The sequence below is a fragment of the Chryseobacterium daeguense DSM 19388 genome, assembly GCF_000430825.1.
GTDB lineage: Bacteria > Bacteroidota > Bacteroidia > Flavobacteriales > Weeksellaceae > Chryseobacterium > Chryseobacterium daeguense.
The window spans coordinates 234,822-278,199 of record NZ_KE387263.1; the positions used below are offsets into that span (position 1 = coordinate 234,822).

General features: G+C 36.9%; 44 protein-coding genes (1 of these 44 running past the window's edge). 12 read left to right on the top strand and 32 right to left on the bottom strand.

Translation table 11 applies throughout. From position 1 onward, the window contains the following. On the top strand, positions 1–108 hold the 3' portion of the coding sequence (locus tag H560_RS0120600; RefSeq protein ID WP_027381720.1) for a nuclear transport factor 2 family protein. The gene continues 210 nt to the left of window position 1, outside the view; only the last 108 of its 318 coding nucleotides appear in the window; its start codon lies beyond the left edge, outside the window; its stop codon occupies positions 106–108. Between the two features lie 249 nt (positions 109–357). Here the strand turns inward: H560_RS0120600 and H560_RS0120605 are convergent, their stop codons facing one another. Together H560_RS0120605 and gcvP are read right to left on the bottom strand one after the other, a co-directional pair. Next, complete coding sequence (locus H560_RS0120605; protein WP_027381721.1) at positions 358–3,357, bottom strand: LamG-like jellyroll fold domain-containing protein; 3,000 nt, start codon at positions 3,355–3,357, stop codon at positions 358–360. A gap of 563 nt (positions 3,358–3,920) precedes the next feature. Then, positions 3,921–6,779 (bottom strand): aminomethyl-transferring glycine dehydrogenase, encoded by a 2,859-nt coding sequence (gcvP, locus tag H560_RS0120610; protein WP_027381722.1) that lies wholly within the window; start codon positions 6,777–6,779, stop codon positions 3,921–3,923. Between the two features lie 457 nt (positions 6,780–7,236). Between gcvP and H560_RS0120615 the strand changes: the two genes are divergently transcribed. Further along, entirely contained in the window at positions 7,237–8,415 is a 1,179-nt protein-coding gene (locus H560_RS0120615; protein WP_027381723.1) for a DcaP family trimeric outer membrane transporter, read from the top strand. A gap of 244 nt (positions 8,416–8,659) precedes the next feature. On the opposite strand, the gene H560_RS0120625 is transcribed toward H560_RS0120615, so the two are convergent. The 19 genes from H560_RS0120625 to tpx all read right to left on the bottom strand — a co-directional run bounded on the left by H560_RS0120625 (position 8,660) and on the right by tpx (position 21,410). Then, the gene (locus H560_RS0120625) at positions 8,660–9,310 is read right to left on the bottom strand and encodes a J domain-containing protein (protein WP_027381724.1); all 651 of its coding nucleotides are present in this window, start codon (positions 9,308–9,310) and stop codon (positions 8,660–8,662) included. A 407-nt stretch (positions 9,311–9,717) separates the two neighbouring features. Then, the gene (locus tag H560_RS22170; RefSeq protein WP_051289415.1) at positions 9,718–9,987 is read right to left on the bottom strand and encodes a hypothetical protein; all 270 of its coding nucleotides are present in this window, start codon (positions 9,985–9,987) and stop codon (positions 9,718–9,720) included. A 91-nt stretch (positions 9,988–10,078) separates the two neighbouring features. Then, the gene (locus H560_RS0120640; RefSeq protein WP_027381726.1) at positions 10,079–10,420 is read right to left on the bottom strand and encodes a hypothetical protein; all 342 of its coding nucleotides are present in this window, start codon (positions 10,418–10,420) and stop codon (positions 10,079–10,081) included. A gap of 14 nt (positions 10,421–10,434) precedes the next feature. Further along, positions 10,435–10,989 (bottom strand): RNA polymerase sigma factor, encoded by a 555-nt coding sequence (locus tag H560_RS0120645; RefSeq protein ID WP_228372516.1) that lies wholly within the window; start codon positions 10,987–10,989, stop codon positions 10,435–10,437. 261 nt (positions 10,990–11,250) lie between these two features. After that, entirely contained in the window at positions 11,251–11,709 is a 459-nt protein-coding gene (locus H560_RS0120650) for a DoxX family protein (RefSeq protein ID WP_027381728.1), read from the bottom strand. 101 nt (positions 11,710–11,810) lie between these two features. After that, entirely contained in the window at positions 11,811–12,254 is a 444-nt protein-coding gene (locus H560_RS0120655) for an SRPBCC family protein (protein ID WP_027381729.1), read from the bottom strand. Positions 12,255–12,330: 76 nt separating this feature from the next. After that, positions 12,331–12,759, bottom strand: coding sequence for an SRPBCC domain-containing protein (locus tag H560_RS0120660; protein WP_027381730.1), 429 nt, complete (start codon positions 12,757–12,759; stop codon positions 12,331–12,333). A gap of 61 nt (positions 12,760–12,820) precedes the next feature. Further along, on the bottom strand, positions 12,821–13,654 hold the full coding sequence (locus H560_RS0120665) for an SDR family oxidoreductase (RefSeq protein ID WP_027381731.1): 834 nt from the start codon (positions 13,652–13,654) through the stop codon (positions 12,821–12,823). 132 nt (positions 13,655–13,786) lie between these two features. Continuing rightward, positions 13,787–14,653: a VOC family protein gene (locus H560_RS0120670; protein WP_027381732.1), complete on the bottom strand. Its 867-nt coding sequence runs from the start codon at positions 14,651–14,653 to the stop codon at positions 13,787–13,789. A 28-nt stretch (positions 14,654–14,681) separates the two neighbouring features. Then, on the bottom strand, positions 14,682–14,924 hold the full coding sequence (locus tag H560_RS22175; protein ID WP_228372517.1) for a helix-hairpin-helix domain-containing protein: 243 nt from the start codon (positions 14,922–14,924) through the stop codon (positions 14,682–14,684). Between the two features lie 37 nt (positions 14,925–14,961). Further along, positions 14,962–15,375 carry an SRPBCC family protein gene (locus H560_RS0120680; protein WP_027381733.1) on the bottom strand — a complete coding sequence of 138 codons (414 nt, stop codon included), beginning with the start codon at positions 15,373–15,375 and terminating at the stop codon, positions 14,962–14,964. Positions 15,376–15,448: 73 nt separating this feature from the next. Then, entirely contained in the window at positions 15,449–15,880 is a 432-nt protein-coding gene (locus tag H560_RS0120685) for a VOC family protein (RefSeq protein ID WP_027381734.1), read from the bottom strand. Between the two features lie 255 nt (positions 15,881–16,135). Further along, a complete protein-coding gene (locus tag H560_RS0120690; RefSeq protein ID WP_027381735.1) occupies positions 16,136–16,912 on the bottom strand; it encodes an alpha/beta fold hydrolase in 777 nt (258 codons plus the stop codon). A gap of 1 nt (position 16,913) precedes the next feature. After that, on the bottom strand, positions 16,914–17,438 hold the full coding sequence (locus H560_RS0120695) for a DinB family protein (RefSeq protein WP_027381736.1): 525 nt from the start codon (positions 17,436–17,438) through the stop codon (positions 16,914–16,916). Positions 17,439–17,732: 294 nt separating this feature from the next. Beyond that, complete coding sequence (locus tag H560_RS0120700) at positions 17,733–18,140, bottom strand: VOC family protein (protein ID WP_027381737.1); 408 nt, start codon at positions 18,138–18,140, stop codon at positions 17,733–17,735. A gap of 37 nt (positions 18,141–18,177) precedes the next feature. Then, complete coding sequence (locus tag H560_RS0120705) at positions 18,178–18,585, bottom strand: VOC family protein (protein ID WP_027381738.1); 408 nt, start codon at positions 18,583–18,585, stop codon at positions 18,178–18,180. A gap of 79 nt (positions 18,586–18,664) precedes the next feature. Then, positions 18,665–19,255: a Crp/Fnr family transcriptional regulator gene (locus H560_RS0120710; RefSeq protein WP_051289416.1), complete on the bottom strand. Its 591-nt coding sequence runs from the start codon at positions 19,253–19,255 to the stop codon at positions 18,665–18,667. Between the two features lie 137 nt (positions 19,256–19,392). After that, a complete protein-coding gene (locus tag H560_RS0120715) occupies positions 19,393–20,604 on the bottom strand; it encodes a DUF763 domain-containing protein (protein WP_027381740.1) in 1,212 nt (403 codons plus the stop codon). 305 nt (positions 20,605–20,909) lie between these two features. Beyond that, positions 20,910–21,410, bottom strand: coding sequence for a thiol peroxidase (gene tpx / locus H560_RS0120720; RefSeq protein WP_027381741.1), 501 nt, complete (start codon positions 21,408–21,410; stop codon positions 20,910–20,912). 169 nt (positions 21,411–21,579) lie between these two features. Between tpx and H560_RS0120725 the strand changes: the two genes are divergently transcribed. Continuing rightward, positions 21,580–23,799: an NADP-dependent isocitrate dehydrogenase gene (locus tag H560_RS0120725; protein WP_027381742.1), complete on the top strand. Its 2,220-nt coding sequence runs from the start codon at positions 21,580–21,582 to the stop codon at positions 23,797–23,799. Positions 23,800–24,073: 274 nt separating this feature from the next. On the opposite strand, the gene H560_RS0120730 is transcribed toward H560_RS0120725, so the two are convergent. After that, a complete protein-coding gene (locus H560_RS0120730; RefSeq protein ID WP_027381743.1) occupies positions 24,074–24,409 on the bottom strand; it encodes a winged helix-turn-helix transcriptional regulator in 336 nt (111 codons plus the stop codon). A gap of 102 nt (positions 24,410–24,511) precedes the next feature. Here H560_RS0120730 and H560_RS0120735 point away from each other — a divergent pair, with 102 nt between their 5' ends. The 7 genes from H560_RS0120735 to H560_RS0120765 all read left to right on the top strand — a co-directional run bounded on the left by H560_RS0120735 (position 24,512) and on the right by H560_RS0120765 (position 30,360). After that, a complete protein-coding gene (locus H560_RS0120735) occupies positions 24,512–25,258 on the top strand; it encodes an SDR family oxidoreductase (RefSeq protein WP_027381744.1) in 747 nt (248 codons plus the stop codon). Positions 25,259–25,438: 180 nt separating this feature from the next. Beyond that, positions 25,439–26,413, top strand: a complete 975-nt coding sequence (locus H560_RS0120740) for a heme-binding domain-containing protein (protein WP_027381745.1) — start codon at positions 25,439–25,441, stop codon at positions 26,411–26,413. Then, positions 26,413–26,850: a hypothetical protein gene (locus H560_RS0120745; protein ID WP_027381746.1), complete on the top strand. Its 438-nt coding sequence runs from the start codon at positions 26,413–26,415 to the stop codon at positions 26,848–26,850. The genes H560_RS0120740 and H560_RS0120745 overlap by 1 nt, the downstream gene beginning before the upstream one ends. A 212-nt stretch (positions 26,851–27,062) precedes the next feature. Beyond that, a complete protein-coding gene (locus H560_RS0120750) occupies positions 27,063–28,079 on the top strand; it encodes a sensor histidine kinase (protein WP_027381747.1) in 1,017 nt (338 codons plus the stop codon). Further along, positions 28,060–28,827, top strand: a complete 768-nt coding sequence (locus H560_RS0120755) for a LytR/AlgR family response regulator transcription factor (protein WP_027381748.1) — start codon at positions 28,060–28,062, stop codon at positions 28,825–28,827. Before H560_RS0120750 ends, H560_RS0120755 begins: the two co-directional genes overlap by 20 nt. Positions 28,828–29,134: 307 nt before the next feature. Next, positions 29,135–29,908 (top strand): DUF1223 domain-containing protein, encoded by a 774-nt coding sequence (locus tag H560_RS0120760; RefSeq protein WP_027381749.1) that lies wholly within the window; start codon positions 29,135–29,137, stop codon positions 29,906–29,908. A 59-nt stretch (positions 29,909–29,967) separates the two neighbouring features. Beyond that, entirely contained in the window at positions 29,968–30,360 is a 393-nt protein-coding gene (locus H560_RS0120765) for a DoxX family protein (protein ID WP_027381750.1), read from the top strand. 230 nt (positions 30,361–30,590) lie between these two features. Here H560_RS0120765 and H560_RS0120770 read toward each other — a convergent pair whose 3' ends face one another. The 4 genes from H560_RS0120770 to H560_RS22180 form a co-directional block, all read right to left on the bottom strand. Beyond that, positions 30,591–31,781 carry an MFS transporter gene (locus tag H560_RS0120770; RefSeq protein WP_081414019.1) on the bottom strand — a complete coding sequence of 397 codons (1,191 nt, stop codon included), beginning with the start codon at positions 31,779–31,781 and terminating at the stop codon, positions 30,591–30,593. A 57-nt stretch (positions 31,782–31,838) separates the two neighbouring features. Beyond that, the gene (locus tag H560_RS0120775; RefSeq protein WP_027381752.1) at positions 31,839–32,840 is read right to left on the bottom strand and encodes an aldo/keto reductase; all 1,002 of its coding nucleotides are present in this window, start codon (positions 32,838–32,840) and stop codon (positions 31,839–31,841) included. Positions 32,841–32,928: 88 nt separating this feature from the next. Further along, a complete protein-coding gene (locus H560_RS0120780; RefSeq protein WP_027381753.1) occupies positions 32,929–33,834 on the bottom strand; it encodes a helix-turn-helix domain-containing protein in 906 nt (301 codons plus the stop codon). A gap of 152 nt (positions 33,835–33,986) precedes the next feature. After that, positions 33,987–34,403: a hypothetical protein gene (locus H560_RS22180; RefSeq protein WP_051289417.1), complete on the bottom strand. Its 417-nt coding sequence runs from the start codon at positions 34,401–34,403 to the stop codon at positions 33,987–33,989. A gap of 215 nt (positions 34,404–34,618) precedes the next feature. Between H560_RS22180 and H560_RS0120790 the strand changes: the two genes are divergently transcribed. Then, the gene (locus tag H560_RS0120790) at positions 34,619–34,906 is read left to right on the top strand and encodes a GNAT family N-acetyltransferase (protein ID WP_027381754.1); all 288 of its coding nucleotides are present in this window, start codon (positions 34,619–34,621) and stop codon (positions 34,904–34,906) included. Position 34,907: 1 nt separating this feature from the next. Here the strand turns inward: H560_RS0120790 and H560_RS0120795 are convergent, their stop codons facing one another. Next, positions 34,908–36,005: an MBL fold metallo-hydrolase gene (locus tag H560_RS0120795; protein ID WP_027381755.1), complete on the bottom strand. Its 1,098-nt coding sequence runs from the start codon at positions 36,003–36,005 to the stop codon at positions 34,908–34,910. 192 nt (positions 36,006–36,197) lie between these two features. On the opposite strand from H560_RS0120795, the gene H560_RS0120800 reads away from it, so the two are divergent. Then, positions 36,198–37,709, top strand: a complete 1,512-nt coding sequence (locus H560_RS0120800; RefSeq protein ID WP_228372518.1) for a S41 family peptidase — start codon at positions 36,198–36,200, stop codon at positions 37,707–37,709. A 33-nt stretch (positions 37,710–37,742) separates the two neighbouring features. Here H560_RS0120800 and H560_RS0120805 read toward each other — a convergent pair whose 3' ends face one another. The 5 genes from H560_RS0120805 to H560_RS0120830 all read right to left on the bottom strand — a co-directional run. Next, positions 37,743–38,339, bottom strand: coding sequence for a hypothetical protein (locus H560_RS0120805; protein ID WP_027381757.1), 597 nt, complete (start codon positions 38,337–38,339; stop codon positions 37,743–37,745). A 17-nt stretch (positions 38,340–38,356) separates the two neighbouring features. After that, on the bottom strand, positions 38,357–38,857 hold the full coding sequence (locus H560_RS0120810) for an RNA polymerase sigma factor (RefSeq protein ID WP_027381758.1): 501 nt from the start codon (positions 38,855–38,857) through the stop codon (positions 38,357–38,359). A 121-nt stretch (positions 38,858–38,978) separates the two neighbouring features. Then, the gene (locus tag H560_RS0120815) at positions 38,979–40,994 is read right to left on the bottom strand and encodes a M4 family metallopeptidase (RefSeq protein ID WP_027381759.1); all 2,016 of its coding nucleotides are present in this window, start codon (positions 40,992–40,994) and stop codon (positions 38,979–38,981) included. A gap of 210 nt (positions 40,995–41,204) precedes the next feature. Continuing rightward, positions 41,205–42,830, bottom strand: a complete 1,626-nt coding sequence (locus H560_RS0120820; protein ID WP_027381760.1) for an NADP-dependent glyceraldehyde-3-phosphate dehydrogenase — start codon at positions 42,828–42,830, stop codon at positions 41,205–41,207. A 270-nt stretch (positions 42,831–43,100) separates the two neighbouring features. Next, the coding region (locus H560_RS0120830; RefSeq protein WP_027381761.1) for an IS3 family transposase at positions 43,101–43,378 on the bottom strand (278 nt) is incomplete at its 5' end.

The window sequence follows — 43,378 nt, forward strand, 5'->3', positions numbered from 1 at the left end:
GTCCTGTCAGCAGAAGTTTCAGGAACATTTCCCGGAAGCCCGTTAGTTCTAAAATATCATTTTGAATTAAAGGATGGGCTTATTGAGTCTTTGAAGATAACAGGGTAGATATATTTGAAGTAATTAGGGAGGCAATAGGCTGGAAGCTGGAAGATAGAGGTTGGAAGTTATTACAGGATCTACAATTTCTGAAACGTTGCAAAAATTTCTCTCCCACTCCTTACTTCCTTCAAAAATGTCTTCAATAAATTCTGCTCTGAATTACGAGAATCAGTTTTGGTTTATAAAACAGGAATCCCTCTCATTAATGAAAGGGATTTCTTCTAATTAAATATGAATAAACTAAGTATGTTCTAATTACTGAACAACAATTTTAAAATTACTGTTCAAATTCTCACCGGAAACATTGAGAATATAATTTCCTGCCACTTTTCTGCCGGCAATATTCAAATTAAAAATTCCGTTTCCGCTGGCATTAATCTTTTCCTTAAGGATGATTTTTCCTGTCATATCAATGATCGTAGCTGTAAGGCTTGATTTTTTGTACTCCGGAAGCTTAATGGAAATTTGATCTTTTACAGGATTTGGATAAACCGTTCCCACATTTTTGCTGATGCTGAATTCATCATTGCTCAATACGGCCTGATTGTATAATGAATAAACCTCCGCTGCTGTTAGTGCATAATTATACATTTTAAGCTCATCAAATGCACCTTTATACGGAGCAGAGGCATTTGCAGTCGCCTGGAATTCAAGCTCTCCGATATTTCCTATCACAAAATCACTTTCCTCGCCAATTCCTGTAACAGCTGTTTCATCACCTTCAGCGCTTAAAACACCATTGGTATAAATTCTCATTTTATGGGCGATAACATCTCTTTGGATAACAACATGAACCCAGTTGTTGGTGAAATAATTAGCAATTGGTGAGGTAATTTCCTTTTTCGTCACATTATCATCAATCGCATATCGTAACTGACCTCCTTTAATTTCTACATTAAAACGTTTACCCGTTGCCCCCGTGGTAGCATTAGCCGTAATAGAACCTTTGCACAATACATAAAGGCTTGTAGATGAAGATGAAGGTATCATGCTCGCCGGCGCTTTCATCCAATAGGAAACCGTAAAAGAATTATTATTAAATAAAATCTGATTCTGATGAGGAATGCTTGCTATGTATGTATTATTCGGTGATGTAGCCAGATCCAGGGCGTTATTTTCTTTTCCGGGAACTCTTACACTGGCATTATCGTAGGCCGTATTTAAAGTTCCATGATTTGCAAATGAGGTCACATCCGTAATCTGTGCGCCTGAAGAAGGAGCCTCTGCGAAAGGCCAGCTTCCTACAAGGCTTGGTGTTAATGCACGGAAAGTCCATACATCTCCTGTCACAGTGCCCAAAGCATTGGCAGCATCAATTCTCCAGTAATAATTTGTTGCCGGATTCAGGCTGCTTAGCTGATATGAAGGTCCAGCGCTGTAAGGTATAGTCCCCACATTGCTCAAACTTGCAGGATTTGTTCCAAAATAAACTGAATATGTAGTAGTATTCGAGCTTCCATTCCATTTTAAAAGTAAATTTCCGCTGCTGAGTTCTGCACTGTTATTTCCGTTTGCTGGAACCGGATTCACCGCTTTTGTGGGAGGTGAAGGAATTGGCGGTGTCGTTATGGAAGCATTTGTAGTATAAACAGAAGATTCTGAAGCATTTATTGCTTTCACCCTGTAGTAATACTGCGTATTTGGCGTTAAACCTGTTTCATTATAAGTTGTTGTATTTGCTCCTAATGTTGCTATGACTGTGAAATTTGTTCCGTTGTCTGAACGTTCCAGAACATAATTGGTTTCGTTAGCTGCATTATCATTCCAGTTAACGGTCAGGGAGCTTAAAGCAGGATTTCCTGTTGTGGTAACTGCATTTGTGAAATTCAGATTAGTTGGCGGAATAATAAAATCCGGAGGTGTTGTATTGGGTAAACCATTAATATAAACCTCAATATTCAGGTAGGGAGCATGATTTGTACTTACTGCCAGCGCATCAAAAACATTTTTGTTAGTTCCATTGGCATCTTCCCATGCATCCGGCATACCGTCATTGTCTGTATCCAAAGGAACCGGAGCACCATAAACGTGGCCTGCACCTCCATTCGTAAAGCCAAACTGGGTCGTTAAATCTGTCTGTACATAAACATAAGTAGCCGTTGTTCCTTTTGATTGCAGATCAGAAATCATTAAATTATCCACCTGATCACGTCTCGGATAAGACGCTCCTACCCCCAAAACAATTTTATCGTATGCAGCCTGGGCGGTTAAAGTGGGATTTTTCATCGGATAATCATAAGGAGCAGCCAATATTGCAGATGGGTCTCCCACCGGATACCCTGTTAGGTCCTGCGGAACCAAAGTTCCATCCAATGAACCGTTTTTATTATTATCAAAATAATTCCCGGCACCATATAAATTAAAGTTAGCATTTCCTACGCTGAAAGGTGTAGAAACCGTACTGCTTGTATTCGGGCCGCCGATAAAATAATTGTTGATGATATTTGCAAAAGAGCTCCCCGCAGAATCTCCACCCATAATATAGGCTTCTCCGGACTGGGTGTGTCCATAGGTGTTTCCGTAATTACCCCAGTTGTAAACCACATTGTTTACGAACTCATTGATCCCCTTTATTTTATTATTACGTGTTTTGTTACAGATGTATAAATTTCCGATCAAACTTATTTTTCCGCCCGCTGGCGGCTGCATTAATCCTCCTGCAGAGTGATTGTGGCGGTGCATTCCCTGACCTATAATAGAATTCTGAATCGTTATATTATCGGGAGCTGTACCATTGTTATCCCAATTCACCGAGAAAACTTCGTCTGTACCCCATGTAAAAGTCATGTGATCCAAAATGATATTAGCCCCATTTGCAATTCCCGATGCATCTTGATTCTGAGATGTCCCGCCGTAACGGATACGAAGGTATCTCGCAATCGTATTATTGGCTCCTGTAAACGAAACTCTCGGTCCCAGAAACACAATACCCTCTCCCGGAGCCGTTTGCCCGGCAATCGTTGTGTTAGCAGCTACCGCCACTACGGACTGTAAATTAACAATCCCTCCCACTTTAAAAATAACAAACCTGCCCGGCTGGCTCACCGCATCACGGAATGACCCCGGCCCGCTGTCATTTAAGTTGGTAACAAGATAAATCTGAGGATTTGCTGCTCCCCTTGCTCCTGTAGTATACCTTCCAAAGCCGGTAGCCTCCGGAAATGCCAGTGTCTGAGCGTTCAGATCAACTGTAGAAGCCAGTCCGCTAAACAGTAAAGATGCAAGGGTTTGCTTAAATAGTAGTGATTTTTTCATGAGATTAATTTTGTGTTAACTAATCTAAACACAAACGTGAATACCGGCATCCTGCCCCATCCTGATTACCTACTAAAAATCAAACGATTACAATTCAAATCATTGTTTCTACACTAAGTTAAAACAAGATCAATACGCTGAAAACCATAAAAATAAATTAATGAAAAAATATAAATCTTTAAAATAAAAAAATTGAAATTTGCTTTTTTTGAGCTTTAAATTAAATACAAAACGGTGTAATCTTATTCTTTTTTTCGTCTATGCATTTCCAATTTATCATTCCGCAGGAATCTAAGTATAGTATTTAGAAATAATATAAAGGAATTCGTGCATGGATTCCTATGGAATGACAAACTTTGCAATACTTTCTTAATGCTTAAATAGGTGTGATGGAAATGAAAAAATTGAAATTTAACTAAAATTTTATTTTTAAAATAAATAAACAATTTACAAGATTGCTTCGTCGCTTCTGAACTACGTTCGCAGACCTCCAGTCTGTTCGCAATGACAAAAAAATCCCTCTCCAAAAGGAAAGGGATTCATAATATTTAAAAAACTTTTATTTACATATAAGCTTCAATTGGCTCACAAGTACAAACTAAGTTTCTGTCTCCGTAAGCTTCATCAACTCTTGAAACAGAAGCAAAGAATTTGTGATCTCTCACCCAATCCAATGGATAAGCCGCTTTTTCTCTGCTGTATGGTTTATCCCAAGAATCGGAAATTACCAATTGTTCAGTATGAGGTGCATTTTTCAAAACGTTGTTTGCAGCATCAGCCTGTCCGTTTGCAATCTCATCGATTTCGTGCTTGATGGCAATTAATGCTTCTGCAAAACGGTCGATTTCTGCTTTGCTTTCAGATTCCGTAGGTTCTATCATTAATGTTCCTGCAACCGGGAAAGAAACCGTTGGCGCATGGAATCCGTAATCCATTAGTCTTTTTGCCACATCAGCAACCTCAATTCCTAAAGACTTGAACTGTCTGAAATCTACAATACATTCGTGAGCTACTCTACCCTGAGTATTTGAATATAAAATAGGGAAATGCTCGGCTAAAATTTCTTTTAAATAATTAGCATTTAAGATCGCGTGTTCAGTTGCTTTTTTCAATCCTGAAGTTCCTAACATTTTAATGTATGCGTAAGAAATATTAAGGATCAATCCGGAACCGTAAGGTGCTGCAGAAATACCGTCGATTGCTTCTTTAGCCCCGATTCTGATATTAGCATTTGAAGGTAAGAAAGGAACCAGGTGTTTAGCCACACAGATCGGGCCAACTCCAGGACCTCCACCACCGTGAGGAATGGCGAAAGTTTTGTGAAGATTCAGGTGACAAACGTCTGCTCCGATGTTTCCGGGACTTGTATATCCTACCTGAGCGTTCATATTGGCACCATCCATATAAACCTGTCCGCCGTGTTCGTGAATTAATGCAGTAATTTCTTTAATGTTGGCATCGAAGAATCCGTAAGTTGACGGATACGTAATCATTACACAAGATAAATTCTCAGAATGCTGCTCTGTTTTAGCTTTTAAATCTTCGAAATCAATTTCTCCGCTTTCAAGGTTTTTAACTACTACAATCTTCATTCCGGCCATTGCTGCAGAAGCAGGGTTTGTTCCGTGTGCTGACTGAGGGATCAATACTACATTTCTGTGGCCTTCACCTCTTGAAATATGATATTCTCTGATCACCATTAATCCGGCATATTCTCCCTGAGCTCCGGAGTTCGGCTGAAGAGAAGTTCCTGCAAAACCTGTAATTTCAGCTAAATCTTTCTCCAATTCACGGATCATTTCCTGATAGCCTCCAGCCTGGTCTACCGGTACAAACGGGTGAACACTTCCCCAATTATCCCAAGAAAGCGGCAACATTTGAGTAGCTGCATTCAGCTTCATTGTACAAGATCCAAGAGAAATCATAGAATGCGTCAATGATAAATCTTTTCTTTCCAGACGCTTGATGTAACGCATCAGCTCTGTTTCCGTATGGTATTTGTTGAATACTTCTTCCGTAAGAATTTCGTCTTTTCTTAAATTCTCTTGAGGAATGCTGTATCCTTCTTTAATTTCTAATTTGAAAGTCTGCTTGTCTTTAAACTGGGCGAAAGAAGCCATCAGATAATTTAGTTTCTCCAATGTTGTGCTTTCGTTGATCGCGATGCTTACAACGCCTTCTGTGAAATAGTTTAAGTTTAATTTGTGATCAAGCATCAATCTTACCAATCTTGCTTTCTCATCTTCACTCATCACAATTTTTACCGTATCAAAAATTGGTTCTTCAACCGTCTGATACCCTAAAGCTTTCAATCCGTTTTTAAGAGCATTAGCTTTAAAGTGAATCTGATCAGCGATATAGTTTAATCCTTTCGGGCCGTGATAAACAGCGTACATTCCGGCCATTACTGCTAACAGAACCTGAGCTGTACAAATATTTGAGGTTGCTTTTTCTCTTTTGATGTGCTGCTCTCTTGTTTGTAAAGCCATTCTCAGTGCACGTCTTCCGTACATATCCTGAGAAACCCCGATGATTCTTCCCGGAATATCTCTTTTATAATCTTCCTTACAGGCAAAAAATGCAGCGTGAGGACCACCGTAACCTAATGGAATACCGAATCTCTGCGTTGTTCCCACCGCACAGTCCGCACCCATGGAAGCAGGAGATTTCAGTTTAACCAAAGCCATCGGATCACAAGCTACAGCCACTTGTAAATCTAATTTCTTGTATTCTACGATATCTTCCGTGTAATCCAGAACGATTCCGTTTTTACCCGGATATTGCAGTAAAACTCCGTAATAAGAAGCATCAAGCTTGTGTGTTTTGTGGTCACCAATTACAATTTCGATTTTCAGTCCTTCTGCTTTCGTTTTTAATACAGAAACGGTTTGAGGCAAAACAAGATCAGAAACGAAGAATTTGTTTGCCCCCGCTTTTTTCTGATCTTTCGTTCTGTTATTGAAGAACATGTGCATTGCTTCAGCCGCTGCAGTAGACTCATCCAATAATGAAGCATTTGCCAGCGCAAAACCTGTAAGATCACACACAACAGTCTGGAAATTAAGAAGAGCTTCCAGCCTTCCCTGCGCTATTTCCGCCTGATAAGGAGTGTAGGCCGTGTACCAGCTCGGGTTTTCAAAGATGTTTCTCTGAATAGCTGAAGGCAGCAATGTATTGTGATACCCAAAACCGATATAGCTTGTATAATCAGTATTTTTCGATGCTAGATCCTTTGAATGGATAAGCATTTCGTATTCTGAAAGCGGTTCTGAGATTTCAAGATCTTTTTCTAAACGGATAGAAGAAGGGATGGTTTGAGAGATGAGCTCTTCGATACTTGAAACGCCAACTTTTTCCAACATCGCCTGTTTATCGGCCTCGTTTAAGGAAATGTGACGGCTCACAAACTGTTCTGTATTCATTTTTATTTATTAGATTTTGTTTGTAAAAAAGATGGGTAAAATTACGATTTTTTACAAGATTGTACAACACTCAAAATTTATCAAATATGTAAAGAATGAATGTTATAAGTTTTAAAATGAATGCCTTTTAAATATTTTTTTGCTTAAAACTCAATTTATTTTTTTCTGACTTAATTCTATATTTTGTTACGGATACTTTATTAAACGAAGAATATTTTTCCTGATTAATAATTGATACCTTATTGAAATTCTTATTAATTCATTTTTTCACTTAAAATTATATCAAATTTGATACAAAAAATATTTTTGTAGCTTCATAAACCATTTACAAACAATTGATAAACAGATATTTATATTTTTAATTGATTTTTTTGAAACTAAATGGATTTTTTAATTAAACAACAAATCTAAATGTACTTTTTAAATTAAAATTTAAATAACATAAAACACAAACACGATGAAAAAACACAAAAGGCTTTTCGCTTTATTGATGGTTACTTTATTATTACCATTCCAATCTACTGCACAGATCACACTTACAAAAAGCAAAGCAGAAGATCAAAACGAGTGGGAGTTGTATCTTAAAGGTTTTCTGCAGACAGATTATACAATAGATTTCCAGGATATGAAGTCTATCGAAGGATTTGCGGCACAATCCATTACAATACCGCAACGAAACATTGCAAGCAGTAATTTCAGCGTGAAACAGTCACAGATAGGATTGGGAATCAAGCAGAAAAACCCGAAAGGTGACGATAATTTTTCGGCCTATGTGGAAATTGATTTGTACGGCCCGAACAAAACCACCGCTCCCCGGTTCCGTCAAGGCTATATTAAATGGAAAAACTGGCTGGCCGGACAGACATGGAGTAATTTCTCCGACCCTGAAATTTTCCCTAATATCTTTGATTTTATCGGACCGGACGGATTATTGTTCAACAGGAGAATGCAGGTTCGTTATTCCACCAAAATTTCGCCGAAAGAAAACCTGTCACTTTCCCTGGAAGATCCCAACTCGCCAAGTATTTCACTTCCCGCGGATTCTTTAGAATGGAAGAAAAGGGCCGTAATTCCAACCTTTACGGCAATGTACCGAAACGGTGATGAGAAAAACTATATAAAAGCAGGTGTACTTCTGTCACCCATCAGCTATGATATGCGTTACCTTCCTGATGAAGCTTATCAAACTAAAACAATGCTCGGCTGGGGCGTAATGATTTCTGTAAAACGATATATTACGGATACTAACAGCTTCAGATTTCAGACTTCTTACGGAAAAGGCTATGCCACCAATAACAGTGACCTGAACGGTGAAGAATATGATGCTGTCCCGAACCCGGCCAACAGGAATATTTTGGAAACGCTGGCCTTATTCAATATTGTGGGAATGTATGAACATTGGTGGAATGAACAATGGTCTTCGGTAGCTTATATAAGCTATTCCAGCATTGGAAAAAAAGACTATATCCCAAAAGATATGGCGAAAAATTTTCAGAATGCAGGAATTAATATTGTTTTCCAGCCTTTCAAAAAACTCCGAATGGGTGTGGAAGGCAACTATGGCAATGTAAGAAAATTTGATGATCAGCATGGATATGCGTGGAGAATTCAGGCGTCTACGGCTTTAAGTTTTTAGTTTAAAACAATGATAAACTGTTAATTATCAGCTTTAAAAGATTTTGTGCAAATTTATTATCTATATTTATTCTAAATTAATATATTTGCAGCATGAATATGATTGTGCCCTTTAAAGTACCGCCTTTAGCGCCCGCTTTTTCTGTGAATACTGAAGAAATATATTGTGGTGAGAAGAAATCCTGCTGCAAGAAATTCAAAAAAGGAAAAAGGTGTAAAAAATGTCCGGGAAGAAAAAAGATGGCTTAGTTGCCGAAGCTTTTTATTAAAAAATAGATCGCCAGGATCAACAATAAAACACCGGCGATAATCCTCGCTATTTTTGGCTGACCATGCGGATTTGCAGCTGTTCTCGGCTGTGACTTAAATAATTCTTCCGCCTTATCTCTGAATTTTTCGCCTTCGCTTTCAAAAACTTCTGTAATCGTAATTCCCTGAACTGCTGTTTTATGCAATAAGGAATTGGTTGCATGAAGTAAAATCTGAAATTTTCCGTCCTTGAATTCCGTAATTTTAAAAATCCTTTCTCCATAAGGTTTTTCCAGCCCAAAAGGCAACACTTTTACCACGTCAGCATTCTGTGTCTGCCAGTTGATGATAATTTCCTCCCCTTTTTTTGCATGAATTTTATTCGCCGTAAATGTTTTTATAGAGGGCGGAACATTGTATCTGAAGCTCTTTTGATGACTTTCCAGATTCTGGTCGTAAGTATATCTTTTGCTTCTATCGCTCAACGTTTCATAAGCTTCCTGAATTTCACGGAAACGGTCGGCAAAAAAATCATCGTTTTCATTTTTATCGGGATGATATTTAAGGGATAATTTTCTATATGCTTTTTTGATGTCTTCTTCAGAAGCATCATGAGAAATACCGAGAAAATAGTAGTAATCTTTCATTGAACTGTACAAAAGTAAGGATTTTTGTTAATGAGAGCGAAATGAGGCAATTTTTTTTAACGCAGAGAGCGCTAAGTTTTTCTTGAAATGATTGAGAATATTTCTAATTTGAACTGCAACCCTAGCCCAGATTGGAGCATTTGTCTGAGCTCATTTTTTTGGGTTTCGGCGCGGCGGCTTCGCCGCCGCGCCGAAACCCAAAAAAATAGCGAGTGCGGAAAGCTGGAAAAAGCTCCTAAAAATTTGCCGGACGTAGAAAGCCAAATTTTGATTGTTCATAATGACAATGTTCTTTGAGATTGCTTCGCTTCGCTCGCAATGACAAGTACTATTATATAAAAAGTTCGGCTCGGGAAGCAAAGCTTCCCGAGCCGAATAAGACAATTTCAATTTAGTTACTTTCTATATTATGCTTCCGCAATATTATCTTTTGTTCCGAATCTGCTGTGGCATTTTGATGCAAATTCTTTTTTGAATTTTCCTTTAAGCTCCTGATATTGCTCATCATTCATTTCTCTGATTTTATCGGCCAATCCGAAAGGAGATTTTTCTTTGATTCCGTATTCGTCAAAAATACCTTTCATAAATCTTTTTCTCTGCGAGATTTTCTTTGCGACCAACGCTGCGCCCACAACGGCTAATGCTCCAAGAGCACCTTTTAATGCTGAATTTTTCATTTTTTTAAATTTTAAATTTTACTACTTCTTGTTTTTTATAAAGACGAATGAATTGTAATTTTACTTTACTACTTCTTTTAAAAATTTTCAACTATTCGTTTGTTCTTTTATTTCTGTTGAAGAATCCGCTTTCGCATCTGCTTTTCCAGACTTCTTTGAATTTTTCTCTTTCTTCCGGAGACAAATGCATCATTTTTTCTCTCATTTTTCTTTCTTTAAAATCTCTCACTCCTTTACCAAAATGGAAGCCTCCGAAAAGTATTTTACTTAAAATCAAGATTCCCATGGCCTGCCAGAAAGTAATAGATTTTACTCCAAGAATTTCAGGAAGAAGGCAATTCCAGAGGGACATCACGATCCACGTAACTCCCAATAAAATTAACGGCGGACAAAGAATTAAAAAAATCCACCCTTTTTTATGTTTATGATTCATATCTTTCTTTTTTACTAACTATTTAAATCTTCGTATAATTTTCTCAATCTGTTCCTCAAGTGCTTTACCGCGTAGTTTTTCCGGCTGATGATTGTTTTAATATTTTCACCCTGTTCATCGGCGATTTGCTGAAGTGTTTTGTCGTTGAGTTCATTTTCCACATAAACCAGTCGTTGCTTTTCGGGAAGTTCTTCCAGAGCTTCAAAAAGCTTTTTCCAGATCTCATCCTGAAACATTTTTACTTCCGGCCCGGCACTTTCGTCCATCAATAAAATATCTTTAATAGAAAAATCACCATCTTCATCTTCGTAGACGAAATCTTCAAGGTTTTCGGTTTTCTTTTTACGGTATTTGTCGGTAATTTTATTGGCCGTCACTCTGTACAGCCAACCGCCAACATTCACAATCTCAGAAAGATTGGTAAGACTACTGAACTGATACCACACCTCCTGCAGAATATCTTCCGCATCTTCCGTATTTTTCACTTTCGGACGAATATAAGACATCAGCTTACCTCCGTACTTTGAAACGGTTTGTGAGATGATATTTTCCTTCTCCTTCTGTGGCATTGTTATTTTTTCGACAACCTCCATATTGCTATGACGATCGGTCTTTTTGTTTTACTTTAATAAATTTAAAATATTTTTTGGTTATTTTAGTTTTCCTCTATTAAGCGGTGTTTCTAAAAACACTTATAACACAAATATTTTACACGGATTTCATAATTAAGAAATAAACTTAAAAAAGTAATTTGTGTTATTAGTGTAAAATTTGTGTCATTAGCGTCTAAAAAAAACGGAAAGCAAACTCTCCGTTCTTATTTAATTAGTTTAATTCAAATAAATTCCAAAATACCAGGTCCATGCAATCAGAATAATCTGCATTGGAATTCTTTCCTTGTAAAGGTAACTTAGACCGGGACCTGTATAATCTGCTTTGAATAAATTCACTTTTTTTCTTGAAGAATTAATATTCGCTATAAAAACCAAAACAAAGAAAATAATTAATAAAATTGATGTGATTTCACGAATCGAAGGAATCATCAGTCCTACCCCGGCAGCGATTTCCAGAATTCCTGTGAAATATACCCAAAACATTTTGCCTGGGATAAAATCAGGAATCATCATTGCCATTCCCTTTTGAAATTTAAAGTGGGCAAATCCTGTGAAAATGATAAAAACCGCCATTCCAAGGTTTCCGGAAAATAAAAAATTCCAGTTTCCCTGAAAAATTTTTGTTCCCAATAAAGCCAGAATAAAAGTGACGAAAAGAATTGTTAATAGTTTCATATTTTATTTTTACAAAAACAAATTTCACAGATGAATGTACATATTTTAATCTGATAAAATAGCATAACATCTGTGAAATCTATATAATTTGCGGAAAATCTTTAGTAAGCCTCTGCAAGATTTTTTACTACTTCCAGACCTTTTATAAAACCATTATTCATATGTTCCTCCCAGTTTTTTTCCGTTTGAACTTCGGCATGAAGCTTTGTTTTACCATCGAAATCAATCAAGATATATTTTTCAAAGCATCCGCTCCACTGCTTTACTTCCATACTTTCGGTATCTTCCGTCCCGTCTTTATCAACCATTCCTAAATGTTTAAAAATGATTTGATTAGGTTCATCTAAGCTGTCAATTGTGGAAACCATCCCCTCACCTTCTGCATTGACAAAATAGGTTTTTCCATTTACTTTCCAATCAGATTTCATGGTAGAGCCCGGAGCGAAAAACTGTGTCCATTCGCTGTAGGTATCGGGGTTCCAAAGGATGTCCCAAACTCTCTGTTTCGGGGCATCAATGATTTTTTCGTATGATAATGTTTCCATATTTTTCTTTTATTTTTAATTAAAATTGCTATTTCGAAAGTCTGCTACTTTATTTATACAATTAATGTAGAATCCATTAAAGCTGATTTTCAGAAAGATTTTTTATAATTCCCAAAGCATTAGGAAATTTCTCTTCAAAAAATTCTTTAAATTCTCCAGGCGTCTGAATTTCACTCTTCAGTTTTGTTCCTTCTTCATTTTCTTCCAGGAAATAAGCTTCGGTTGCTTCACCCCAATCCTGAGGAACTTCAATTCCGTCATATATTTCCCCTAAATGCAGGAATTTGATTTCTTTATTCGGGATATTTTTTTCTACCCTGCTGTACATTCCATTATTATTCGGATCGAAAAACTTTACAGTGCTTCCTTCTTCCAATGTTCCCATATAAAAAGAACCTTCCGTAAAAGCAGTGGTCCACTGACGGTAAGAAATATCGTCCCAAAGCACACTCCAAACCTTTTCGGGGGATGCATTGATCTGGATTTCAAAATTTAATTTTTCCATTATTATTGAGGTTAAGATTAAGATTAAGATTAAGATTGAGGCTGAGGCTGAGATTGAGGTTTTACCCTCCTACAAAATCACCACCATTGATATGAATTACTTCGCCTGTTATAAAACTCGCATCTTCCGAGGCAAGAAAAACATAAGCAGGAGCCACTTCTGAAGGCTGACCGGCCCTTTTCAGCGGGGTGTCTTTTCCAAATGTAGAAAGATCATCAAAAGTTTCTTTCACTAAAGGCGTCCAGATAGGTCCGGGAGCAATGCCGTTCACTAAAATTTTCTTTTCTGCAAGATTCGCTGAAAGCGACCTGATAAAAGATAAAATAGCACCCTTTGTTGCAGCGTAATCAATAAGATGATCGCTTCCCCGGTAAGCCGTTACCGATGTTGTACAGATGATTCTTCCACCTGCGCCTATTATGGGAAGGAAATTTCTTGTAAACGAGATCATTGAAATAATGTTAGTTTCAAATGTTTCCTGGATCTGTTCATCAGAAATTTTTTCCAAGGTATTTTTTGAGGTGTGAATCCCTGCATTATTGATTAAAATATCTAAGCTTCCCCATTCTGCTTTGATCTTATCTGCACATTTTACCCTGAAAGCTTTTTTTGAAAGATCACCTTTAATCAAAATACATTTCCGGCCTTCTTTTTCAACCAGTTTTTTGGTTTCGTTGGCATCATCATCACTTTCTTTGTAAATAATCGCAACATCTGCGCCTTCTCTTGCAAAATGAACAGCCACTGCCTGCCCAATTCCGCTGTCGCCGCCGGTGATTACAGCTTTTTTATCCTGTAACTTACCGCTTCCTTTGTAATTTTCCCTGATAATTTCCGGATATAATCCGTCTTTTGGAACTTTTGATTTAGATTCTGACTTGTTCTGTGTTTTCATATGCAAATCTTTTTCTAAAAAGCATCAAACAACAAGCCGAAAAAAAAGTTAATAAGAATGGAAGCCGGATGCTGAAATTATTGTCCATGTTTAAACACTTCCACTTCCAGCATCCATCTTCCTGTCAAATTTTTAAGAATTATAAGCGTCTTCCAGGTCCTTGATTACAATTTTCTGCATTTTCATCATTGCCTGAACTACTTTCTGTGATTTTTCCTGATCAGGATCACTCATTAGCTGAATTAATCTTTTCGGAACAATCTGCCAGCTGAATCCGAACTTGTCTTTCAGCCATCCGCACATACTTTCCCTGCCGCCGTCGGAAGTTAATGTATTCCAGTAATGATCTGTCTGCTGCTGGTCATCTGTCATCACTACCATTGAAATTCCTTCGTTAAAATCAAATTGATGATCATAAGAATTATCCATGCAGAAAAAGCTGTACCTGTCAATTTCAAAATGAGCATGCTGTACATTTTCAGCCGGTTCTGTGATAGAATGTCCTTCGCTGCCATCGCCGTAACGCAGGATATTTCCAATTTTGGAATTCGGAAATGTACTGGTGTACAGCTTCATTGCTTCCATTGCTTTGCCATTGTTTTCATGGATGAACATTAAGGTAGGAACCATTTTCTGATCATTTGCTTTTTCACCCAAGAAAATCTGCCACGTCACTCCGAATTTATCCTGAACCCAACCATATTTTTTGCTCCATGAATAAGAATCCAGCGCCATCAAAACGATTCCGCCTTCTGTAAGCTGATCCCAATACTTCTGAACCTCATCTTCCGTTTGACAGATCACCATAAACGAAACAGAAGCATTTTTCTTAAAATGCGGGCCGCCGTTTAATAGCATTAATTTTTGGCCAAAAAGCTCAATATTCATTACCACAGGCGTGTCTGCCGTGATTTTTCCGTCAAATAACTTACAGTAAAATTCTGCAGATTCTTTGGCTTCTCCGTCGTACCAGAGGCATGGGAAAATATCGTTATTCATTTATTTTAATTTAAGTGTAAACATTTGTTTAATTATTTTTAAAAGAAGCCTGGTTTTCCTCCATATACTTCTTCAGCTTTTCCATTGCATTTCTTCCGAAACCATGCAGCTGCATAATTTCATGCTCAGAATAATCCGAAAGCTTTTCCAAAGAATCTATTTTCTCTTTTTCCAAAGCTCTTCTTGCGGGCATCGCAATAATACCCTTTAAAAAATCTCCTTTGACTACAACATGATTAACAGCGCAAATGGAGCTTAAACACTTTGCCATTATTACTAAATTTATCATGATTTGAAAAAGATTATTGTTAATGTTTTTCTACGTATTTATGAAAATTATCAAGGATAGCGTACCATCCGTCTCTCTGCATTTCCACAGAGTTTTGAGTTTCGGGGTCAAAAGTCTGGGTCACTTTTGTAGTGTTTTCATCTATTTTATCAAACTTTACCTCAACTTTTCTTCCATCTGCGATGTGGTATTTTATTCTTTCATTTGGAATTACTTCATCATAAAATCCTTCAAAATCAAATCCAAAGCTTCCGTCTTTAGCCTCCATTCTGGTTTTAAACTTTCCTCCGGTTCGTAAATCATTTTCTGCAGACGGGCATTGCCATGATTCATGGGCAAAATTCCATTTTGTAATATGCTTCGGCTCGTTGAAATAATCCCAAACCTTTTGTACAGGAGCTAAAATTGTAATATCAATTGTAATGGGTTCCATAATAGTGTATTTTTTTGAAATAAAGGGTAACTAAAATATAGCTACCCTTCTATAATTTAGTTTAAATATAAGATTATTTTGTGTATTCTTCGTTATAGTTCACCATCCAATGAACTCCGAACTTGTCCTGAAAGCTCCCGAAATAGTCGCCCCAGAACTGGTCTTCAATCGGCATCTCAATGTTTCCGCCTTCAGAAAGTCCTTTAAAAAGCCTGTCGGCCTCCTCCTTGGAATCAGGGAAAATGGAAACGTAATTATTGTTTCCTACATTCAGGGTCTGCCCGAAGCTGGGAACAATGTCTGATGCCATCAACAGGTCACCCCCGATTGGAAGAGCAATATGCATCACCCTGTTTTTTTCTTCGTCAGAAAGGTTTTCCGTTCCCGGAGCATTACCCATTTTGTGAATTTCACCCGCGAATTCACCACCGAAAACGGATTTGTAAAAATTAAAAGCTTCTTCTGCTTTTCCATCAAAATTTAGGTACGGATTTAATTTTGCCATGTTTCTATTTTTTATTGTTAATAATTAAACACAAATAGCTCTAATTTTTCACGAATAACACTAATAATATTGTGTAATTTGTGTGAATATTTGTGTGATTAGTGTTTCATTTAACGCAAAGAGCGCAAAGATTTCTTTAAAATGTTTGAGAATATTTTCCGTTCGCAAAGGCGTTCTACTCAGCAAAGGCTGAAAGTATAGCCGTTGGGATTATCATTCTGACAAAGGAAGAATCTCAATTTAATTTTAAAATAATTAATTGTTTAAAAACTTCTCGACTTCACTTGTTGTCAGATCAATTAGTTTTTTGTTGACATTTCCTTCAAAATCAGCCATCATATAAGAGCCGTGTGTTGCAGGGAGAATCATCAATTGTGAGCCTTCCACCAGGCGCCACATTTCAACAACATGTTCAGGTTTCATTACATCTTTATCCCCTGAAATGAATAGTGTCGGACATTTTATTCCTTTTAAAACATCTTCGCTCCAGTCTTCAAAAGTCTGCATCCTTTTGCTGTCTTTATCGAACATGTTTTCCAGTTTCGAAAAGTCAGGATTTAGGTTTAAAAAATTAACTTTAAGCGGTTCTGGCATGGATTCCAAAGTTGCCTGCATCATTCCTTCGAAGAAACCGTCCATCATTCCGCTTCTTTTGTAAAATGCAGATGCTACAATGAGTTTTTCAACCAATTCGGGATAATGATGAGCGATCTGCATCACTGTATTTCCTCCGTTGCTGAAACCCAAAAATGAGGCTTTTGCGATATTGATCTCCTTTAAAAGTGCCGCAACATCCTTTGCATCCTGCTCGAAAGTTTCCGGAATATCACGATGCTCAGTCAATCCGTGATTTTGAAGGTCAATTCCGATTAACTGGAATTTATTTTCCAACCGTGAAATCACTTCCTTAAAATCAAACAACATGGAAGAACCGCCTCCGTGAACCAGCACCAAAGGTTTTCCGGAACCATAGATTTCATAATACATTTTGATTCCGTTGACTTGCTTATAGCCTTTTTCTACCGGATTCATCTTAATATTTTAAATCTTTATCAAAATCATATTTCATTCCTTCATATCCAAGAATTCTGCGCATTAATCCGATCTGCCCGCACAAATAATCTTCGCGGCCGATGCACATTCCTACGAAATTCAGGACTGTTTCCGGGAAAAAATCAATGTTCATCCCCATTGGAAATGCTTTTTCCAGCTCTTCATCCGATATTTCCAGCAGCTTTTGATAAACAAGCGGCGAAATTTTATGAAAATCTTCCTTTAACTCCTGTAATGTAGGATATGTCAGGCTTTCATCCAATGCTTTACCCTGAAAGAAAAAATCTTTGTACTTAAATTCTTCTGTAAGGCCGAGAACAAATCCCATCGCGTAGCGCATGTCCAAAAAATTCCCAACCATCCAGATAATGTGGTTGGTTCTGCCCTCAATCCTTTTCAGGGCATCTTCTTCAGAAATTCCGTTAAGAACCATCAGAAAGTTTTGGCTGTGACCTCGAAACGCAGGAATTATAATGTCTAATTTTTTTGATTTTGGTGTGTCCATTTTGTTTTATTTTGATTTATTTTAACGCAAAGTTCGCAAGGATTTTATTTAAAATTTTACTGCATATTTTTTTGTTCGCAAAGGCGTTTCACTCAGCAAAGATCCTTGTGCCTATTTGTGAAATTTATGTTTAAATTATTTGATTGCACCCTGTTTTCCAAGAATTCTTCTGAGATAGCCTAACTGCCCGCTATGGTAAATTTCATGGATGGTATTAGACTTTCTCTCTCGCATATTTTGGAGATTGTGCAGATGATTGTGTTATGTAAAAAATATTTAAAAATTTATATCTAACTATTCAGTAGGCATCTTAGAAAGGTCGGTAAAAGTTACATTCCATCCATGACCGTTGATATCCCAAAAAGAATTGTGGTACATATATCCGTAGTCCTGCGGCTCTTCGTGCTGAGTAGCGCCGTTTGCCACTGCAGCATTCACAATTTTATCCACTTCTTCACGGCTGTCTAATCCAATAGCCACCAAAACCTGGGTAGTATCTCCTTTCGGAACGGGTCTTTCGGATAAAGTCTGGAAAAATTCTTCTGTTATAAACATGACAAAAATATTGTCATTCATTTTAATACAAACAGCTTTTTCATCTGTAATCTGCTCATTGACAGAAAAACCGATGCTGGTCCAGAATTCTTTTGTTTTTGGGATATCTTTTACCGGAAGGTTTACGTAGATCTGATTGATTTTCATTTTGATTTTTTTATGTTAGCTTAATTTGAATATAAAATTAACCCGGAAACTGAGAAGGATCTGCAAACATTACTTCCCACTGATGGCCGTTCAGGTCTGCAAAAGCACTTTGATACATCCAGCCATGATCTTGCGGTTCGCTGTATTTAGATCCTCCGTTTTCGATAGCGGTTTTTATCATAGCGTCCAGCTCTTCGCGGCTGTTTACACCGATTGCAAGAAGGGTCTGCGTAGTTTCTCCTTTTGCCACAGGTCTGTCTGTAAAGGTTTTAAAAAAGTCTTCCCTTAAAAACATTGCATAGATATGATCTGTTTTCAAAACTACACAAATTGCTTTTTCATCAGAAAACTGTTCGTCGATAGAAAAGCCGAGCGTCGTCCAGAATTCTCTTGTTTTCTGAACATCTTTTACAGGAAGGTTGACATAAATTTGATTGATTTCCATTTTTGTAATTTTTTTAATGTTAAACTTTTAACCAAAATTACCAAGTCATTATGAAAATCAACTTGCCATAAGGCAAGATTTAAATTTTCTTTGGATGAGAGACCAGTTCTTTGCGGATTCTGCTTAAAGAAGTGTCTGTAACCCCCAGATAGGAAGCTATTTGCTTTAAAGGTGCAAATTGGATCACATGAGGTTTCTGCTCCAGTAGATTAAGATAACGTTTGGTAGCAGAAAGGGTAAACATCTCCACAGAACGCTGTTTATAAACAAAAAGCTGATGCGACATCCATGCCCTTCCCCATTCTCTGAGGTTCGGAATTTTGTGGAATAATTCTTGGAAAGTTTCAAAATCAAACTTCCAGCATTCGCAATCTGTGATACAGACGATATTTTCCTGAGTGGGTATTCTTTGAAATATGGAAGAAACTTCGATGATGATTTCATTTTTTACAAAAAAATGTGTGGTCACCTCATTTCCGTTAAAGTCATTTACAAATGAGCGAGCCAGTCCTTTTTCCAGAATATAGTATTCATTGGCCGTTTTTCCTTCTTCAAGGATAAAATCACCTTTCTGAAAAATCACTTTTTCATGAGCCTGAAATATTTCTTCAAGCTCTTCAGGTAGGAAAAATGGGAAATCATAGCAGATTTCAAGGGCTTCGTTCCTCATCAAGTCAATGTTTTTTTAAGGTCTTAAAAATAGAATTTTTATTGGAAATGATGAAGGAAATAGCAAATAAAATGATTATTTATAATAACAGATAACCCTTTGCATACTAAACAGTCTTCTGAAGCTTTTGCGGTAAATTAAAACAAAGAAAGCTGAATCGGTTTTGGATTGGAAGGTTTCTGGGCATCTCCGAAAACAGTTTTCCCTCCAAAACGCCAGGAATTCTGCCGTTCTTCTTCAATCACCTCCTGAATATCGAAATTGGGTGTGAAATCTTTTTCTGTAGATTCAATAATCTGATGAAGCTTATTTAATGTTTTTAATTTGTCTGAATTTCCAAGCTTTGATTTTTCAATTCCCGTTTTTAGAATATTAATGCTTTCGTCATAAACTTTGGTAGGAACCGGAAACGGATGACCGTCTTTACCTCCATGTGCAAAGGAAAATCTCGCCGGATCTTTAAATCTCGAAGGCGCACCATGAATCACTTCACTCACTAAAGCCAGCGACTGCATCGTTCTTGGACCAACACCTTCTAACATTAATAAATCTTCGAAATTTTGAGGCTGCTGCTCTCTCGTAACATATAAAAGCGCTCCTAAACGTCTCAAATCTACATCGGATGCCTGAACATCGTGATGATTAGGCAGGATTAATCGTGAAAAATCACTCATGATCTCCGCAGAATCGGTATGGGAAATATCCAGAATTCCTTTTCTGTTTTCTGAAGCTTCGGAATCTGTTAAGTTTAAGATTTTACCTCTTGAAATACCGTTAATTCCCGTGTGAGGTTCTTCAATAAAGGATTTTATGTTTTCCGAATGCCAGTGATAACGCCTTGCCGTGCCATCAGATTCGTGCATTCCCTGCTGAACTACACTCCAGTTTCCGTTGTCTGATAAAATGAAATTATGCAGATACAGCTGATAACCATCCTGAATAGCCGTGTTATCAACTTTTGCAGATAATTTGCTGGCTTTTACCAGTTCATTCCCGTCTAATCCGGTTTTATCGGCAATTTGAATCAGTTCTGAAGGAGTATCCCTGGAAAATTTGCCTTTTCCTCCGCAAATATACAGCCCGAGAGACTGGGAATTGGGATTAATTGAACGTTTCAAAGCTCCCATTACAGAAGTTGTAATTCCGGAAGAATGCCAGTCCATCCCCATCACCGCCCCAAAACTCTGAAACCAGAACGGATCAGCCAGCCTTCGCAGCACTTCATCCTTTCCATAATCCATTAAGATGACCTCAATAATTGAAAGCCCGAGGATAGACATACGCTCGTACAGCCATGGCGGTACTTTGCCATAGTGAAGAGGTAAATCTGCTGTTCCGGAACGTTTCATTATGTAAAGGTAGGAGTATTGTTTTTAATTTTTAGTGATTTGGGTCAGTGTTTTTAAAGCACTGTTGAAATGATTGTATTTCATAAATTTCACCAAACTTATAGGATGCTTCGACAGGCTCAGCATGACAGCGCTACAAATTGATTACTATAAAACAGTTAGTATTAGAGGTGTCATGCTGAGCCTGTCGAAGCATTTTACAGATTCAATAAAATATTAAAACAAATCTTTGCTTTCTTTTATCCCGCTGCCAAAAAAAGCCCTGTAAATAAAACTTACAAGGCTTTCATTGAATTTTATTTTTATTATTTTAAAGCTGCCAAAGCTGCATCATAATTAGGTTCGTCAGCAATCTCCGAAACCTGTTCCGTATAAATCACCTTGTTATCTGCATCGGTAACGATTACAGCTCGGCTCAGCAAACCTTTCATTGGAGAATCCGCGATAGTAAGCTCATTATCATCCCCGAAAGTTCCTCTGAAATCTGATAAAGTTTCAACATTATTTAGACCTTCAGCGGCACAGAATCTTCCCAATGCAAAAGGCAAATCTTTAGAAACATTGATTACCACTGTATTTTCAAGAGCAGAAGCTTCTTCATTGAATTTTCTTGCAGAAGATGCACAAGTCGGTGTATCAATGCTTGGGAAAATATTGAATACTTTTTTCTTACCTTCAAAATTCTGAAGTGTTTTCACGTTCAACCCTGAATCTACCAGAGCAAAATCTCTGATGGTAGTTCCTACAGATGGTAATACTCCTATTGTATGTACTTCGTTTCCTTTTAATGTAATTTTAGTTGACATAATTCTTTTTTTAACGTTTTTCAAATTTAATCAAAAATACAGGCTTTTTCTTTCGGATAAAGGTTAAATAATTCTTAAAGTGGAAAATCTTATTTGGGATTGATCTAAAAAAATTAATTTTTAACTAAATTTGTGAGTCTTAAAAAATCAAATAATAAATAACACTATAATGTCAGACAAATCAAAAATCTACTACACCCTTACGGACGAAGCTCCAATGCTGGCTACACACTCGTTTTTACCGATTGTAAAGGCTTTCACAAAATCAGCAAATATTGAGATCGCAGTTCCGGATATTTCTTTGGCAGGAAGGATTTTAGCAAACTTCCCGGAATTTTTGAAGGATGATCAGAAAATCGGTGATGCATTGGCTGAATTGGGCCAGCTGGCTACTCAACCGGACGCAAATATTATCAAATTACCCAATATTTCGGCTTCAGCACCTCAGCTGGACGAGGCTATCGCTGAATTACAATCTAAAGGTTTTGCAGTTCCAAATTATCCTGCAGAACCGAAAAATGATGAGGAAAAAGCAATCAAAGCTAAATATGCTAAGGTTTTAGGAAGCGCCGTAAACCCGGTGTTAAGAGAAGGAAATTCTGACAGACGTGCTCCGAAAGCTGTTAAAAACTACGCAAAAGCAAACCCGCACAGAATGGGTGACTGGGCGTCTGACAGCAAAACGGACGTGGCTCACATGGATAACGGAGATTTCTACGGTACTGAAACTTCAATGACTGTGGAAAATGCTACGAAATTCAAAATCGTATTCAAAGGAAATGACGGTTCCGAAACTCAATTAAAAGATTTCGCAAGCCTTCAGGTCGGAGAAGTGATCGATTCTTCTGTAATGAATTTAAAGGCTCTGAAAGCTTTCGTTCAGCAGGCAATTGATGAAGCTAAAAACAGAAACGTACTTCTTTCTGCTCACTTAAAGGCTACGATGATGAAAATCTCTGATCCTATTATTTTCGGAGCTATCGTAGAAACTTTCTTTAAAGATGTTTTCACAAAATATGCTGAAACTTTCAAGTCTTTAGATATTAATCCAAATAACGGTCTTGCAGATCTTTTCGAAAAAATCAAAGGAAATGCTCAGGAAGCTGAAATCAAGGCTGATATTGAAGATGCTTTGGCTAACGAGCCAAGAGTGGCCATGGTAAATTCTGACAAAGGAATTACGAATTTCCATGTTCCTTCTGACATCATCGTGGATGCTTCTATGGCTGCTTTGGTAAGAGGCGGCGGTAAAATGTGGAATAAAGACGGAAAAGAAGAAGATACGGTTTGTATTATTCCGGACCGTTCTTACGCAGGTTTTTATCAGTCTGTAATTGATGATATGAAAGCGCACGGAAAATTAGATCCTACAACAATGGGTTCTGTTCCGAACGTAGGTTTAATGGCTCAAAAAGCTGAGGAATACGGTTCTCACGATAAAACTTTCCAGGCAACTGCTGAAGGAACAATTGAAGTTCAGGACGAAAACGGAAATGTTCTTCTTTCTCAGAAAGTAGAAAAAGGGGACATTTTCAGAATGTGCCAGACGAAAGATGCTCCGATTCAGGACTGGGTAAAATTAGCGGTAAACAGATCAAGATTGTCTGATACGCCTGCTATTTTCTGGTTAGACAAAGGAAGAGCTCATGACAGAGAAATCATCAAAAAAGTAGAAAAATACCTTGCTGATCATGATACAAACGGGCTTGATATTAAGATTCTTGATGTAAAAGATGCTATGACAGAAACGCTGAAAAGAGCAAGAGAAGGAAAAGATACCATTTCTGTTTCTGGAAACGTGTTGAGAGATTATCTGACAGATCTTTTCCCAATCCTTGAGCTTGGAACTTCTGCGAAAATGCTGTCTATTGTTCCATTAATGAACGGTGGTGGCTTATTTGAAACAGGTGCGGGTGGTTCTGCTCCGAAGCACGTGGAACAATTCGTGGAAGAAGGATATTTAAGATGGGATTCTTTAGGTGAATTCTTAGCTCTGCAGGCTTCTTTGGAGCATTTAGCACAAACTCAAAACAATACAAAATCTCAGGTTTTAGCTGATGCATTAGATGAAGCGAATGCTAAATTCTTAGCTACCGATAAATCTCCTGCAAGAAAAGTGGGACAAATTGATAACAGAGGTTCTCACTTCTATTTAGCAATGTACTGGGCAGAAGCGTTGGCTAACCAAACTGTTGATGCAGAATTAGCAGCTCAGTTTGCTCCGGTTGCGGAAGCAATGCATGAAAACGAAGAAGTTATCAACGTTGAATTAATCGGTGCTCAGGGTAAGCCTCAGCAGATCGACGGTTATTACAAGCCGGATACTTACAGAACGTATGCAGCCATGAGACCAAGCACAGTTTTAAATGAAATCATTGACGGAATTTAATTTCCAATTTGATATAACATCAAAAGCTCCTTATTTAAGGGGCTTTTTTTGTTTAACACAAATTGCACTAATTTTTGCAAATAGCACAAAAAATACATCCCTTTTGTCATTTCGGAGGAATCTAAGTAGTAGTAATAATTTTTTATGTTTTGGCTAAAGCCAATTTTGATTTTATTTAATTGAAAACGGGCTAAAGCCCGTTCCTATGATGTTACCCATTCCTATTGACATTAAAAATCGTGTCTTTTGTGAAAAAAATTAGTGCAATTAGCGTTTAATTTCCCTCCACAATCACCCTCCTGTGCTCCCTGCCCCAGTTAATCATTTCGGCAATAATCTTTCCAAAGGTCCGGCAATATTCTGTTGGTTCATATTCAATCAGGACAGGAGTTTCAGGATAAACTGTTCTTTTCACCAATTTATTCATTTCCATCTCTTTCAGTTCTTTTGAAAGCATTCTTGTGGTAATACCCGGAATACTTCTTTCAATTTCCCGGAAACGCCTGTTGCCGTTACAGATAGCATTAATAACGGGAATTCTCCACTTTCCGCCAATGAAATAAAGGGTGTCCTGTAATGCTCTTAATTCTTCGGTTTGATCTCTTTCCATGTCTGCAAATTTACTTGATATAATTGATGATACTGATATACTCTGTGATACTGATTACAAAAGTATATCAATTTGAAATAACTTTGTCAAAAATTTTAAAGAATGAATACATTTACAAACAAACTTGCCATTGTAACCGGCGGAAACAGCGGAATAGGATATGCTGCCGCAAAAGAATTTATCGAAAAAGGTGCAAAAGTAATTATCACAGGGAGAAGAAAAGAAGCTGTAGAAAAGGCAGCGCAAGAATTGGGAGCCATTCCTTTCGTAGCAGATCAGGGCAAACTGGAAGATATTGAAACATTTAAAAAAGAGATTGATAATCAGTTCGGGAAAGTTGATATATTGTTTATTAATGCAGGAATTACAGGAACATTAGGTTCAATAGAAAACATGAGTTCAGATAATTTTGATCAGGTAATGGACATTAATTTCCGAGGGGCTTATTTCACATTAAGCAAATTCATTCCAATTTTGAATGATGGAGCTTCAGTGGTCTTTTTATCTTCAAATGTAGCAACAACTTATAAGCCAAACAGCTCTGTTTACCAGGCAAGTAAAGCTGCTTTAAATTCTATTGCAAAAACAGCTGCAGCAGAATTAGCACCAAGAAAAATCCGGGTAAATATGGTAAGTCCCGGCCCGACAAAAACCGAAATCATGACCAAAGCCGGACTGGATAAAAAAACTTTAGAAGGTCTTAATGACTGGATGATCAATGCCATCCCTTTAAAGAAAATGGGCACTGCAGAAGATGTTGCCAAAGCAGTAGCTTACTTATCTGATAATAATGCCGCAAGCTTTATGACCGGAACGGAAATAATTATTGACGGCGGGATGATTTTATAAGATGGAGGAAAGGATGATGGAAGCTTGAAGTTATACATACACAAAGCTTCTTTCTCCCATCTTCCTGCTTCATGTTCTCAAAATTCTATTTCACCTTCCGATTTGTCCGCTTCACCCTCTTTTTAATTTCAAACGCCTTTTCTGCGAGCTACTTTTGATCCATAAAATAAAACAATTATTATGGATACGAAAAAGAAAAGAAATCCTATTGCTATTATATTTCTGGCGGTTTTAGGTATCTTTGGAGGATTACAGCTCTTCAGCCAGCCTCTGGAAGGAAAGCCTGTTACAAAACAAATTGAGGCACCACGGGAAGTGATTTCTATTTTAGAAAATTCATGTTTTAACTGCCACTCCAATCAGCAGAACCTGAGTTGGTACGATAAAATTGCCCCGATCTCCTGGGCGGTAAATAAAGATGTGAAAAGAGCAAGAGAAGTTCTCAACTTTTCTGAGTATGATTATTCTCCAGGAGAACACAAAGGCAATATGTACGCTATTCTCAATATGATGCAAAGTGGAAAAATGCCCTTGCATGAATATACTTTACTTCTCCCGTCGGCAAAAATAACCCAAAAAGATATTGATGTTATTAAAAAATATACGCTTTCATTATCTGGTGCTGCACCTGTAAAAAATGATGTAAAAAATATTCATCAAAATATAAATTTACCTGAAAATAACAATCTCTCAAAAATTCCCGTTTCAGCCAACGGAGTAAAGTACACCAATGATTTTAAAAACTGGAAAGTAATCAGCATGAGTACACTCTTTGATAATTCAATCCGGGTTATCTACGGAAATGACATTGCTGTAAAAGCCGTTGAAACAGAAAATTTCCATCCCTGGCCGGACGGCAGCATTGTGGTAAAATCCGTTTGGAAACAGGAAAAGCTGGCCAACGGAGAAATAAGACCGGGAGAGTTCGTAAATGCACAGTTTATGGTGAAAGATTCTAAAAAGTATACTGATACAGAAGGTTGGGGATTTGCAAAATTCTCAGGAAAAGACCTTCATCCCACAGGAAAAACAGCATCATTTGCTAAAGAATCATGCATCGCCTGCCACCGCCAGCTAGCTGAAAACACAGGATATCTGTTTGATGTTCCCATGAAAGTAAACACGGAAAGATTAATTAAAAACCTACAGAAATAATGAAAAAAATACTATTCATCATCATGTCAGTTTGTGCTTTGTTTACCGCGTGTAAAATAGACGAACCAGATAAAGGTATGAAACGGGTGGTCTTTGATCCCGGAAGTTTAAAATTTATATCAAATTCTTTGAATCCCGTAAAAGAAACCATGTCTTCAATGTATGGAAATCAGCAGGCAACGAAATCTTTAATTGGCGAAAATAGTCAATTAAAACCTGAATCTGAATTTAAATTAGTCACCTGGAAATACCATGAAAATCCACAGTATATTGGAGGAACCATTACCGGGGAACTGATCAGCGTTGAAACACTTCAATCAGATAAAAACGGAAAAATTTCTTATCAGCTTAATAGTTCAAATAAAGAAAACATTAAACCTGATAAAGAAGAAAGGATAAAATATTTCTTAAGCTACAAACCCGTAATAAGGCCTTAATGAAAAGTAAAATTTAACACTGAAAGTGTTGATCTGGAGTTGAGAAAATCGACTCCGGATTTTTGCTGAGTGAATGGCGAATTTTATTTCGCAAAAAATGCTCAACCTATAAAGCTCCAATGATCCACAAGCAAAGCGAATTCATTATTGACAATTCACAAAACTCTCAGTGAAAAATATTAACTTACCCCCCTTTAAAATCCGCAGTTCTCATGCAACAGCAAAAAATAAAAATTTCACAGGCCGTCATTTGGATCAGCTCTTTGTTTCTGGGCGCGTTATCTTCTGTTCCGCAGCTAGCTTCCCATGCTTTCAACTGGAAAGAAGCAGTTGTAAATTCAGCTATTACAGCAGCTTTTTCCATCATCATGTGGTATCTGAACATCTATATGCTGAACCGAAATGCAGGAAAAAAAAGGCAGCAGATTTCATATTCGAACCTTTTGATCGTTCTGGCTTTTGGAATGGTGATTATGTTCGGCCTGGCCTGGATTCAGCAGCTTATTTTATCGCACATTAATTTTGGCCCTACCATGCTGATGGTGGAGGTTCGCGGGATTTTGATCAATCTTGTCTGCTATATGTTCCTTACGCTGCTTCAGAACAATTATACGAGCCAGAAAGTACGTCTTGAACTGGAAAAAGTGAAAAGTGACAATTTGGGAGCTCAATATGAACTTTTAAAACAACAGATCAATCCGCACTTTTTGTTTAACAGCTTAAATACATTAAAATCAATGGCAGAAACAAATGATTCCGAAACCGTTGATTTCATTATGAAACTGTCTGATTTTTACCGTTTTACACTGGAAAGCAGAAAATTAGACTTAATTACTGTCCAGGAAGAAATGAAAATTATAGATTCATATATTTTTCTACAAAAAGCCCGTTTTGGTGAAGGAATTACACTTACAAATGAATTAACCGATCAGGTTTTAAAAACATTAATTCCGCCGTTTACATTACAATTATTAGTTGAGAACTGCATTAAACATAATATTGTTTCACAAAGCAAACCTTTGCATATAAAAATTTACAATTCCGAAAACAAAATCATCATTGAAAATCCTGTTCAGAAAAAAATGGTGACCGAAGAATCTCTGGGAGTAGGACTTGATAATGTAAAAATGCGCTACAAACACCTGCTGGAACAGGAAATAGAAATTAATTCAGACGAAAAAATATTCCAAATAAAACTACCACTCATCCATGAATATCATCATCATTGAAGACGAATTCAGGGCAGCAAAATCGCTCCAGAATCTGATTTTAGAATTAAAGCCGGAAGCTAAAATACTCGGCGTTTATGACAGCATTGAAATGACCGTTGAGGCTTTATCAAAGGACGTTAAACCAGATTTAATTTTCATGGACATTCACCTGTCAGACGGGCTTTCCTTTGAAATTTTCAAACAGGTGGAGATCACATGCCCTGTGGTTTTTTGCACTGCATTCGATCAATATATGCTGGATGCATTTAAAAGTAAAGGTGTAGATTATGTTCTAAAACCTTTCTCTCGCGAAGACATTGCAGAAGCCCTAAGTAAAGTGGATGAACTAAAAAAATTCTTCCGGAAAAATGAGCTACCAGACCTGGAAACCCTGTTGAAAAATATTAACCAGCCACAATCCGTTCACAAAACAAGCTTTCTAGTTTTTAAAAATCAAAAATATACAACGGTTCTCACAGAAAATATTGCTTATTTCTACATTCATAATGAAATCACCCATCTAGTAACCTTTGATAAAGAACAGTTTCAGCTGAGCCAGTCTCTGGGCCAGGTTGCCGAGCAGGTTTCGGAAAAACAATTTTTCAGAGTTAACCGGCAATACTTAATAAATTTCAAAGCAATTAAAGAAATGGAGCATTATTTTCAGCGCAAGATTTTGGTTAAATTAACTGTTGAAACCCCTGAAAAGCTCCTGATCAACAAAGAAAAATCCCACAGTTTCTTCACCTGGCTGGAAGACAGATAAAAAGTAAGAAGCCAGAGGATGGAAGCTGGAAGCTCCTGAATTCATCCAATCATTCTAATATAGAAGTTTTTACAGCAAGTTATATTCCTGATTGTTATGATCAGGATTTTTATTTGTTCGTGCTGATTGTGTTATGAAAAAATGCCATTCCTATCACAGACTTTTAGGTATTTCCAGCCTCTAACTTCCTTCTTCTCTTTACCCACACCCACAATTTCCAGGTTCACCATTCATTTTGTCCGGTTGAGCCTTTTTTGTATTCTTTTGCCTTAAAAATGTATCTATTTTTGAATCAAAATTAAAAGTTATGATACTAAAAAACTTAATAGGAACCGCCATTTTTGTAGCGCTATTATTCACAGTTTCAGCATTTGCATTCAATAATAAACCTGAAAAAAATCTTCAGAATAACACATCAGATAATAACGGTTTTGCCGTTTTGGAACTTTTTACCTCGGAAGGCTGTTCCAGCTGCCCTCCGGCGGATCAACTAATGGGAGAAATTGAAAAAAAATATCAGGACCAGCCGGTTTACATCCTTGCCTATCATGTGGATTACTGGAACAGCTTAGGCTGGAAAGACAAATTCAGCAGGCCGGAAAATTCCCTGCGTCAGCAACAATACAGCCGGATTCTGCAGTCACAGGTTTACACTCCGCAGCTGATCGTAAACGGTAAAGAAGAATTTGTAGGTTCCGACCGGAATGCCGTTGAGAATGCCATTCAAAATGCTTTACTTAATTATAAAGCCATTAAGGTTGATGTATCTGCAAAAATCAATGGGAAAGAAATTAATGTAAATTTCAAAACTGCTGAAAAAAATTCCCAACACCAACTATTAATTACCCTTGTTGAAAAAAAGTCTTCCACGTATGTCCAAAAGGGTGAAAACGAAGGTCGTCATTTGGTCCATTGGCAGATTGTTCACCAGCAAAATAAGATTTCATTAAAAAATTCTTCGGAAGGAACTACCGATTTTAAGCTTCCTGAAAACTTCGGCACGAATGATTGGGAAATTATCGGAATGATTCAAAATGAGAAAACAGGGGAAATTCTCGGTTCTGTAGAGGCTGGTTTTTAAGATTCAATTACCACTAAAAATTTCAAATTAAAAATTTTAACAACTTAAAACAATAAAAAATGGAAACAAAAACAACAAAAATCATCTATTGGTCAGGAGCAATTTTTATGTCATTATGGTTTGGAGCAAGCGGCTTCTTTGAACTCACAAAAAATCCTGTAGTTTGGGATATCACACGCCAACTTGGCTATCCACCCCATTTCATCTACATTTTAGGAGTTTTCAAACTATCCGGAATTACAGTTTTATTACTTCCAAATAAATTATTAAGATTAAAGGAATGGGTTTTTGCGGGAATGTTTTTCGATATTATTTTCGCATTCTTTTCTAAAATTGCAGTGCTTGGTTTTCCGGCTACCATTGATGCAATCATTGCATTTACAGTACTTTCGGTAACGTATTTTATGTTTAGAAAAATATACACGCCAAAGCTGGTTTTCGGAGAAATTTAATTTATTCTTTAATTAAAGTAAAAAATAAAGCTATTACATCTTATTGATAGTGCAACATTCAACTTTTCATGTATTCTTATGTAAATAAATCCTCCCGGAAACGAGAGGATTTATTGTTGAAAATTATGGTAGAAAAAATATAAATGAGATTAAGATTGAGATTGAGGCTGAGATCAAATTAGAATAATTTAAATCGTTAAATTTTAAATGATTAAATCCTTAAACAAACTTTATGCATGGGCTTTTCTTAATTTAATCATGCTTAAAACAAACAGTCCTAAAATTCCCAACACAAAATACCCTTCCGCAACCTGCAGCTGAATCGTAGGCTTAATCATGGCTACAATTCCATAGCTTATAGCGGAAGTAATGATGAATGCAACACCACCCGTAAGTCCGCCTGCAATTCCGGCTGAATTCGGGAATCTACCGATACAGTAAGAAAAATAATTATTAAAGATAAACCCAGCCGTTACATGAATCGCAAATGCAAAGGCTACCAGGCTGTAAATATTGCTTGTAAAATATGAAGCAATAAACATTAAAACGATTAAAAATATTTGGATAAAATTTGCATAACGGATTTTAGGCAAAAATGCTTTATTGATTAATGCTTTTCCTAAAAAACCACCTGCCATCCAGGCAAAACCAAGAATGAGCGAAACATAACCCGCAACTACTTCAGAATAGCCCATTTTATGTTCAATAATAAAAGATCCGCACAAATTAAAAAACATGATCATCGAATAACTCAGTCCGCACATTAACATTCCATAAAAGAAGTCTTTCGCCTTAAACATAGAATCATATTCTTTTAAAAGGAACTCTATATGAAAAGGATTTCTTTTCTTCAATGTTTCCCCTGAAAATATAAACTCTAACACCAGCAGCAACAAGCTATATCCCGCCAGGACATAAAAATTAGACTGCCATCCGAAATTTTTCTGTAAATATCCACCAATAAAAGGCGCAATGATAGGACCTACAGACCAGACAATCGTCATGATGCTCAGGTAATGCTTCCTTGCTTCACCTTCATAAACATCCACAAAAAAAGCACGTTTGGAGACCACCGCAAACCCGGATAAAACTCCCTGCAGAACCCGCATTGCATAGATCACAAAAATGTTCTGCGTGGTAGCCGTAATTAAAAAAGACACCACAAACAAAGCCAGGGAAGCCATTGAAACCCTGTATCTTCCGAAGGAATCCACAATGCTTCCGGCAAAAAACTGGGTGAGCCCATAGCTGATTAAAAATATAGATAAAGTAAGCTGAATACTGCTTTCCGGCTGATGAAGCTCCGTTGCCATACTCGGCATGGAAGGCAGGTAGATATCTGTTGCCAGACCCGACATAGGGATAACGGCAAATGCCAGAACAGTAGCTATAAATTGATTTTTTTCTTTAAGAGTTTTCATTACTGTCATTAAATATTTTAATGAAAATCCGGATTTATCTAAATCCAGTTGATATTTTTAGTTATTCACTAATTTCATAGAGCCTTCATTGTATCTTTCCCCTACATTCGGGTACTTTTTGAGAATAGAATCAATGGTTTCCAGATCAGACTGGGAAAGCTCAATCTGTATTGCTTCAATATTTTCTTCCAAATATTTGATACGTTTTGTGCCGGGAATCGGAATGATATCTTCACTCTGGTTTAGCACCCATGCCAATGCCAGCTGAGTTCCTTTAACACCTTTTGAGGCTGCAAAATCATTAATTTCTTTTGCTAAATTCCTGTTGTTTTCAAGATATTCTTCCTGATAACGAGGCAGAGATTTTCTGAAATCTTCATCACCAAAATTCTGAACATCATTAATATTAGAAAAAAGCCCTCTCGCCAAAGGAGAATAAGGAACCAAAGACATACCCAATTCCCTGATAGTCGGAAGAATTTCCTTCTCCACATCTTTTGTAAGCAATGAATATTCTGACTGTAAAGCTGCAATCGGGTGAATTTTATTTGCTTTTCTGATAGATTCCGCAGAAGCTTCAGATAGTCCTAAATACCTTACTTTTCCGGCTTTTACGAGCTCTGCCATTGCCCCTACTGTTTCCTCAACAGGGATATTCGGGTCTACACGGTGAGCATAATAAAGATCAATTTCATCAATTTTTAATCTCTGAAGGCTCAGGTCAACGGCCTTTTTGATCCATTCCGGAGAACCGTCGAAATAAGTCCCGGGAGCTCCGCTGTGACTGGCTTTTCCATCCTTAAACCTAAATCCGAATTTTGTAGCAATAAAAATCTTGTCACGGTTCGGAACCAAAACCTTTGATATCAGCTTTTCATTTTCTCCGGCGGCGTACATATCTGCGGTATCCCAGAAATTTACGCCAAGATCAAGCGCTCTGTGTAATGTATTGATGCTTTCCTGTTCATCACTCGGGCCATAAGCAAAGCTCATTCCCATACATCCTAAGCCTATTGCGGACAACTGCTCTCCTGTGTTTCCTAGTTTTCTAAATTTCATGATTGTTTGTGATTTAAAATTTACAGTACAAAATTATAACAGCGATTCAAAAGTCTCAATATAGAATTCAAACGAAGAATTATAAAATTCAAACAGCAGCCATTCTTCTTATTGCATTCGGGGTCTTTCCTGTTTGTTTTTTAAAGTAGTTGGTAAAATATGCAGGCTCTTCAAAACCCAATCCATAGGCTATTTCAGAGACATTCCAGTCGGTATGCTTCAGTAATGCATTCGCTTCCTGGATAATCCGTGAGGTGATCTGCTGACTGGTTGTTTTTCCCGTAATTTCTTTTACAGAGCGGTTTAATGAGTTGACATGAATGGAGAGGCTTTCGGCATAATCTGTCGGGGTTTTTAATTTTAAAAAACTTTCCGGGCTGTCGATCGGGAACTGTCTTTCCAGTAATTCCATAAAAAGAGATGCTACTCTTTGGGAAGCATTCTGATAATGTTCAAAATTTTCCGCAGGATGTATTTTCATCGTTTCATGAATCAAAAGATGTAGATACGCACGGAGAACATCATATTTATGCAAATAATCCGACTGAATTTCTGTCATCATTTTGCAAAAAATATCTGCAATGGTCTGTTGCTGCTGCTCATCAATAAAGAAAACCGGAGTTCCTCCAATTTTAAAAAGCTGAGAGTCCTGAAGATTCCCCAAACGGCTTCCTTCATGTAAAAACTGATCTGTAAAAAGGCAGAAAAAGCCTTTCTGGTCTTCATTTTCTGCTTCCCAGGAATAGGGAATTAATGGATTTGAAAACAAAAGTGCAGGCTTATCTACATAGATCCATTTATCCGCATAATGAAGCTTTCCTTTTCCTATAATTAAGGAGATTTTATAATAATCCCTTCTACTGTAAGGAGTAATTGATGAACAATTTTCACGTGAAAACACATTAAAATGACCTACTCCGGGAGTTTTGATACACTGCAAGCCTTTATTCAGGGCATTGCGTTCATAAAAACCTTTAACTATCTCTCTTTCCATACATCAAAATTATAAAATTCAAACAAAACTAAATACAAAAAATCACAACAATTGATAAAATGATTAAACATTCTTGAACCAAATAATAAATAAAAGTGACCGATCTTCTGACCAGTCACTTAAAAATTGAATGTATAGTTGAAAAATTGGTTTTAATGATGTCCGTGATTTCCTTTATTAGCCTTATTTTTTTTGTTCATGTGCTTATATTGCTTATCATTATTCTTATTACTGTTGTAAACAGCTACCGGATTTTTGCCTTTGTAATATTTTGTTTTAAATTTTACATACTTATCACGTCCTAAAATTCTCTCCAGCTCAGCATATCTGTCTTCTCTCCATCTGTCCGGATTGTGCGCATATACCCTGTTCCATGAGTTGAAATCATTATAGCGGTCGTTCAGCGCATAAATTTGGTTGGCCTGTACTGTTGTCAGCACCAGATCTGTAACTACATTCTGCCAGTTGATGTCTGTTACGCTTCTTCTGTAATCATTATAATAATCTGACTGGCCGTAGCTTAAACTGAAAACCCCAACGAGCATTGCAGTTAATAAATACTTTTTCATCTTTTAACCCTTTAAAAAATTAATACCGATAAAGGTTCAATTAAAATGCCAAACCAATTTAAGATTTGCCAATGTTTGTTAAAATCCGGCTACGATATTTGTATTCAACATAAAAATTACGTTAAGATTCCGCAAAAATAATTCGGCTTTCATTTTTAATTTGTAATTTTAAAGAAGATAAAAAATTCAACATAATCAACCAAATCTGAATAATTATGGAAAATATAAAGTTTGAAATATCTCCATACCAAGATGAATTGCAGATATTAATTGATGGAAAAAAAGCAGGTTACATGTCTATTGAGATAGACGGCAGGCTGCTGATTGTTTACTACACCAAGCTTGATGAACAGCATGAAGGCCAGGGCTATGCAAAGATGCTTCTGGATGAGCTTGTACGATATGCCGAGGAAAAAGACCTTATGATTGACCCTGAATGCGATTTCGTAAGACAACAGTTTGAAAATCACCCTACGCGGTATAAAGATATCTGGCACGCTTAAATTAATCCCTCCACCAGTCATGGAATACATTGTCTGGCCGATTCAGATCCACGGTTTGGCCTATCATTGGGGTCAGAATATTTAAATTTTTGTCTTTGCCGAGACTTGTTACTTTTTCCAAAGGTTCGGACCAGGCATGAAGCGCCAGCGCAAATTTTGAGGAGTGAACAGGAATGATATTTTTTGCTTTCACATCAATACTTGCCGCGATCACATCTTCCGGCAAAGCATGAATATATTTCCAGGCTTCATTGTACTGTCCGTTTTCTATAATTGCATAGTCAAAGGGGCCGTAAGTTTCTCCAATCATTTTAAAATGAGTATCATAACCGCTGTCGCCACCCAAAAATATTTTCTTTGTCGGGGTTTCCAGAACATAGGAGGTCCAGAGAGTGACATTTCTTTTGACCTTTCTTCCGGAAAAATGCCTTGCCGGAGTAAAAGTAATCTTAATACCATTTTTTAAATCCGCTGATCCGCCCCATTCATCTTCAATTAACTGTTCCGGCTTATATCCCCATCTTTCTAGATGCGCACCGACTCCTAAAGGTAAAATTACCTTTTGCACCCTGTCTTTAATGGATTTTACAGTGGGATAGTCCAAATGATCGTAATGATCATGCGTGATCACCAGATAATCAATATCCGGGATATCTTCAGGTTTAAAAATATCTGCTCCGGCGAAAGCTTTGTTGAAAAACTTGAATGGCGAACCATAAGAGCTTAAAACAGGATCAATCAAAAATGAAACTCCATCCGTCTGAATATAATAGGAAGAATGCCCCAGCCAGATGAAAACATCCAGATTTTTATCCAGATTTTTCAGGCCCGTATGAATCGATGGTATATTTTTATGCGGTTTCAAAAGCGGGTCTTTCTTTTTAAAGAAAAAATCATACATCACCTTCCACATACTGTAACCTTCTGCCAGCGAGGGTGTATAGCTAAGATTCTGGAACTGATTATCTTTATAATATTTGGAATGCTGCATTCTTTCCAGCCTTTTTCCGGAAGCTTCTGCTCCAAAAACTTCCTGACGGATTATAATTAAATATAATAAAACCGGTAAAATAACTGCTGCTATAATTATGTAGACCATTTTTCAAAAATAGGTTTAAATGTATGACTTTAATCTTATATGACGATCAGGAAAAACAATCCCTTTATTTTTAACTAAAATTATAATGATTTTTGAATAATTTATCATCAAATTAATTCAGTAATCGTCTCAAACTTTTTAATTTAGCAGTCGGAAAAAATAAACGTGCAAAAGAATTATTTCATACTGTTTTTGCTTTTTATAATAACTTCCTGTGCATCCATCAGAAGACATAATGAGCAGAGAGCATCCTGCATTCCCCCTGAAAAGCTGAAGGAGGATGTGGATTTTGCCTATTCCAAACTGAAAGAAATGCATCCGCAGCTCTACTGGTATATTTCCGAAAAGGATCTTGACCGCAAATTCGACAGTATAAAATCTACCATTACCGAACCGCTTACTCCGCTCCAGTTTTATTTTAAGCTGCAGCCCGTAATTGCCGATATTCGTGAAGGACATCTTTCTCTTCGGATTCCGCGGAAAAAGCTTTCAGCCAAAGAAATCCGGGAGCTGGAACATAAAAAAGGAATGTTCAGCCGTTTCAGATATTATGTAAAGGATAATCAGTTATTTATAATTGAAAATAAAGATTCCATAGATCATATTAAGCTTGGAACAGAAATACTTTCTATTAACAAAGTTCCTGTCTCAGAATTAATTCAAAAATACAGAAAACTGATCAGCAGCGATGGTTTCAATACCACTTTCCAGCCCTATTTTCTAAGAGACTGGTTCTTCTATTTTTATATTGCCGAAAACGGATTTGCGGATCAGGCAGAAATAGAAACCGTCTACAACGGTGAAAAGAAAACATATATTTTAAAAAGAGAAACAAAATCTGAAGAGGATCTTAAAAAAGATAAAGAGCTTGAAAAACGGACTGCAGAGAAAAAAATAAAAGACTATGTAGCCCTTTATGATTCTTATAACCGTAATTTCCAGTTTCTTGACAGAGACAGCAGCATTGCTTATATAAAAGTGAAAAGCTTCTCAAAAGATTATTCCGAAAAATTTTATAAAGAAACGTTTGAAAAGATTAAAAATAAAAAGTCTGAGTTTCTTATCATCGATGTCCGGAACAATTACGGCGGGTCGCTGGATGAGATCAATAACCTGTATTCTTATCTTACCCCAAATCCGTATGCGCTGATAAAGCCATCACAGGTAACCTCAAAAGCTGCTCCTTTGAAAACCACATATTTCAGGGACAGCAATGTTTTACAATATGCTTACAAAAGTCTTACCTACCCTACTTTCTTTTTTGCCCAGGCCTTCAGCACTTATAAAAAGGACGGAAAAATTTATTATAAAATGAAAGCGGATAAAACCGCAAAGCCCAGTAAGAACACTTTTAACGGGAAAATTTTTGTTTTAATTAATGGTGGAAGCTTTTCTGCTTCAGCAATTATGACTTCCAAGCTAAAAAATGATAAACGGGTAACGCTGGTAGGTGAAGAAACCGGAGGTGCCAATGACGGTACTGTTGCCGGATTTTATTCTTACCAGAAACTTCCTAATTCTGAGATTAATTTACCTATCGGACTGCTCCTGGTACAGCCCAACATCGCTTTTACCCACACCAGCAGAGGCGTAATTCCTGATATTTCTGTTACGGAAACCCTTCAGGATATTATTGAAAGAAAGGATCCACAGCTGGATCGGGTAATGGAAGAGATTCAAAAAGACAAAGATTCAAAAAAATAAAATTGGTTTCGGCGGGCCGGAGGCCCGCCGAAACTATCTTTTCAATTCATTTACAAGATCCTCAATTTTCCTGATATGTTTTCCATAAAAGCTTCTGAACCATATTTTTCCAACTAAAAATAATAAAGGAGTCACGATAACTAACGACCCGATGAGAATGCTTGCTATTTCTAAATGAGTCAATGGGATGATACGCGGGATGAACTCTAAAACAATAAGCAGTTCGCAGACTAAAAAGGGTACGAAAGCAACATAAAATGCCAGATAAAACTGCTTATTCAGTTCAAACTGGTGTAACAAATCCTGTAAGCTTTCATAAGTCTTTAATGTAGGATCGCTTATGTTTTTATAAAGTTTAAAAAATTTACTGAAAAAGAAATAAGTTACGAAAACCATTGAAGCAATTAAGATTGTAATATAAAATTTAAACTTAAATGGCGCTTCACACCAGGCAATTAATCCAAATGAAAAAATAAAAATTGCAATGGTTGACCAAAGTTCCATCCGCATATTTTTCCTTACTTTTTCAAGCGGAAGATTGATTTTATTTTTATGTTCGATGCTTATTTCGGGAGTTTGTTCTAAAGAATTATCTTCATTCCAGGCATCCTTAAGCTCATCTATATTCATGATAATTGATTTAAAAGTTAGTATTTATTTGTACTTAAAATTTCTTTCAGTTTATTTTTTGCACGGTTCATTTTTACCCTTACATTTCCTTCTGAAATTCCCATCTGTTCGGCAATTTCCTTTCCGGAAAAATTTTCCAGGTAATAGAAGATAAAAGCCTTATCGATAGCATTGAGCTGATGAATGGCCTGGTACATGGCATTGAGCTTATCTTCTTTTTCATTATCAAAATCTTCCTGCGTAATTTTGTATCCGGAAAGATCTTCATTAGCAATAAAGCTTCTTTTCTTCTCATTTTTAAGGAAAATAATGGCCGTATTTAAGGCAATTCTGTACAGCCATGTGGAAAACTGGCTTTCACCTTTGAAATTGGGATAAGCTTTCCAGACCTGATAGGTAATCTCCTGAAAAAGATCATCGCGATCGTCTTTTTCATCCATATACATTTTAGAAATCTTGAAAATGATTCCTTTATGCTTTTCAATTTTTTCTAAAAATTCCTTTTCTAATGAGGCCATGCTTATTACTCTCTTTAGAGTTAGTAGGTAGTGTAAAGATATGTTACAATATTTTATCAAAAGAATAAATAAAACCCGACAGAAATATTCCTGCCGGGCCTTATACAAAAAATTTAAAAAACTATTCTACTATTATTTTCTTAGCAACAGTGTTTCCTCCGGAAATTATTTTTACCAAATAAACTCCTTTCTGAACTCCGTTGATATTTACTTTATTGATTCCTTTTGTCAGCTTTTCAGATTGTTTTACCAGTTTTCCTGAAAGATCATAGATTTCAAAAGCTCCTTCGGCTTTATCATTTTCTATGGTAAACATTTGATTTTTCACAGGGTTTGGATAGATCGCAAACTGGCTCTCTGCTCTTGCAGGAACTTCATTTGTTGCTAAAACTCCATTCCCAATACCTACTGCATACCAAGCCTTTACATTCTGAAGCTGCTCATTTCCTGAAGCTCCATAAAGATCTGTAACCGCCTGTTTTGTGGCATTATAAGCATCCATATATGTTGCATTAGGTGTTAAATAATTCATAAGCGCTCTATAAATAATTTTTTCTGCTTTCTGAATTGTAATTCCGGTAACATTGAAAGAATTTCCGATATCATTAACCCCTGAACCGCCTTTTGACAAAAGATAAAACCAATAATTTCCTACTCCGCTGTTGGTATGAACCCCGCCGTTATCATTTCCCTGATTCGGGTTTGCAGTGCTTGCCCAGAATGTACTGTGGTAGGTATCCGGCTGGTGAGCGTCCAGCATATCCGGTCCTGAATTTGGATTCGATAAGCTTCTTAAATAGGCCGGAGCAATTACGGCAGGATTAAGCATTCCTTCTCCCATTGTCCAGTTAGGATTTATCCCTGAATAAAATTCAATGGCAGTACCCATCATATCTGCGATGGATTCGTTAAGCGCTCCGGATTCACCCTGATAATTTAATCCGCCTAATCCGTTTCTTGCGATAATTAAATGGGAGTATTCATGCCCGGCAACATCGATCCCTACAAATGGATTGGCTACCACTCCGGAAGGTGTAGAGCTGTCTATACCTCCATTACCATACACCATAAAAGTAACTGTTCCCGGTACGTCCACTGCTGCTGCATTGAATCCGTTACCTGACGGAGTTCCGGTCTGTAAAGTTCCGAAATCTACGTTATAATAATTCCTGATTAGAGCACCATTTCCGTCGTAACTGTTGCGATTGAACCTGTTTACGTAATAATCATGAGCTTTTTCTATTGCCCAGTGAGCTTCTACTGCAGGTTTTGTGATGGCTGCTGTAAAATTAGGTGTGGCATTTGTATATTCTGTTGCTCCGTTAAGCAGGCCGGTAGATGTATTGAAATTCCCATCAATATTGGCCGCGTTCATTGTATGTATATTCCTTGCATTATCTTTCAGCCTGTAACTTCCGTTATTCGAATCTACTGTAATTGCCTGAGTTCCTTTATATAATGTTGAGCTGTTAGAAGGAGTATCGGCATGATAAGATCTTGCGATTTTTTTAATAATATTTTTTGTAGAATTATCTATATAATAAGTAAATGCATTTAATGGTTTTAAAGAAAATCCATCAATTTTTGTTACATAATGGAGGCTTACTCCACGTCCGTTATCTATTTTAGTAATAACCGTTTCATAATTTGAGAAGCTGGTATTTCCCTGTGCTTTCATATCAGCAGTAGCAATATTTTCAGCTTCAGCCTGAGGAATTGCACTTCCGGCTCCGGCATTGATGTCAGAAGAAAATTCTCCGTTTGCAAATGTAAGCTGTCCGTTTTTTTCGTGAAGTAAGATAAATTCATCCGCCACTTTTATTCCTTTGAAATAATGCTGATAAACTTTATGCTTTATCCCTAGCTCATCAGTATTTTCTTTAACGAATTTAAATGTATGGTCTGATCCTGCTCCTAACCATTCGTTAAAATGATTAACCAAAAAATCAGAAGAAATATCCTGCCCGCTAAAATTAGCGTAGAAATTTCCCATTGCGGAGGTCTTAGAAATTCTTGGAAGATTTTTTACGTCGGCTTCAGTATTGTTTTTAATGGACTGAGCCTGAACAAGATTCATGGATGCAGCGGTAACTGTGGCAAAAGCTAACGCTTTAACAAGTGTAATTGTTTTTTTCATTTTTATGTGTTTTTAATAATGCAAATTTAAACGTTTAATCTGTATAAATAAATATTTATTTAATTTTTAACATTTTTTAGTACTGTTTACAATAAACATACCACATTAATTAATCATTTACATTATATCCAAAAATAGCAAGAATACCTTCCCCATAAAACAATCCGCAATATCAATGATATTGCGGATCATAATGTATTTAATCATTTATTAAAAAATATAGTCTGTGCTCAGGAAATTAGAATCGTGATCTCTTACGATGGTATTTAATAAGTTTTTATTGGAATCCGTTACTTTGGCTGCAACCAGTGATCTGATGGAGAAAGAACGCAGCGCATCAAATACAGATAATGTACCTTCTGCACTGTCTTTTCTTCCGGTGAAAGGGAAAACGTCCGGCCCGCGCTGAGCCTGGCAATTGATATTTACACGGCTTACAAGATTTACAAAAGGATCAATAAGCTTTGAAACTTCCATAGGATCTTCACTGAAAATACTCACCTGCATCCCATGATCTGCATTCACCTGGTATTCAATAGGCTCTTCTATCTCCTCAAACGGAACAACAGGAATTACAGGCCCGAACTGCTCTTCGTGGTACAGCTTCATATCACTGTTCACCGGATAAACTACAGCTGGGAATACAAAAGATTCTTCTGTAAATCCACCGTTTTCATTAAGAACTTTCGCGCCTTTTGCGATGGCATCATCAATACATTCTTTCAGGTAAAGAGGTTTATTTACTTCCGGAAGCGGTGTTATTCTTACGTCATTTTCCCAAGGAAGACCGGCTTTCATTGCAGAAACAGCTGCCGTTAGTTTTTGTGTAAATTCTTCCGCTACTTCTTTTTGCACAAAAATTAATTTTAAAGCCGTACATCTCTGGCCATTAAATGAAAGTGAACCTAAAATACATTCGCTTACCGCTACATCAAGATTGGCATTTTTCGTAACAATGGCCGCATTTTTTGCATCTAAACTTAAAATTGCTCTTAACCTGTTAACTTTCGGGTGAATTTTTTTCAGTCCGTTGGCTACTTTACTGGAACCGATGAACGCCAGGACATTCACTTTTCCGCTTTCCATAATCGGGGTGATGATCTCTGAACCTTTTCCATATAAAGTATTTACGGTTCCTCTCGGGAAAGCTTCTTTGAATGCACTTAATAAAGGATAATGTGCTAAAACACCATGTTTGGGAAGTTTAAACAAAATCGTATTTCCCATAATAAGAGCAGGGATCAGCGTGGTGAAAATTTCATTTAAAGGGTAATTGAAAGGTCCCATGCTCAGAACAACGCCAAGCGGTGCTCTTCTGATCTGTGCAATGGTTCCTTCCGCCTGCTGGAAACGGGAAGATTCTCTGTCAAGATCTTTTAAAGCATCAATCGTCTGGTTGATATAATCCACGGTTCTGTCGAATTCCTTTGTAGAATCGGCCAGTGTTTTACCTATTTCCCACATCAGCAGTTTAATGATCAGGTCACGCTGCTGGATCATAAGATATACAAACTTCTGCATACACTTTATTCTGCCTTCTACAGACATTGTAGGCCACTCTCCCAGCCCATTGTTGTAAGCTTTTACAGATGCTTCCAGAACTTCCATTGCTTCATTCGGGCCTATATTTGGAATGTTTCCCAGAAGTTTTCTTTCCAGCCCGTTTTCTGTTTTGATGCATACGGGTGAATAAATATTCTGCACATCACCGTTCCATTGTACCAGCTCACCATTTAAGAGGTATTCCCGCTGATGGATTACGGGAACTTTGTATTCTTCGGGAATTTCGTTTTCAGATTTGAATATTTCATGAAATTTATTCTGTGTTGAATCCATAAATATTTTATTTTTTTAATAGTGTTAAAAATTTGACAGAATAAAGGTAATTGTAAAAAATGATTTTAAAAATAGGCTGTTGATAGATTTGTTCTATTTAATGGCTGTTTGAATAAGAATTAATAAACGCAATACTTCAATCTCCATCTCCAAGGGAATTAAAATCTTTCGTTGAATAATGCAAAAATACCAGGATAAGTAAATCATTTACAGATCCTTCAACATCAATATGAACTTGCAACTATTTTTGAGACAAAATTTATATACTCTTTATGCTACATTTTTAGATTGATTAGACATTAAATTTTGATACTCTCTTATGGTTAAATTTCCTAAAGCTGAATGCCTTCTCTGGGTGTTGTAAAATGTTTCTATATATTCAAACACAGAGTTTTTGGCGTGGTCTCTAGTTTCATATTTATTTTGATAGACAAGTTCGGTTTTCAGAGTTTTGAAAAAACTCTCCGCTACAGCATTATCATAGCAATTTCCCTTTCCACTCATACTTCGGGTAATATTTTTCCCGACTATTGACGTAAATTCTGTGC

Excerpts from the sequence above, each read along its gene's own strand:
- H560_RS0120755 (WP_027381748.1), top strand. The coding sequence starts at position 28,060 with ATGAATATCATCATCATTGAAGACGAATTCAGGGCAGCAAAATCGCTC.
- H560_RS0120695 (WP_027381736.1), bottom strand. The coding sequence starts at position 17,438 with ATGGACACACCAAAATCAAAAAAATTAGACATTATAATTCCTGCGTTT.
- H560_RS0120780 (WP_027381753.1), bottom strand. The coding sequence starts at position 33,834 with ATGGAAAGAGAGATAGTTAAAGGTTTTTATGAACGCAATGCCCTGAAT.
- H560_RS0120770 (WP_081414019.1), bottom strand. The coding sequence starts at position 31,781 with ATGAAAACTCTTAAAGAAAAAAATCAATTTATAGCTACTGTTCTGGCA.
- H560_RS0120605 (WP_027381721.1), bottom strand. The coding sequence starts at position 3,357 with ATGAAAAAATCACTACTATTTAAGCAAACCCTTGCATCTTTACTGTTT.
- tpx (WP_027381741.1), bottom strand. The coding sequence starts at position 21,410 with ATGTCAACTAAAATTACATTAAAAGGAAACGAAGTACATACAATAGGA.
- H560_RS0120760 (WP_027381749.1), top strand. The coding sequence starts at position 29,135 with ATGATACTAAAAAACTTAATAGGAACCGCCATTTTTGTAGCGCTATTA.
- H560_RS0120725 (WP_027381742.1), top strand. The coding sequence starts at position 21,580 with ATGTCAGACAAATCAAAAATCTACTACACCCTTACGGACGAAGCTCCA.
- H560_RS0120660 (WP_027381730.1), bottom strand. The coding sequence starts at position 12,759 with ATGGAAAAATTAAATTTTGAAATCCAGATCAATGCATCCCCCGAAAAG.
- H560_RS0120790 (WP_027381754.1), top strand. The coding sequence starts at position 34,619 with ATGGAAAATATAAAGTTTGAAATATCTCCATACCAAGATGAATTGCAG.
- H560_RS22175 (WP_228372517.1), bottom strand. The coding sequence starts at position 14,924 with ATGGCAAAGTGTTTAAGCTCCATTTGCGCTGTTAATCATGTTGTAGTC.
- H560_RS0120745 (WP_027381746.1), top strand. The coding sequence starts at position 26,413 with ATGAAAAAAATACTATTCATCATCATGTCAGTTTGTGCTTTGTTTACC.
- H560_RS0120730 (WP_027381743.1), bottom strand. The coding sequence starts at position 24,409 with ATGGAAAGAGATCAAACCGAAGAATTAAGAGCATTACAGGACACCCTT.
- gcvP (WP_027381722.1), bottom strand. The coding sequence starts at position 6,779 with ATGAATACAGAACAGTTTGTGAGCCGTCACATTTCCTTAAACGAGGCC.
- H560_RS0120795 (WP_027381755.1), bottom strand. The coding sequence starts at position 36,005 with ATGGTCTACATAATTATAGCAGCAGTTATTTTACCGGTTTTATTATAT.
- H560_RS0120645 (WP_228372516.1), bottom strand. The coding sequence starts at position 10,989 with ATGCCACAGAAGGAGAAGGAAAATATCATCTCACAAACCGTTTCAAAG.
- H560_RS0120775 (WP_027381752.1), bottom strand. The coding sequence starts at position 32,840 with ATGAAATTTAGAAAACTAGGAAACACAGGAGAGCAGTTGTCCGCAATA.
- H560_RS0120680 (WP_027381733.1), bottom strand. The coding sequence starts at position 15,375 with ATGGAACCCATTACAATTGATATTACAATTTTAGCTCCTGTACAAAAG.
- H560_RS22170 (WP_051289415.1), bottom strand. The coding sequence starts at position 9,987 with ATGAAAAATTCAGCATTAAAAGGTGCTCTTGGAGCATTAGCCGTTGTG.
- H560_RS0120810 (WP_027381758.1), bottom strand. The coding sequence starts at position 38,857 with ATGGCCTCATTAGAAAAGGAATTTTTAGAAAAAATTGAAAAGCATAAA.
- H560_RS22180 (WP_051289417.1), bottom strand. The coding sequence starts at position 34,403 with ATGAAAAAGTATTTATTAACTGCAATGCTCGTTGGGGTTTTCAGTTTA.
- H560_RS0120750 (WP_027381747.1), top strand. The coding sequence starts at position 27,063 with ATGCAACAGCAAAAAATAAAAATTTCACAGGCCGTCATTTGGATCAGC.
- H560_RS0120665 (WP_027381731.1), bottom strand. The coding sequence starts at position 13,654 with ATGAAAACACAGAACAAGTCAGAATCTAAATCAAAAGTTCCAAAAGAC.
- H560_RS0120705 (WP_027381738.1), bottom strand. The coding sequence starts at position 18,585 with ATGGAAATCAATCAAATTTATGTCAACCTTCCTGTAAAAGATGTTCAG.
- H560_RS0120700 (WP_027381737.1), bottom strand. The coding sequence starts at position 18,140 with ATGAAAATCAATCAGATCTACGTAAACCTTCCGGTAAAAGATATCCCA.
- H560_RS0120670 (WP_027381732.1), bottom strand. The coding sequence starts at position 14,653 with ATGAATAACGATATTTTCCCATGCCTCTGGTACGACGGAGAAGCCAAA.
- H560_RS0120615 (WP_027381723.1), top strand. The coding sequence starts at position 7,237 with ATGAAAAAACACAAAAGGCTTTTCGCTTTATTGATGGTTACTTTATTA.
- H560_RS0120690 (WP_027381735.1), bottom strand. The coding sequence starts at position 16,912 with ATGAATCCGGTAGAAAAAGGCTATAAGCAAGTCAACGGAATCAAAATG.
- H560_RS0120655 (WP_027381729.1), bottom strand. The coding sequence starts at position 12,254 with ATGGAAACATTATCATACGAAAAAATCATTGATGCCCCGAAACAGAGA.
- H560_RS0120735 (WP_027381744.1), top strand. The coding sequence starts at position 24,512 with ATGAATACATTTACAAACAAACTTGCCATTGTAACCGGCGGAAACAGC.
- H560_RS0120765 (WP_027381750.1), top strand. The coding sequence starts at position 29,968 with ATGGAAACAAAAACAACAAAAATCATCTATTGGTCAGGAGCAATTTTT.
- H560_RS0120710 (WP_051289416.1), bottom strand. The coding sequence starts at position 19,255 with ATGAGGAACGAAGCCCTTGAAATCTGCTATGATTTCCCATTTTTCCTA.
- H560_RS0120640 (WP_027381726.1), bottom strand. The coding sequence starts at position 10,420 with ATGAATCATAAACATAAAAAAGGGTGGATTTTTTTAATTCTTTGTCCG.
- H560_RS0120625 (WP_027381724.1), bottom strand. The coding sequence starts at position 9,310 with ATGAAAGATTACTACTATTTTCTCGGTATTTCTCATGATGCTTCTGAA.
- H560_RS0120715 (WP_027381740.1), bottom strand. The coding sequence starts at position 20,604 with ATGAAACGTTCCGGAACAGCAGATTTACCTCTTCACTATGGCAAAGTA.
- H560_RS0120815 (WP_027381759.1), bottom strand. The coding sequence starts at position 40,994 with ATGAAAAAAACAATTACACTTGTTAAAGCGTTAGCTTTTGCCACAGTT.
- H560_RS0120805 (WP_027381757.1), bottom strand. The coding sequence starts at position 38,339 with ATGAATATAGATGAGCTTAAGGATGCCTGGAATGAAGATAATTCTTTA.
- H560_RS0120740 (WP_027381745.1), top strand. The coding sequence starts at position 25,439 with ATGGATACGAAAAAGAAAAGAAATCCTATTGCTATTATATTTCTGGCG.
- H560_RS0120820 (WP_027381760.1), bottom strand. The coding sequence starts at position 42,830 with ATGGATTCAACACAGAATAAATTTCATGAAATATTCAAATCTGAAAAC.
- H560_RS0120685 (WP_027381734.1), bottom strand. The coding sequence starts at position 15,880 with ATGGCAAAATTAAATCCGTACCTAAATTTTGATGGAAAAGCAGAAGAA.
- H560_RS0120650 (WP_027381728.1), bottom strand. The coding sequence starts at position 11,709 with ATGAAACTATTAACAATTCTTTTCGTCACTTTTATTCTGGCTTTATTG.